46 protein-coding genes (1 of these 46 only partly in view) are annotated in these 50135 nt (G+C 69.8%); 11 read left to right on the top strand and 35 right to left on the bottom strand.

Annotated features, from left to right (window positions below):
* Positions 1 to 313: 313 nt before the first annotated feature.
* Positions 314 to 1102: a helix-turn-helix domain-containing protein gene (locus tag AB0E24_RS24305; RefSeq protein WP_069867805.1), complete on the bottom strand. Its 789-nt coding sequence runs from the start codon at positions 1100 to 1102 to the stop codon at positions 314 to 316.
* A gap of 85 nt (positions 1103 to 1187) precedes the next feature.
* Positions 1188 to 1925, bottom strand: coding sequence for a helix-turn-helix domain-containing protein (locus tag AB0E24_RS24300; RefSeq protein WP_231981256.1), 738 nt, complete (start codon positions 1923 to 1925; stop codon positions 1188 to 1190).
* Positions 1926 to 2657: 732 nt separating this feature from the next.
* Between AB0E24_RS24300 and AB0E24_RS24295 the strand changes: the two genes are divergently transcribed.
* Positions 2658 to 3599, top strand: a complete 942-nt coding sequence (locus AB0E24_RS24295; RefSeq protein ID WP_079260701.1) for a hypothetical protein — start codon at positions 2658 to 2660, stop codon at positions 3597 to 3599.
* Positions 3600 to 3631: 32 nt separating this feature from the next.
* Here AB0E24_RS24295 and AB0E24_RS24290 read toward each other — a convergent pair whose 3' ends face one another.
* From AB0E24_RS24290 to AB0E24_RS24260, 7 genes are all read right to left on the bottom strand, one after another.
* Positions 3632 to 4993: a class II 3-deoxy-7-phosphoheptulonate synthase gene (locus tag AB0E24_RS24290; protein ID WP_283883699.1), complete on the bottom strand. Its 1362-nt coding sequence runs from the start codon at positions 4991 to 4993 to the stop codon at positions 3632 to 3634.
* A 46-nt stretch (positions 4994 to 5039) separates the two neighbouring features.
* Complete coding sequence (locus AB0E24_RS24285) at positions 5040 to 5969, bottom strand: AurF N-oxygenase family protein (protein WP_069867807.1); 930 nt, start codon at positions 5967 to 5969, stop codon at positions 5040 to 5042.
* A 73-nt stretch (positions 5970 to 6042) separates the two neighbouring features.
* A complete protein-coding gene (gene pabB / locus AB0E24_RS24280; RefSeq protein WP_359379813.1) occupies positions 6043 to 8154 on the bottom strand; it encodes an aminodeoxychorismate synthase component I in 2112 nt (703 codons plus the stop codon).
* Positions 8154 to 8984, bottom strand: coding sequence for an arylamine N-acetyltransferase family protein (locus tag AB0E24_RS24275; protein WP_359379810.1), 831 nt, complete (start codon positions 8982 to 8984; stop codon positions 8154 to 8156). The genes pabB and AB0E24_RS24275 overlap by 1 nt, the downstream gene beginning before the upstream one ends.
* 14 nt (positions 8985 to 8998) lie before the next feature.
* Entirely contained in the window at positions 8999 to 9826 is an 828-nt protein-coding gene (locus AB0E24_RS24270) for a 4-hydroxybenzoate octaprenyltransferase (RefSeq protein WP_359379807.1), read from the bottom strand.
* A gap of 79 nt (positions 9827 to 9905) precedes the next feature.
* A complete protein-coding gene (locus AB0E24_RS24265; protein WP_069867811.1) occupies positions 9906 to 11075 on the bottom strand; it encodes a cytochrome P450 in 1170 nt (389 codons plus the stop codon).
* 177 nt (positions 11076 to 11252) lie between these two features.
* Entirely contained in the window at positions 11253 to 12290 is a 1038-nt protein-coding gene (locus AB0E24_RS24260; protein WP_231981258.1) for a polyprenyl synthetase family protein, read from the bottom strand.
* Between the two features lie 794 nt (positions 12291 to 13084).
* Here AB0E24_RS24260 and AB0E24_RS24255 point away from each other — a divergent pair.
* Positions 13085 to 14218 carry a cytochrome P450 gene (locus AB0E24_RS24255; RefSeq protein WP_309145677.1) on the top strand — a complete coding sequence of 378 codons (1134 nt, stop codon included), beginning with the start codon at positions 13085 to 13087 and terminating at the stop codon, positions 14216 to 14218.
* Positions 14219 to 14506: 288 nt separating this feature from the next.
* Here AB0E24_RS24255 and AB0E24_RS24250 read toward each other — a convergent pair whose 3' ends face one another.
* Complete coding sequence (locus tag AB0E24_RS24250) at positions 14507 to 15340, bottom strand: methyltransferase domain-containing protein (RefSeq protein ID WP_069867813.1); 834 nt, start codon at positions 15338 to 15340, stop codon at positions 14507 to 14509.
* Between the two features lie 306 nt (positions 15341 to 15646).
* The gene (locus AB0E24_RS24245; RefSeq protein ID WP_069867815.1) at positions 15647 to 16558 is read right to left on the bottom strand and encodes an SAM-dependent methyltransferase; all 912 of its coding nucleotides are present in this window, start codon (positions 16556 to 16558) and stop codon (positions 15647 to 15649) included.
* Between the two features lie 464 nt (positions 16559 to 17022).
* Between AB0E24_RS24245 and ispH the strand changes: the two genes are divergently transcribed.
* Genes ispH through AB0E24_RS24230 form a run of 3 tightly spaced genes read left to right on the top strand, consistent with a single transcriptional unit; the run spans position 17023 to position 19943 of the window.
* A complete protein-coding gene (gene ispH, locus AB0E24_RS24240; RefSeq protein WP_251773059.1) occupies positions 17023 to 17973 on the top strand; it encodes a 4-hydroxy-3-methylbut-2-enyl diphosphate reductase in 951 nt (316 codons plus the stop codon).
* Positions 17970 to 18104: a hypothetical protein gene (locus AB0E24_RS24235; protein ID WP_347231607.1), complete on the top strand. Its 135-nt coding sequence runs from the start codon at positions 17970 to 17972 to the stop codon at positions 18102 to 18104. The genes ispH and AB0E24_RS24235 overlap by 4 nt, the downstream gene beginning before the upstream one ends.
* A 15-nt stretch (positions 18105 to 18119) precedes the next feature.
* The gene (locus AB0E24_RS24230) at positions 18120 to 19943 is read left to right on the top strand and encodes a 1-deoxy-D-xylulose-5-phosphate synthase (protein WP_359379800.1); all 1824 of its coding nucleotides are present in this window, start codon (positions 18120 to 18122) and stop codon (positions 19941 to 19943) included.
* Between the two features lie 20 nt (positions 19944 to 19963).
* Here the strand turns inward: AB0E24_RS24230 and AB0E24_RS24225 are convergent, their stop codons facing one another.
* The 9 genes from AB0E24_RS24225 to AB0E24_RS24185 all read right to left on the bottom strand — a co-directional run bounded on the left by AB0E24_RS24225 (position 19964) and on the right by AB0E24_RS24185 (position 30260).
* Positions 19964 to 20248, bottom strand: coding sequence for a LuxR C-terminal-related transcriptional regulator (locus AB0E24_RS24225; RefSeq protein ID WP_351385384.1), 285 nt, complete (start codon positions 20246 to 20248; stop codon positions 19964 to 19966).
* A gap of 912 nt (positions 20249 to 21160) precedes the next feature.
* Positions 21161 to 22504: a class I SAM-dependent RNA methyltransferase gene (locus AB0E24_RS24220; RefSeq protein WP_099015174.1), complete on the bottom strand. Its 1344-nt coding sequence runs from the start codon at positions 22502 to 22504 to the stop codon at positions 21161 to 21163.
* Between the two features lie 103 nt (positions 22505 to 22607).
* Positions 22608 to 24704 (bottom strand): APC family permease, encoded by a 2097-nt coding sequence (locus AB0E24_RS24215; protein ID WP_359379794.1) that lies wholly within the window; start codon positions 24702 to 24704, stop codon positions 22608 to 22610.
* Positions 24705 to 24791: 87 nt separating this feature from the next.
* A complete protein-coding gene (locus AB0E24_RS24210) occupies positions 24792 to 25910 on the bottom strand; it encodes a cytochrome P450 family protein (RefSeq protein WP_359379791.1) in 1119 nt (372 codons plus the stop codon).
* Entirely contained in the window at positions 25892 to 27364 is a 1473-nt protein-coding gene (locus AB0E24_RS24205; RefSeq protein WP_232564758.1) for a cytochrome P450, read from the bottom strand. The genes AB0E24_RS24210 and AB0E24_RS24205 overlap by 19 nt, the downstream gene beginning before the upstream one ends.
* A complete protein-coding gene (locus AB0E24_RS24200) occupies positions 27361 to 27969 on the bottom strand; it encodes a GTP-binding protein (protein WP_069867822.1) in 609 nt (202 codons plus the stop codon). Before AB0E24_RS24200 ends, AB0E24_RS24205 begins: the two co-directional genes overlap by 4 nt.
* Positions 27947 to 28303 carry a DUF742 domain-containing protein gene (locus AB0E24_RS24195; protein WP_069867823.1) on the bottom strand — a complete coding sequence of 119 codons (357 nt, stop codon included), beginning with the start codon at positions 28301 to 28303 and terminating at the stop codon, positions 27947 to 27949. The genes AB0E24_RS24200 and AB0E24_RS24195 overlap by 23 nt, the downstream gene beginning before the upstream one ends.
* Positions 28300 to 28728 carry a roadblock/LC7 domain-containing protein gene (locus AB0E24_RS24190; RefSeq protein ID WP_069867824.1) on the bottom strand — a complete coding sequence of 143 codons (429 nt, stop codon included), beginning with the start codon at positions 28726 to 28728 and terminating at the stop codon, positions 28300 to 28302. The genes AB0E24_RS24195 and AB0E24_RS24190 overlap by 4 nt, the downstream gene beginning before the upstream one ends.
* On the bottom strand, positions 28725 to 30260 hold the full coding sequence (locus AB0E24_RS24185) for an ATP-binding protein (RefSeq protein ID WP_359379785.1): 1536 nt from the start codon (positions 30258 to 30260) through the stop codon (positions 28725 to 28727). The genes AB0E24_RS24190 and AB0E24_RS24185 overlap by 4 nt, the downstream gene beginning before the upstream one ends.
* Positions 30261 to 30871: 611 nt before the next feature.
* Here AB0E24_RS24185 and AB0E24_RS24180 point away from each other — a divergent pair.
* The gene (locus AB0E24_RS24180; RefSeq protein WP_069867826.1) at positions 30872 to 31540 is read left to right on the top strand and encodes a potassium channel family protein; all 669 of its coding nucleotides are present in this window, start codon (positions 30872 to 30874) and stop codon (positions 31538 to 31540) included.
* A 189-nt stretch (positions 31541 to 31729) separates the two neighbouring features.
* Positions 31730 to 32407 (top strand): potassium channel family protein, encoded by a 678-nt coding sequence (locus tag AB0E24_RS24175; protein WP_079153266.1) that lies wholly within the window; start codon positions 31730 to 31732, stop codon positions 32405 to 32407.
* Positions 32408 to 32490: 83 nt separating this feature from the next.
* Here the strand turns inward: AB0E24_RS24175 and AB0E24_RS24170 are convergent, their stop codons facing one another.
* The 8 genes from AB0E24_RS24170 to AB0E24_RS24135 all read right to left on the bottom strand — a co-directional run bounded on the left by AB0E24_RS24170 (position 32491) and on the right by AB0E24_RS24135 (position 40589).
* Positions 32491 to 33312: a DUF3159 domain-containing protein gene (locus tag AB0E24_RS24170; protein WP_069867828.1), complete on the bottom strand. Its 822-nt coding sequence runs from the start codon at positions 33310 to 33312 to the stop codon at positions 32491 to 32493.
* A 3-nt stretch (positions 33313 to 33315) separates the two neighbouring features.
* Entirely contained in the window at positions 33316 to 33744 is a 429-nt protein-coding gene (locus AB0E24_RS24165) for an OB-fold nucleic acid binding domain-containing protein (protein ID WP_079259237.1), read from the bottom strand.
* 190 nt (positions 33745 to 33934) lie between these two features.
* Positions 33935 to 34618: a response regulator gene (locus tag AB0E24_RS24160; protein WP_069867829.1), complete on the bottom strand. Its 684-nt coding sequence runs from the start codon at positions 34616 to 34618 to the stop codon at positions 33935 to 33937.
* Complete coding sequence (locus AB0E24_RS24155) at positions 34615 to 37227, bottom strand: DUF4118 domain-containing protein (RefSeq protein WP_069867830.1); 2613 nt, start codon at positions 37225 to 37227, stop codon at positions 34615 to 34617. The genes AB0E24_RS24160 and AB0E24_RS24155 overlap by 4 nt, the downstream gene beginning before the upstream one ends.
* 309 nt (positions 37228 to 37536) lie before the next feature.
* Positions 37537 to 38427, bottom strand: a complete 891-nt coding sequence (locus AB0E24_RS24150) for a hypothetical protein (protein ID WP_251773071.1) — start codon at positions 38425 to 38427, stop codon at positions 37537 to 37539.
* Between the two features lie 269 nt (positions 38428 to 38696).
* Positions 38697 to 39482 carry a DUF3710 domain-containing protein gene (locus AB0E24_RS24145; protein WP_069867832.1) on the bottom strand — a complete coding sequence of 262 codons (786 nt, stop codon included), beginning with the start codon at positions 39480 to 39482 and terminating at the stop codon, positions 38697 to 38699.
* Position 39483: 1 nt separating this feature from the next.
* The gene (gene dut, locus AB0E24_RS24140; protein ID WP_069867833.1) at positions 39484 to 40011 is read right to left on the bottom strand and encodes a dUTP diphosphatase; all 528 of its coding nucleotides are present in this window, start codon (positions 40009 to 40011) and stop codon (positions 39484 to 39486) included.
* Positions 40008 to 40589 carry a PaaI family thioesterase gene (locus AB0E24_RS24135; RefSeq protein WP_069867834.1) on the bottom strand — a complete coding sequence of 194 codons (582 nt, stop codon included), beginning with the start codon at positions 40587 to 40589 and terminating at the stop codon, positions 40008 to 40010. Before AB0E24_RS24135 ends, dut begins: the two co-directional genes overlap by 4 nt.
* A 59-nt stretch (positions 40590 to 40648) precedes the next feature.
* Between AB0E24_RS24135 and AB0E24_RS24130 the strand changes: the two genes are divergently transcribed.
* Positions 40649 to 41095 (top strand): DUF3093 domain-containing protein, encoded by a 447-nt coding sequence (locus tag AB0E24_RS24130; RefSeq protein WP_069867835.1) that lies wholly within the window; start codon positions 40649 to 40651, stop codon positions 41093 to 41095.
* Positions 41096 to 41123: 28 nt separating this feature from the next.
* On the opposite strand, the gene AB0E24_RS24125 is transcribed toward AB0E24_RS24130, so the two are convergent.
* The 4 genes from AB0E24_RS24125 to AB0E24_RS24110 all read right to left on the bottom strand — a co-directional run bounded on the left by AB0E24_RS24125 (position 41124) and on the right by AB0E24_RS24110 (position 44462).
* Positions 41124 to 41804 carry a hypothetical protein gene (locus AB0E24_RS24125; protein ID WP_202543524.1) on the bottom strand — a complete coding sequence of 227 codons (681 nt, stop codon included), beginning with the start codon at positions 41802 to 41804 and terminating at the stop codon, positions 41124 to 41126.
* Positions 41805 to 41839: 35 nt separating this feature from the next.
* On the bottom strand, positions 41840 to 42142 hold the full coding sequence (locus AB0E24_RS24120; RefSeq protein WP_009714537.1) for a DUF4193 domain-containing protein: 303 nt from the start codon (positions 42140 to 42142) through the stop codon (positions 41840 to 41842).
* 406 nt (positions 42143 to 42548) lie between these two features.
* Positions 42549 to 43802 carry a sensor histidine kinase gene (locus tag AB0E24_RS24115; RefSeq protein ID WP_069867837.1) on the bottom strand — a complete coding sequence of 418 codons (1254 nt, stop codon included), beginning with the start codon at positions 43800 to 43802 and terminating at the stop codon, positions 42549 to 42551.
* Between the two features lie 6 nt (positions 43803 to 43808).
* Positions 43809 to 44462 carry a response regulator transcription factor gene (locus tag AB0E24_RS24110; protein ID WP_014055413.1) on the bottom strand — a complete coding sequence of 218 codons (654 nt, stop codon included), beginning with the start codon at positions 44460 to 44462 and terminating at the stop codon, positions 43809 to 43811.
* A gap of 374 nt (positions 44463 to 44836) precedes the next feature.
* Here AB0E24_RS24110 and AB0E24_RS24105 point away from each other — a divergent pair, with 374 nt between their 5' ends.
* The gene (locus AB0E24_RS24105; protein ID WP_020867951.1) at positions 44837 to 45010 is read left to right on the top strand and encodes a hypothetical protein; all 174 of its coding nucleotides are present in this window, start codon (positions 44837 to 44839) and stop codon (positions 45008 to 45010) included.
* A gap of 175 nt (positions 45011 to 45185) precedes the next feature.
* Here AB0E24_RS24105 and AB0E24_RS24100 read toward each other — a convergent pair whose 3' ends face one another.
* Together AB0E24_RS24100 and AB0E24_RS24095 are read right to left on the bottom strand one after the other, a co-directional pair.
* Complete coding sequence (locus AB0E24_RS24100) at positions 45186 to 45986, bottom strand: inositol monophosphatase family protein (RefSeq protein ID WP_147966453.1); 801 nt, start codon at positions 45984 to 45986, stop codon at positions 45186 to 45188.
* Positions 45987 to 46055: 69 nt separating this feature from the next.
* Positions 46056 to 47207 (bottom strand): ferrochelatase, encoded by a 1152-nt coding sequence (locus tag AB0E24_RS24095; RefSeq protein WP_147966454.1) that lies wholly within the window; start codon positions 47205 to 47207, stop codon positions 46056 to 46058.
* A 122-nt stretch (positions 47208 to 47329) separates the two neighbouring features.
* Between AB0E24_RS24095 and AB0E24_RS24090 the strand changes: the two genes are divergently transcribed.
* Together AB0E24_RS24090 and AB0E24_RS24085 are read left to right on the top strand one after the other, a co-directional pair.
* Entirely contained in the window at positions 47330 to 48586 is a 1257-nt protein-coding gene (locus AB0E24_RS24090; RefSeq protein WP_079259233.1) for an MFS transporter, read from the top strand.
* Positions 48540 to 49865, top strand: coding sequence for a D-arabinono-1,4-lactone oxidase (locus tag AB0E24_RS24085; RefSeq protein ID WP_359379770.1), 1326 nt, complete (start codon positions 48540 to 48542; stop codon positions 49863 to 49865). The genes AB0E24_RS24090 and AB0E24_RS24085 overlap by 47 nt, the downstream gene beginning before the upstream one ends.
* 82 nt (positions 49866 to 49947) lie before the next feature.
* Here the strand turns inward: AB0E24_RS24085 and AB0E24_RS24080 are convergent, their stop codons facing one another.
* Positions 49948 to 50135, bottom strand: partial view of a hypothetical protein gene (locus AB0E24_RS24080; protein ID WP_359379768.1) — the 3' end only. The gene runs 688 nt beyond the window's last position; the window shows 188 of its 876 coding nt (coding positions 689-876); the start codon falls outside the window, past its right edge; it ends in the stop codon at positions 49948 to 49950.

Below are 50135 nucleotides of genomic sequence, written 5' to 3'. Positions count from 1 at the left end.
AGACCCGGGGCAAAGCCCCCGCCCGAGACCCGGGGCAAAGCCCCCGCCCGAGACCCGGGGCAAAGCCCCCGCCCGAGACCCGGGGCAAAGCCCCCGCCCGAGACCCGGGGCAAAGCCCCCACCCGAGACCCGGGGCAAAGCCCCCACCCGAGACCCGGGGCAAAGCCCCCACCCGAGACCCGGGGCAAAGCCCCCACCCGGAACCCGGGGCCGGGACACAACCCCCACCCGGGGTCCGGGGCGGAGCCCCGGTTACGGGGAGGGGCGGGGAGGGGGACAGCTCGCCGCAGGCGGCAAGATCCGCCGGACCCACCTAGCCGCGGCCATTCGGCTCCGCCCCCGGCGTAGGCGGGAGAAGCCCCAGCTCAGCGGCGCGAACTCCAGCCTGAAAGCGGGAGTTCGCGCCGAGCTGGGACATGATGTCGGCGACATAGCGCCGATAGGTGCGCACCGAGACGGTGAGTTCACGGGCCGCGACCTCATCGGTGACCCCGGCCTGGAGGTACCTGAGGATGCGCCGGGCGAACGCGGCCCGGGTGCGGTCCCCGAAGACAAACCGCTCCCCGGCCCGGAAGGCGTCCTTCCAGATGGACTCGAAGAGCATGCGCAGCGAGTGCAGCAGCTCCGCCACCCGGATCACCGAGGTCCGCCGGCCGGCCGCCGACTCGGCCACGACCAGCGCCACGCTGTCGTCCACGATGAGCGCCTGGAGCGGCGGCATATGGGCCACCCGGATGGCCACCGGCCGCTCCCGGCCCAGCTGTTCGCGGACGAAGTCGTCGTCCAGCAGCGTGGGCGTGGTCAGCAGCCGGATCGTCACGCCCTCCTGGGCGCCGTAGAGCAGACCCCGCTCGACCTGGTCGCCGCGCCGCTGGAGCCGGTCCATCCTGGACGGCCGCCGCGCGTGGATGATGTCGATGCTGGTCCTGGCCTCCTTGACGAGGCCACCGGCCGTCTCCAGCACCACGTCATAGGCGTTGTCGACCACGGTGATGAGCTGCTCCTGGGAGCTGCGGTCCCGGTGCAGCGCGACCATCGACTCGATGCGCGCCTTCGCTTCCAACAGGGCCTTTTCGAGCTCGTCCTCGCGCCAACCGGACATGCCAACCATCCCCCTGAAGATATGGATCAGCGGGCCGCCGCGGTCCCCGTGGCGGCCCGGTCCCGACAGCGTTGTGTCGTCGCCCTCAGTCGGCGAGCAGGCCGAGCTCGACCGCGCGCGCCCCGGCCTGGAAGCGGGAGCTGGCGTCCAGCTCGCGCATGATCTCCGCGACATGCCTGCGGTAGGTGCGCAGCGACACATTGATCGCCCGCGCCGCGGTCTCGTCGGTGTGACCGGCGCGCAGGGCCTCCAGAACGGTCCGGGCGAACTCGGTGCGCAGCCTCGGCGCGAGCCCGAGGTGGTCCGCCAGCTTGCGGCCGCGTGACCAGGCACCGGCGAAGAGGAGCTCCAGGGCCCGTACGGCGCCGATGTCGTTGACCACGGCGACCTGCCCCTCCGGCTCCTGGTCGTGGGTCTGCACCAGCGCCGAGGCGCCGTCGACCACCACGATGCCGCGCAACTCGCTCTGCGAGACGCGGACTTCGGGGCGCACCCGGGTCAGCGGGCGCAGCCGCTCGGCCACCCCCTCGGCGGCCGGCACATTGCACAGCATCCGGACCACGGCCCGGCTCGGGGTGCGGTCCAAGGCCCCGATCACGGCGTTCTCGAAGGCGCCCGCGCCGGTGAGGGTCACGGCCACCGAGTACCGGGCCCCGCCGATGAGCTGGGCGAGGGAGTCGCCGAGCCGGGCGCCGTCGGTGCGCACCACCGGCGAGGGCGTCGTCAGTCTGCGCGAATGCAGCAGCACCGTGGACTCGATCAGCTTGCGCGCCTGTAAGAGCGCCTGTTCCAGATGAGACGCGTGGTCCTCGGAGCGTTCCACCGTCTCATCGGCACCACGTGGATCAATACCACGTGGATCAATTGCCACACCCATCCCGAATCCCCCGTCGATTGGCATGCACCGGTTCGCCTCAGCCGCCATCCACCGAGCCATGAGAATTCACCCGAGCGGAATGACACCGTGCGTAGCAGTGTATTGGACACTAGATTGAGCCAACAGATTTGGTCAACCGTAAGCGAGTCAAGGCGCTCACCGGCCAAAGACCAAGTAAACGACCGTTTTTCATGAGGCGTGCACCGATGCGCCGCCGCTGTCAGGTTGCTGCGCACCGACCCTCTAAACGGAACCGCTCCCCCTCCTTTTCACGCCGAAGCGCATGCATGCGATCACGCTTCGCCACACCGCTGTCCTCTTGAGGTCAACGCCGCTCCCCCATAGGCACCTTGCTGCCTACGGTGATCAGGTGATGGCACGGCCCCAGGGGCCGATCGAGCACCTTACGCCACAGCAGTCCGCAATGGCCACATCAGCACCAGGCTTATGGATCGGCGCTATCGACTGAAAAGCGCCGCGAATTGGGTCCTTCTTTGTTGAGCGATGAAGAAAATAGCCGCGCAATAGGAATGAATTCGGCCAGCTTTCCGCTCCCCGCCCGTCCTGCCCGGGAACGAATCCGGCTCCCCCGCACGGCGGAGCCGGATGGTCCCGGAGAGGGAGGCGGCCCCCGGCACCGAGCGCGAAGATGATCGCATCGCACAGAAGGAGAGCTCGATGGACCGGTGGGACCGGATGGGGCGGCTGGCCGCGTACGGGGGCGCCGCCGCCATGGCCCCGTATGCCGTGATCAAGGTGTCGTGGGTGGTCGGCTCGCTGCTCGGCCTGGCACCGGTCGGGGCCGGGTTCGGACTCGCCGAATGGGTGGTGCTCAACACCGTGACGGTCGGCATGGCGGCCGTCGGAATCACCCTCGGGCTGGCCCTGGCCCGGCCGTGGGGGATGCGGCTGCCCGGGGTGCCACTGGTGTTCTGCGCCTGGGTCGGCGCCGGATTCCTGGTGTCGATGCTGCCGTACGCGGTGGCCGACTCGCTGCTGTCGGAGCCGGACGGCTCCGGGGGCGGCGACGACCCGCGGATGCCCGGCTGGGAGGCGGCTCTGATCCAGTTCGGCTTCATCGGCATGGGATTGGGCCTCACCCTGGCCCTCCCCGCCTATCTGCGCAGGCGCTGGCCGGAGGCGTTCAGCGGCCGGGGCGGCGGGCCCTCGCCGCTCGGCCGGGCGGCCGTGGCGCTCGGCGCCGCCGTCGGGCTGATGTGGCTGTACTGGGCGGCGGGCGGCACCGCCGGCCTCGCCCACCCCGACGAGGGCCGCACCACCTGGCGCCTGCTGTGCGGGATCTGCGGTACCTGGGCGCTGGTCGCCGCGTTCGCCGTGGCACGACCGGGCCGCGAAGGTCCCGGCCGGCTCCCCCGCTGGCTGCCGTCGGTCCTCGGCTGGCTCGGTTCCGGCTCGCTGTTCGCGTGGAGCGGCTGGAAGCTGCCCTTCACGCTGTACGTGGCGATCGCGTCACCCCCGGACGTCGTCCTCCCGGAGCGGCTGAGCCTCGCGATCACCCTGCACCTGTGCGCCGTCCTGGCGGGCGGCGCGATGATGTGGACCCTCACCCGGGGCCACTTCCGTACCCGCCCGGAAGTGGCCACCGCCCCGCCCGGCTGATGCCGCCGCCCGCGCGAGGGGGGCCGCGGCCTTCACCGCCGCGTCCGGCGCCATGAGCCGGTCGCTCCCGGGTTGAACATCTCGGCCACCCGGAAGGCCAGGTCAAGCGCCTGGCCACCGTTGAGGCGCGGGTCGCACGCCGACTCGTACCTGCGGTGCAGGTCGTCGAAACCCAGATCGGCGCCGCCGCCGACGCACTCGGTCACGTCCTCGCCGGTCAGCTCCACATGCAGTCCGCCGGCGTGGGTGCCGAGCGCCTCGTGCACCTCGAAGAAGCCGGCGACCTCGGCGAGGATGTCCTCGAACCGCCTGGTCTTGTGCCCGCTGGGCGCCTCGAAGGTGTTGCCGTGCATCGGATCGCACACCCACACCACCGGCGCGCCGGAAGCCGTGACCTTCTCCACGAGCTCCGGCAGCAGGTACCGCACCCGGTGTGCCCCCATGCGCACGATGAACGTCAGCCGGCCCGGCCGCCGGTCGGGGTCGAGGCGGTCGATCAGGGCCAGCGCCTGCTCGGCCGTGGTAGCGGGGCCCAGCTTCACCGCGATCGGGTTGTCGATGGTCGCGAAGTAGGCGACGTGGGCACCGTCGAGCTGTCTGGTGCGGTCGCCGATCCACAGCATATGGCCGCTGCCCGCGTACCTCCGGCCGGAACGCGGGTTGTGGCGGGTCAGCGCGGCCTCGTAGTCGAGCAGCAGTCCCTCGTGGCTGGCGAACAGCTCCGTGGTGCGCGACGGATCGCCGCCGCACGCGTCCTCGGAGGACAGCGCCCGGCCGATTCGGCCGGCGAGTTCGCCGTAGCGTTCACCGGCAGCCGAGCGTGAGACGAAGTCCTCGTTCTCCTGGTGCAGTTGGCGTAGATCGGTGCCGCCACGGGCGAATGCGCGCATGACGTCCAGGGTGTGACGCGAAGCGTCGTACATCCGAAGCAGCCGGGCCGGGTCCGGCCGTCGTTCGGCCTGGCTGAAGCCGATGCCGTTCACCGCGTCGCCCCGGTAGACCGGCAGCGTGCGCCCGTCGACGGTCTCGGTCGGCCGGGATCGGGGCTTCGCGTACTGCCCGGCCATCCGGCCCACCTTGACCACCGGCACCGCCGACGCGTACGTCAGGATCACGGCCATCCGCTCCAGGAGGCGCAGTTTGCCGTGAATCGCCTGCGTCGAGAGGCGGTCGAAACGTTCGGCGCAGTCGCCACCCTGCAACAGGAACGCCTTGCCCTCCGCCGCCCGGGCGAGTTGCGCGGTGAGCGTGTCGCACTCCTGTGGCGTGACCAACGGGGGCGAGGCCGCCAGGCGATCCGTCACATCGCCGAGCTCAGCCGGGCTGGGCCACTCCGGCCGCTGATGGGCGACGAGTGTCCGCCAGTCCGCGGCGGCTTCGCCGGTGAGGGTCAACGTGGTCTCCGTCCGCTTCTCATGGCTGGGCGGTGCGGGGGGGCGGTCAGCGCCGGACCATCTCGACGAGGTCGTGGCTGATGCCCAGGTCGTCGAGGAGCAGTTGCAACGGTCCGGTGTCCCGCGCGGGCGCGGGACGGGCCGCGGCCCACTCGCTCAGCTGATCGGTGTCGATCTCGAAGCCGCCCTGGGCCGCCACGGTGACCCAGGGGTCCAGGTCCGCGGAGCGGAACGCGGTCAGCCCGGTGACGAGCGCTTCGCGGAACATCTCCCGCTGTGCGCCGTCCAGGTTCCGGTAGAGCGAGCCGCACAACTCGCGGAACACCACCGCGTGTCCGCTCTCGTCCCGCCGGTGCAGATCGGTGGTGATCCGGTTCATCGGCTGGATCTCCTCGGCGGTGGCGAGCGTGGAGAGGAAACCGCTGATCGTCGTCTCGGCGGCCAGGGAGAACGCGATGTCGACGATGTCGCGGTCGAACCCGGACAGCCCGACGCGGACCGCCTCCAGCCCCCGGACGACCGACCAGACGCCCGGCGCGAACCGCACGTCCTCCAGGCCGCGCCGCCTGCGGGTGACGCCGACGGCGTTGTGGCACATCAGGATGTGGTAGTGCTCATCGATGATCGTCTGGTGCAGCGCGTCGACGGCGATGTCGTCGCGGCGGACGGGGATCCGTTCCTGGAGCATCAACCGGCAGGCCGGCAGGATGATCTCGTCCTCAATGGCCGCGGTCTTGGCGTTGTAGGAGATCCACGCCGCGGACAGGATGCGCTCACGAGCGTCCCGGTCGAGCCGGTCGGCACCCGGCAGCGCCAGCACCGGGACGAGGTGTTCGGGGAAGTCCGGCAGCGCCGCGTCGAAGTGACCGTCGAGGTCGAGCTCGTCCTTCTTGACGGCCACCCGCTTCCCCCAGCGGCGCGTCAGCTGCACCAGCAAGTCACGCTCGTACTTGGGCTCTTCACGTGCCGCGGTCATCGGGAAACCTCCTTCATGGGTTCACCACAGGAATCGGAGCCAGGAGTCGATGACCGGTACCCCGTCGCTGTGTTCATCGTGGGGAGCCGCCCACGTCCGACACCGTCGGCGCACGCCAGGCGCGGAGCGACGCCGCCGCCTTGAGCAGCATCTCCTCGTACTCCTCATGCGGGTCGGAGTCGAGGACGATGGCTCCGCCGGCTCCGATGGACAACCGGTCACCGACGCGGACCGCGGTACGGATCACGATGTTCAGGTCCGTGCCGCCGGAGAGGCCGAAGTAGCCGAGGGCGCCGGAGTAGACACCCCGGGCCTCCGTCTCCAAGCGGTCGATGATCTCCATGGTGCGCAGCTTCGGCGCCCCGGTCATCGACCCGCCCGGGAAGGACCGCCGGGCGCAGTCCATCGCGCTGGCCCCGTCGGCGAGCCGTCCACGGACGGTGGAGACCAGTTGGTGCACGGTCTCGTAGCTCTCGACGGCCAGGTACGGGTCGACGTCGATGCTGCCCACCTCGCACACCCGGCCCAGGTCGTTGCGCAACAGGTCGACGATCATCAAGTTCTCGGCCTGTGTCTTGGCGCTCGTGGCGAGGGTGGCGGCCAGCTCGGCGTCGCGCACCGGGTCGGCGTCGCGAGGGGCGGTGCCCTTGATCGGCTTGCTGGTGACCGTGCGGTCTCTCTCGATGCGCAGGAACCGCTCCGGCGAGGAGCTGAAGACCGTGACGTCGCCGAGGCGCAGGAGCGCGGCGTACGGTGCCGGGTTCGCCCGGCGCAGCCTCAGATAGAAGGAGGTGTCGTCGTCATGGAACGGCATGTGCAACTGGTTGGTCAGGCAGATCTCGTAGCTCTCGCCCCGGTTCAGCTGCCGTTGGCACTCCGTGATGTCCGCCAGGTACTGGCTCCGGCCGCGGCCGAGGTACTCCTCGGCGTTCGGGGGCGGGCCGGCGGCGGGTTCGCGCGGCGGCTCGGCGTCGGCCGGTTTCATGCCTGTCAGGAGCGCGGACGTCCGTTCCACCCACTCCTGCGCGTCGCGCCGGGTCTTCTCGTCGTGGACGGCCACCAGGTAGGTCAGTCCCTCCTGGTGGTCCACCGCGATGACGCGATCGGCGAACATCCACATGGCGTCAGGCGTTTCGGCGGTGTGGCGGGCGGTGGCCCCGCATTCGGCTTTGAGCTCGTAGCCGAAGTAGCCGACGTAGCCGCCGGTCAGGTCGAACGGCAGGTCCGAGTCGGGTATGCGCCGTTCGCGCAACCGCTGTTCGAGGACGTCGAACACGCTGCCGGGGACGGTGTCGACGCCGTTCGCGTCGCGCACTTCCACCGCCCCGCTGCCGGTGCGGTAGGTCAGGACCTCGCTGAGCGGGCCCGATGTGTCACCGAGGAACGAGAACCGGGACAGGCCCTCCTCCACCCGGCTGCTGTCCAGCCAGAAGCAGTACGGGGTGTTGTCGAAGAGCTTGAGGAAAATGGCCTCGGAATCGGCGGCGGTCGGCACGACCGTGCTGATGATTTCCAGTTCCTCGACCGCGCCGGGCGTTTCGTCGGCCGGCGCGGTGACGGCGATGGTCTCGGTGCCGGACGGCGGTTGTCCGTGCTGCGTACGGCGGGTCAGCCGGGTCAGTTGGGCGAAGTTCTGAAGGATCTCACGCCCGTACTGGGAGGCGACCGACTCGGGGTGGAACTGCACGCCCCACTGCGGCAGATCGCGGTGCCGCAGCGCCATGAGCACACCGTCGTCCGCCCAGGCGGTGGCGATGAGTTCCTCGGGCAGCGGCTCCCGCACGCACAGCGAGTGGTAGCGAACCGCGACGAATTCACTCGGAACTCCGGCGAACAGCGGATCTCCCTCGTGGGAGACCTTGGCGAGGTGTCCGTGTCTGGGTTCGGGCGCGGCGACCACCGACGCTCCGGCCAGGTGCGCGATCATCTGATGGCCGAAGCAGACGCCCAGCACGGGCAGGGTGGCGCGGCGCAGCAGATCGCCGAGGAGACCGACGTCACGGGCGTTCTGCGGCCGTCCGGGGCCGGGTGAGACGACGATGTTGTCGAAGTCCTCCAGCCGCAGGCTGGACAACATCGGATCGTCGTTGACCATGACGACGGGTTCCTGGCCGTTGATGTCGGCGATCAACTGGTACAGGTTGAAGGTGTACGAGTCATAGTTGTCCAGCAGCAAGGTACGCATCACGGACCGTCCAAGATTTTCCTGAGCGCCTGGACATCACCCGGTTCCAAGGTGATCCCGAAGATCTCCTCGGGAGCGGAGAGCGTCTCGTCCTTGTCGAGTTCCCGGAAGGTCGCCGGCTCCCCGGGACGTATTTCCGTGAGAGTGCTGCCGGCGAGGAGGTGCCTCACTTCGGGCTGGGTGCGCTGGAGGACCATCCGGTGGTTGAACGGCGAGCGCGGGTGAGTCAGGCAGAAATGGTTGAGGAGCTCGAAGTCCGACGGATAGCGCGCGTCGGTGGTGAAACCGTAGAGCTCTGCCGGTCCCTCCGGCCGCAGGAACCGCAGCACATATTCGCCATTCGGTTCCCGCACCAGGTCAAAGGGCCAATCGCCGTCCAGCCGCGAGTTCTCGGCGAGGCGGATGGGGACATGCGGTCCGTATGCGCCGAAACTCACGTCGAAGAGCCAAGGTTCGCCGTCGAGCTGCACGCACAGGGCGACGTGGAGCGCGGGACCGAATTTGTTCCCGGTGCGGATCCGCGTTCTGCCCGCGAACGCCGAGAACGTGAAGCCGATCCGGTCCAGCACCGCCGCCACCAGGACGACCTGTTCCAGGCACCAGCCGCCGCGGCCCTGTCGCACGATCTTCTCCTGGAGGCTGTCCAGGTCCAACGGCACCGTCGGCCGCCCGAGCACCGCGTCGAGGTTGTCGAAGGCGATCGCGTCGACGTGGGCGGCGTGCAGACCCCGCAGCGTGGCGAGGTCCGGAGCCACGTCACCCTGGTAGCCCACGCGGGTCAGATAGGCGTCCAGGTCGACGCCGCTCCCCTGCCACATCGAATCTGTCACGCGTAGCTCATCCTTCATGTGAACTGCCCGGCGACCACGGCCGCGAGAATGATCCAACCGAAGTAGGTATTGGCGACAAAGGCGTCCCAGCACGATTTCGGATCATCCAGGTCCACACGTACGACCAGATAGGACAGGAAGATTGCCGCGCCCACGACGATCAGGTAGAAGGCCCACCCGATCGACGCCTGGGAACCGGCCCACAGCACGCCGCCGACGCTGACCACACCGAAAATCGCCAGCCACACCTTGGTGGCCTCACCGAACAGCAGAGCGGAAGACTTGACACCGATGTTCCGGTCGTACTCCTTGTCCTGATGGGAGTAGATCGCGTCATGAATCAAGGTCCAGAAGGCCCCACCGGCGTACAGGCAGTACACCTCGAGCGGGTAGTCGAAGCTCCCGGTCACCGCCGTCCAGCCGATCAGCACATAGACGCTCATCACCAGCGCCAGGAACGCCGTGGGCCAGAAGAAGATGCGCTTCATATAGGGGTACGCCACGATCAACGGGTACGAGGCCCCGGCGACCAGGGCCGTCTCCACGTTCGCCACCGCCAGGATCAGCAGTGCGACCACGCCCTGTGCGGCGGCGAACAGAAGTGCGTTCCCGACGCTGATCGTCCCCGACGCGACAGGCCGCGACACGGTACGGGCGACCCGGGCGTCGACCTCCTTGTCGACCACATCGTTGACCGCGCAGGCCGCGCCGCGCACCAGGACCGCGGCGACAGCGACAACCGCCACCGTCAGCAGGTCCGGTCGTCGCCCGGAGGCGAGGACGACGGCCCACAGCCCTGGAAGCAGGTAGAGCACGTACCCCGTAGGCCGGTCCAGCCGCATCAACAAGAGATATGCGCGGGCTGAATCCGGGCTCTTCGTGACTACGCCGGTAGATATCTTATGCAGCATCAGGATCCCATCACCATGTCACCGGAAGCTGGATCAACCCGCCGATCAGCGTGTTGTGGCGCAGCCCCAACTCCTCCACACCGACAGCCAGACGCATGGTGGGGAATCGCGCGACGAGCTGGGTGAGCACCACCTGCAACTGCATCCGGGCCATCATCGCGCCGACACAGGAATACGCGCCGCGCCCGAATACGAGGCTGTCCGTGGTGTCGCGAGCGATATCGATCCGGCCGGGGTCGGCGAAGGCCGTTTCGTCATGGTTGGCCGCGATGATGTTCAGCATCACGAAGTCGCCGGTCCGGATGGTGACTCCGTCGATCTCGAAGTCCGTCAGCGCATAACGGGGCATGCCGCCGTTGTGCGGGTTCGGCATCGACATCCGCAGGGTTTCCTCGACCGCGCCGGGAATGAGGTCCGGGTCGTCCAGCAATGCCTGCCACTGCCCGGGGTTGGCCAACAGCAGCGACACACAGGTGCCGATCCGGGCCACCGTGGTCTCATAGCCACCGAACAACAACAACGCCGTCAGTCCGAGGACCTCGTTGTCGGTGATCCCCTCGCTCGCGCAGATCCTGGAGATCGCGTCATCGCCGGGATTCTGCCGCTTGTCCGCGACGAGTTGCCGGCAATAGCCGAACAACTCGCCCAGTCCCTGCTTGGACCTGACCGGGTCCCCGACGTTGGCGGCGTCCTGGGTCCAGCCGCCGAACTTGTCCTTGTCCTCCTGGGGCACGCCCAACCACTCGCACATCACCTGAATCGGCAGCGGCAGCGCCAACGCCCGGCGCAGGTCCACCGGTGTCTTCTGCTCGGCCAGTTCGTCCAGGAGTCGCCCGGTCAGTTTTTCGACGTGGGGCCGCAGCTCCGCCATCCGCTCGGGTGAGAAGTGCGGCTCCAGCAGCGCACGCAACCGAGCGTGGTCGGTGGCGAAGTCGCCCAGCAGGTTGGCGAGAAGCGCCGACCCGGTGTCCTTCGCGGCCTCCGGATCGGGATTGGAGCGGCCGAGCCGGTCGTCGTCGAGCAACTGCGCCACCTGGGCATGACCGGTGACCAGCCACGCCTCGTCGCCCTCGGCAGTACGAACCCGATGGACCGCGCCCTGGGATTGGAGCGTGCGCAGCCCTGGCGCGAGTTGCAGCACATTCGTCTGCTCGAAAGGCAATTGAGCTGGGGTACTCACTGACGGCCTCCGCCGGAATCGAGGTTCAGACCACCTGGTCGAGGACGATCACGATGTACGGGAACTCGTCGCCCCGGTGTGCTTCGACCGGGGATGACGGGCGGGGCCGGGCTGTCGTGGGTGCTGGCCATGATCATGTACTCCGATCCAGATGGTGTCCCTGTCGGGAGTTACGGGTCATGGCGTGCGATTGACGATGCGATCGAACAAGGCGGTCAGTTCGGTGGACGCGGCCGGGGACAGCTCGGCCTGTCCGAGGTACTCCAGAGCCGAGTCCAGATGGTTGCGGGACAGCCGCTCGGCCGTGTGCCGGCCACCGGATTCCTCGACGAGGTCGGCCATCTCCTGGAGGTGCGCCTCCGTGGTGCCGTCGGCGTGCCACAGCCGGCGCAGTCGTTCGCCGGCCGGGCTGTCGACCGACAAGGCCGCCAGCACCGGAAAAGTCGGGTTGCGCCGCAGGATGTCGCTCCGGACGGGCTTGCCGGTCACCGTGGGGTCGCCCCAGATGTCCTCGACGTCGTTGAAGATCTGGAAAGCGAGGCCCAGATGCCTGCCCGCGCCGCGCAGGGCGGCCAGGACGTGCTCGGGCCTACCCGCCCGCAGTGCGGGCGTCACCAGTGCGCACTCCAGCAGGGCGGACGTCTTCTCCTCCACGATGCGGTCGTACTCCGCGATGCCGGTGTCCGGACCCAGCCGGACGGTGAGCTCGCGAGCCTGGCCCGCGAGAACCAGACCGATGGCTTCGGCGAACACGCTGGAGATTTCCGCACGGCCGGGGCCGGGGTCGTCGACGACCATTTGCAGCCCGAGAGCCTCCAACGCGTCCCCGGCAAGGATGGCCAGACTGGCGCCGAACACCTTCCATGCGGCCGGGCGGCCGCGACGCAGCTCGTCCGCGTCGATGATGTCGTCGTGGATCAGGGTCGAGTTGTGCAGCAACTCCAGTGCCGCCGCCTGGCACCGCACGTCCTCCGGCGGCAGGCCGACTCCAACGGCCGCCAGCATCATGAGGGCGGAACGGGTCAGCTTGCCGCCCTCCGCACTGCTGGGGTCACCGTGTTCGTCGATGAAGCCGAGGTGGTAGGAGCAGATCCGGGCCAGGGTCGGCTCCAGTGCGGAAACCTGCTGCCGCATCACGGGCGATACCGTGGATTGCACCATCCTCGGCGACAGGAAGGCTTGGAGTTCGGTCGACGAGGTGTCGAGTGCGCTCATCGGGATTCTCCTCCGGTCGCGCGCCTTCCCAATTCCTGGTCGGAACCTACGCGCATGGGGTTCGCGAATTGCACCACTGAAAATCACTGTGCTGGATATGTTGCGTAAATACCTTCTCAGCCCTTGCCCCACCTCGCCGCGCGGTGAAACCTCGGCGAACTGTCGACAGACGAATGATTGCCGCAAAGCTCATGCTCACCCGACATCACAACAGGTCAATACGTAGGCAACTCCGGCGTCTACGCACAATCTGAACCCGGAGTGACGCACCGGAATTCGCGTGATCGTTCCGTCCGCCATCCTGAACGACCCCTCCCGTCGTGTCAACGACACGGCGTGAGCAGCTTCGACTTTAGGAAAAACCCCAAAGAAGACGGCGTAAGGACTGGATTAGACTACCCTGAAGATTGGTAGCCGCCGGGCTGCGCCAAGGCCGTACTTCGAGTCCGGTCCATCATCGTCGAGACGGCTGCCGACGCGGCGCCACCGGACCTTCCCCCCGACGCTCCACGGAAATGGAACGGCGAGGAACTGCCGCACTTTGACCGGGGTGACTGTGTCAAGATTGCCGAATAACTCTCAGGCCGAGCGGGCCTGCCTCGGCCCCGGCAGGCCGAGCGATATCACGCAACGTCACTGATCATTGCCGGGAATGGTTTACTGAAAGCTGGAGAGGCGAGATGGCTACGTCGGTGGATTCTGGTCAATTGCATGAAGGCAGGCCGTTCGACCCATATGGCGCACATCGCGACGACCCGTATTCATTCCTGGCCGACGTCGGAGACGCGGAGCCGGTGTTCTACGCTCCTTTGCTCGGCGCGTGGTGCGTCACCCGGCGCGAGGACATGGTTGCCGTGCTGCGGGACGACCGGAGCTTCTCGGCGCGTGACCACAATCCTCGTCCCGCGGTCGCGCTGCCGGAGGACGTGAGCCGGATGTTCCGCACCTGGCGCGGCGCCGACGCGGTGGCCGTCGGCTCACTCGACCCGCCCGAGCACGCCAGGGTCAGGGAAGTGCTCAACGCCGGGTTCACACCGGCCAGGGTCAGGGCGTTCGAACCCACGATCCGTGCGATCGCCACCGACCTCGTCGAGCGTACCGCGGCCTTGACGGAGTTCGATTTCATCTCGGCGTTCGCCGTTCCGTACGCCCTCGAGGTGATCTGCCGGCGCCTTGGGGTCCCGGACGAGTACTTCGACCGCTGCCGCACATGGTCCGAGCAGCGCATCGAACTCATGATGTCGCAGCGCAACGCCGATCCCGACCAGCTGCGTGAATACGCCCGCGGGCTGATGGAATTCGGAGCGTTCGCCCGTTCACTGGTGCAGGAGCGGCTGGCCGAACCGCAGGACGACCTGATCAGTGAGCTGCTCCACGACGGCAAGGCGGGCCGCACGCTCACCGCCGACGAGGTTTCCGTCCAGGTCCCCACACTGATCTTCGCGGGCCACATGACCTGTGCCGAGGCTCTTGGCACAATCTTCTACCAGCAGCTTCGGTCACCCGGCGGCTGGGCCGAGGTCGTCGACGGGAAGGTCTCCACACGGGACCTCGTCGAGGAGGGGTTGCGGTTCGACAGCCCGCTGGCGGGCATGTACCGGACCGCGACCCGTGACGTAGTGGTCGGTGACGTCCACCTCGCCGCGGGGAGCCGGCTGCTGCTGCTGTACGGAGCGGCCGGCCGGGACAGCCGCGCTCACGCGTGTCCGGCCGCGTTCAGTCCGGACAGCGGGTCCGCCTCGCATCTCGCGTTCGGGCACGGTATCCATTTCTGCCTCGGAGCCGGATTCGCCCGCGCGGAGTTGGAGATCGCGATACAGGCCGTCGCCGACCGGATGCCGGGTCTGACTCTGGCACCGGGGCAGCAGCCACATCACCGACCGGTGTTTCCGCTTCGGGCGTTGACCGAGTTGCGGGTACGGCAGTGAGGATCTGACGTCATCCTGAGTAACGGCCCGCCAGTTCAACTGGCGGGCCGTTACGGGCTTTACAGGCTTTGTTACGGGTTTTACGGGCTTTGTGGTGGCGGGCGCGGGTGATTCGGCCGGCCGTCCGGCGGAGATCACCACCCCGGTCGGGGTTCAGGTGCGTCAGGACAACCCACTTGGCCTGCGCCAGGGCGTGGCGCAGGCCAAGGATGTATGAAGCGAACAGGCCGATATCTTCGTGCGGGTACCGTCAGACGCCGAGCTGAAAACCGGGGACGGCGCCCACGGTCATGCGCGGACCGCGGTCAGGTAGACGTAGCCGCTCTCCGGGATGGACCCGAACCTGCGCACGAAGTCGATGAGCGAGTCGGCCTGTTCCTTGCCGACCACATCGGCCAGCTTGTCGCGGACGGTCTCAAAGGCGTCGGCCATGAGCCCGAGGGTACGGATGACGTTGTCGGTGATGTCACGGATCTCCACGTCGACGAAACCGTTGGCGGCCAGCGCCGTCCGGTACTCGTCCACAGTGCCCAAGGAGCTCACCCCGTAGTTCTCGCAGACGTGGTCCAGGACCACACGTCCCTCGGGGGTGATCGGCTCGCGCTGGATGACGTCGGCGACGGCGAGGCGGCCACCGGGGCGCAGCACGCGGGCGGCCTCGGAGAGCACCTGGCCGCGATCGGGCATGTGCCACATCGACTCGAACGCCCAGGCCGCGTCGAACGAGCCGTCGGGGAAGGGCATGTCCATCGCATCCGCGTACTGGAACGTGGCCCGGTCGGAGAGCCCGGCCTCGGCCGTGTGTTCCGTGGCCTCCGCCGCCTGGATGTGGCTGATGGTGATGCCCACCACGTCCACGTCGGAAGTGCGGACGAGCCGCCGCGCGGGATGGCCGATGCCGCAGCCGATGTCCAGGACCCGCTGGCCGGCCTGCGCGTCGAGACCCGAGATCATCAGGTCGGTCAGGCGGTCGGTGGCTACCTCGACGGAGCTGTCGTCGGCGTCGTTCTCCCAGTAGCCGTAGTGGATATTGGGGCCCCATACGGAGCCGTAGACCCGGCCGAACCCGTCGTACACGTTACGGACGTCGTCGCTATGAGTGGGAGACTGCTCGATCGTCATGAAGAACTCCGTGTCATGGTGAAAGTGGCGGGAAGCCGGCGGCGGTTCAGCCCCGCCGCGGCGGTGAGCCCGCGAATGATCGTGTTGGTACGCCACCGCGGATCCTGCGGGTCGACCGCGAGCCACATGCCGGGGAACGCGTCGAGGAGATGGTCGGCGACGTGGATACAGCTGACGTAGTCCTTCAACCGCCCTGGAATCCGGCAGTCACATCGAAAGGCGGACCGAAACCCGCTGCGCTGGGCTGGGCAACCCCAGCCCAGCGCCTGCGTGGCTGCTAGTCTCTGCTCGTCGTGAGTTCCCTGCTCACTTCTTCTCGAAGCGCAGGAAGCCCAGCCGCACGCCTCCGGCTCCCCATTCGGCGCCGAGCGCCTCGTTCGCCAGCAGGGAAATCCTCAGATTCCTGCGGTCGACCGGCGAAAGGCTGTCGTCGCTGTCCAGCACCGCCTTCGTCCAGGCGGCACTCTCCTCCCAGAACGGCAAGGTCTCCGACGTGGCGTCGACGTCATCGACCAATTCAAAACCCGCAGCCTGTGCGGCTTCTGTGTAGTCGCGCACCGTAGCCGGCTTTGTGTAGAAGTATTCGGCCCACACATCGGCCCCGTGCGGGCGTGTGATGAATACTTCCTCGATGCACACGCTCCCGCCCGGACGAATCACGTGCGACAGACGCTCGAACCACTGAGGGCGGTTGAAATACCCGCTGCTCTCGATCGCCACGGCCGCGTCATAGGGGCCGCCGTCCAACGGGAGATGCATCGCGTCACTGACCAGTGCGCGGACCTTCCCGTCCAAACCGCATTCCCGCGCGAACCCCTCGACTATCGGCGCGTGTTCCTGCGCGTTGGTGACCGCCGTGACGTCGGCGCCGTATTCCTGCGCCCAGAAGATCGAGCCCCCGCCGAGACCGCAGCCGACGTCCAGGATCCTCCCCGACAGCCGGTGTTCGGCGCCCCAGATCTTGGCCGCATACCGCAGCAGACCCTCTTGATGAGTCCGTATGCTGCCGCGGATGGCATCCGGCGTCGCGTCGTGAGCATCCAGCGGCGATTTGGATGAGGGGTAGTGACCTACATGATAGTGAATCCTGGGTCCAGGCCCGTATTTGCGAACAAGCCTGGCCGTTTTGTCGTCGTAGTATTGGCCGACTACTTTTACCTCGTCCTGAGGCTCCAGCACTGTTTGAGGCGAACCTGAAAGTTCATCCAGATTTGACATGGTCACTCCTCCAGAGCTCGGATGCCGACGACGTTGGCGAATGACCCGCTTTGGTCGTTACGCTGCGCTCGTCATGATTTTGGCGAGGATACGCGATTCAACTGCGAAACGCAGAGCCACCCTCACGACCCCGAATCTTGAGTCGCCCCGAAATTGAGTGGCAGCTATTGGATTCCATCCTGAGGGACGACCCTGGTCGTGTCAACGACGTTGGGTGAGCGGCTTCGACTTTAGGAAAAACCCCAAAGAAGACGGCGTAAGGATTGGATTAGACTGCCCTGCGGAATGGTAGCCGCTGGGCGGCACCCAAGGCCGTACTTCGAGTCCGGGTATTAAGCCGGCACCCAACGGCAGACAAGACTTCCCGAGAAGGACTCGGTTTCTACCGACCGGCGTGGATGCCCTGTTCGGCAACGCAAGCCAGGCGTTCCGACGCGGACGTCATGGCACGGAACGGAGTGGGAATGAGTGGCGGTAAGCAGGTCCTGCTGGCCGAGCCACGGAGTTTGTGTGCCGGTGTACGCCGGGCGATAGCCATCATCGACCTCGCGCTGGAACAGCACGGCGCGCCGATCTACGTCCGCAAGGAGATCGTGCACAACCACTACGTGGTGCGCGAGTTCCAGCGCCGGGGAGTCCGGTTCGTCGACTCCGAGCAGGAGGTACCGGAGGGCGCGGTGTGTGTCTTCTCCGCGCACGGGGTCTCCCCGCAGGTGCGGCAGAACGCGGACGCACGCGGGCTGGACGTGCTCGACGCGACCTGCCCCCTGGTGGCCAAGGTGCACCAGGAGGCCCGCCGGTTCGCCCGCGACGGGCGGACGTTGCTGCTGGTCGGGCACGCGGACCACGAGGAGGTCGAGGGCACCTACGGGCACGCTCCCGACCAGACGGTCATCGTCGAGACGGTTGCCGACGCGGAGGCACTGGACCTTCCCCCCGACGCACCGGTCGCCTACCTCACCCAGACCACGCTCTCGGTGGACGAGACCAGGGACATCATCGCCGTGCTCCAGCGCAGGTTCACCGACCTGCGCGGGCCCGCCACCGACGACATCTGTTACGCCAGCCAGAACCGCCAGGACGGCATCAGGGCCATGGTGGACCGGTGCGACCTGGTGCTGGTGGTCGGTTCGACCAACTCCAGCAACTCGATCCGGATGGTCGAGGTGGCGCGCAGGCTCGGCGGCAGGGCCGAACTGGTGCCGGACGTGACCCACTTCGACCCCAGGTGGCTGGCCGGCGTGAGCACGGTCGGCGTGAGCGCCGGGGCGAGCGCGCCGGAGATCCTCGTCGACCAGCTGCTCGACCGGCTCGCCGAACTGGGTTACGCGGACACGTCCGTGGAACGGGTGGCGACCGAGGACATCGTGTTCTCCCCGCCCGCCCGGCTGACCGGAGTGGCGGACGTGCCATGACCGATCGGGACCGGGCGGCCCCTGCCGCTGATGGCGCCGGCCAGGACTCCGTCGGCAAGAGCGGCATCGCGCCGGGCAGTCGGCCCGAACTGACCGAGAGGGCGGCCGCGGCCGCCCACCACACCCGGTGAGGAGCACTGTTCGACATGGCGTTGCTGGAAACCGTGCGCGACCCGGCGCGGCTGCGTGAGCTGACCGCCGGGGAACTCCGCGACCTCGCCGGGGAGATCCGCGCGTTCCTGATCGAGCGGGTCTCCGCGACCGGGGGACACCTCGGGCCCAACCTGGGTGTGGTCGAGCTGACCATCGCGTTGCACACGGTGTTCGAGTCCCCGCGGGACCGGTTGCTGTGGGACACCGGGCACCAGTCCTATGTGCACAAGATCCTCACGGGCCGCCAGGCCGGGTTCGACCGGCTGCGCAAGTCGGGCGGGGTCTCCGGCTACCCGAGCCGGGAGGAGTCCGAGCACGACCTGGTGGAGAACTCGCACGCGTCCACCGCGCTGTCCTATGCGGACGGGCTGGCCAGGGCGGACGCCCACCTCGGCCGGCGCGACCGGGCGACCGTCGCGATCATCGGCGACGGCGCGATGACCGGCGGTATGGCCTGGGAGGCGCTCAACAACATCGCGGGCGGGCCGGAGCGGCCGCTCGTCATCGTGCTCAACGACAACCAACGCTCCTACGCGCCGACCGTCGGCGGGCTGGCCGAGCACCTGGCCGACCTGCGTGCCGGGCGCGGGCCGGGCGTGTTCGAACAACTCGGGCTCGGTTACCTCGGCCCCGTCGACGGTCATGACATCTCCGCCGTCCAGGACTCGCTGCGCCACGCGGTCGCACTGGGCGGGCCGGTGGTGGTGCATGTGATCACCGCCAAGGGCAAGGGATACCGGCACACCGAGACCAACGACCTCGACCTCGGCCACGCCGTCAAACCGATGGACCCGCACACCGGGCAGGCGCTGAAGGCGTCGCCCCCGTCGTTCACGTCGGTGTTCGGCGAGAAGCTGGTCGAACTGACCGAGCAGCGCGACGACCTCGTGGCGATCACGGCCGCGATGACCGAGCCGACCGGGCTCCTGCCGCTGCAAGGCAGGTTTCCACACCGGGTGATCGACGTCGGCATCGCCGAGCAGCACGCGGTCACGATGGCCGCCGGGTTGTCCATGGGCGGCGTGCACCCGGTGGTGGCCATCTACTCCACGTTCGTCAACCGCGCGCTCGACCAATTGCTCATGGACGTCGCGCTACACCGCCGCCCGGTGACGTTCGTCCTCGACCGGTCCGGGGTGACCGGCGACGACGGGCCGAGCCACAACGGCATGTGGGATCTGTCGGTGCTGTCGGTGGTGCCGGGGCTGCGGATCGCGGCGCCGCGGGACGGCACCCGGCTGGCCGAACTGCTGGCCGAGGCGGTGGAGTGGGACGAAGGTCCGACACTGCTGCGGTTCCCCAAAGGCCCCGCCGGTGAGGACCTGCCCGCCACCGCCACGTTCAACGGGATTGATGTGCTGCGCCGTTCCGGCCGGCTGGACGTGCTGATCATCGCGGTGGGTGCGCTGGCCGGGCTCGCGCTCACCGTCGCCGACGGGGTGCGGGCACAGGGCATCGGGGTGACGGTGGTGGACCCGAGGTGGGTCACCCCGGTCAACCCCGCGCTGGCCGACCTGGCCCGCCGCCACCGGCTCGCGATCACGGTCGAGGACAACAGCCGTACGGGCGGCGTCGGTTCCGCGATCGCGCAAGCGCTGCGGGACGCCGACGTGCACACCCCGCTGCGCGAGTTCGGCATCCCGAGGCGGTTCCTCAGCCACGGCTCCCGGGCCGAGGTGCTCGCCGCCTGCGGGCTGACCGCGCAGAACATCACCAGGGTCGTGGTGGAGCTGCTGACCGGCCTCGACTCCGCACCGGCGGAGGCAGACATCGACGACCCCGGCACCTGGCCGGTCCGCTCAGGGGAGGAACATTGACGGCCGTCGATGTGGGAGCGTTAATCCCCGGTTTCACACGCAATGCGCGGGGGCCACGAATCCGCTCGCAGAATTTGGAGGACGAACGCCCTCGAAACCAATGCGACACGATTCGACGCCTGTAGCTTGTCGGACATAACGCGGACGTGATAATCGATGGTCTTCGAGCTGAGATACAGCTCTCTCGAAAGGCGCCCGCTGGAGAAGCCGGCCGCAACACCCTCCAGGATCCTGGCCTGGACCGGGCTGAGAACGCAGTCACCGACCGGCTGGGACACTTCGCAGCCGCTCTGATCATTATCCATGGCACGCATCCATTGCACCGTAAACGGAGTAATGCAGAGCGAGAAGCACTGGAATAAGATCCTAGGTGAACCCCTAAATTTATATCCGGCCTTGTTTTCGGCAGCTCAACCGGCTCATCCGGCTTGTTACCGCTCCACTCCTGCACAACCTGCCTATCATTTCGGCCATTTCTCACCCCATCTTCCTGAATGGTGCGGTTGCCCCATAAGCCCGCACCTGGCGCTTTCTATAGATGCCGCCCAGATAGCTCCTGACGGTCTTTTCAGTCAGGCATATGCCGAAGGCACGTCGCGGGCCACCGAGCCGAAGGTGAGCAGCGCCATAATCCGCTTTCCCCGGCGCGACAGCCGGGACAGTACGCTCTTGCCTTCTCCGCGCCCCCGGAGCCGGCTGCGCCGACACCGCCCTGGCCATTCCGTTTTCCAGCGCCGGCCACCCGTCGCCCCAGCCAGGCCAACGGGCCACAACCGCGACGGGCAGCAGCTCGACGCCCGACTCGATCGAGAGCCGCCCACTCCCTGGGCCACGCCAGGTCCGTACAGCAGAAGGACGTCATCGCTCGAACGGACTTCATGGGATTCACGTATCAGCCGGGCTTCCGGTAAGGAAAGGAAAACCAATCCGACACCGTGCAGACCGACCAAAGCCATTGGCAATGACGCCGCCGAAAACTCTCCCACCGGAGTCGTGAGGGTTTTCGGCACGGCACACCCCGCTCATACCCACGAGGTCACATCAAAGCCTGTGACCATTTCTTTGCCTGGGGATTTCCATGCCTTTGAACATCGTCAGGAATATTCCAGTCGCATAAGCGAGTACGCCGTCGGCCGACGACGGCTTCGTGGCACTTCAGCAACGCGCCGTAGCCGACGCTGGATGGCGTAGGAGACTCGGCGGGAAACGACGGCGGGTCAGGAGCGCTTGGCCACCGGTTCGAGGATGGCGACGCACTCCACATGATGCGTCACCGGAAAGAGGTCGAAGGCGCGGGTGCGGCGCGGGGCGTAGCCCGCCTCGCGGAAGTACTTCAGGTCGCGGGCGAGCGCCGCCGGGTCGCAGGCGACGTAGGCGATACGGCGGGCGCCCAGGGCCGCCAGGCGGGTCACCGTCTCCTTGCCCGCGCCCGCGCGGGGCGGGTCCAGGACGATCAGGTCGGCCTCGGTGATCCCGGTTCGGGGCAGCACCTGCTCGACCTTGCCGTGTTCGATACGGACCCGCTCCAGGTCCTGGAGGTTGTGCCGGGCGTCCTCGACCGCGCGCTTGCTTGACTCGATGCCCAGCACCGCGCCCCGCTCCCCCACCCGCTCGCCGATCGCGCCCGCGAAGAGGCCCACACCGCAGTACAGATCGAGGGCCATCTCGCCCTTACGGGGCATCAGCCCCTGCATCACGGCCTCGACGAGCACGTCCGCCGCCTTCGGGTGGACCTGCCAGAAGCCGCCCTCGCCCACCCGCCAGGTGCGGCCCGCCGCCCGCTCACGGACGAACGGGCGCCCGTGGACGCGGTGCACCAGACGGGTCCGCTCACGGCCGCGGGGCTCGCTGACCCGCAGCACGGAGACCGGCCGGTCCAGCTCCACCAGCGGCAGCCGGCCGCCGGGACGCGGGGTGAGGACCACCTGCCGGTCGGAGGAGCCGGTGGCGGCGATGGCCTCCACGGTGGAGATCTGGGGCCATTCGCGCTTCTCGACGCCGAGTTCGGTGACGCCCGGGGCGGCGATCAGGCAGTGGTCGATGGGCTCGACCTCGTGCGAGCGGTGACGGCGCAGTCCGGGGCGGCCCTGCTCGTCCACCGCGTACTGCACCCGGGTGCGCCAGGCCGGGACCTCTCCGCGGGCCACCTTGTCGCCGGGCGCGGGCTCGACCGTGCCGTCCCAGCCCGCCTCCTCGGGGGTGAGCCCCGCCAGCCGGGCCAGCTGTTCGGTGATCACCTCGGCCTTGAGCCTGCGCTGGGCGCCGGGGGCGGCGTGCTGCCAGTCGCAGCCGCCGCACTTGCCGGGCCCCGCGAACGGGCACGGCGCCTCCACCCGGTCCTTGGACGCGTCCAGCACCCGCACCGCGTCGGCGCGCAGAAAACGCGCGCCCTCCTCGCCGTCGGTCACCCGGGCCACGACCCGCTCACCGGGAAGCGCGTGCCGGACGAACAGCACCTGGCCCTCGGCGGTCCGGGCGATGCAGTGGCCGCCGTGCGCCACCGGGCCGACCTCTACCTCGTACTCCTCGCCGACCAGCGATGCCTTGGGTTCACTTTGCATGGCGGGCACAGGCTCCAGAAGGGGTGAGAGGACGCGGTGGGACAACAGCCCACCAGTCTACGTCCCGCCGGCCCTCACCCCGTCACGCCCAGGCCCCACGGGCCTATCGCCCAGGAACCTGCGAGGTGATGCCCGGCTGCTCGCCCTTCGGTCCCTTCTCGCCCTTCTCCCGCTTGGCCGGAACCACCGGGCCACGCCGCACCGACCCCGGCGCGTTCCACTCGGCCCGCTTGCGCGCTCGCTTCCGGGCCAGTTCGGAGGAGTCCAGCTGCCACGGCACGGAGGTCACCATGACGCCCGGGGTGAACAGCAGCCGCCCCTTGAGCCGCAGCGCGCTCTGGTTGTGCAGCAGATGCTCGTACCAGTGGCCGACCACGTACTCCGGGATGAAGACGGAGACCACATCGCGCGGGCTCTCCCGGCGCAGGCTCTTGACGTAGTCGATGACCGGCCGGGTGATCTCGCGGTAGGGCGAGTCCAGGATCTTGAGCGGCACATCGATACCGCGCTCGTGCCACACCGTCTGGAGCGCCTTGGTCTCGGCGGGGTCCACATTGATGCTCAGCGCCTCCAGCCGGTGGGAGCGCATCAGCTTGGCGTAGGCCAGGGCCCGCAGCGTCGGCTTGTGGATCTTGGAGACCAGGACGATGGAGTGCACCCGGGAGGGGCGCACCTCCTCCTCGTCGAGCTGTTCGGTGGCGGCCGCGAGCTCCTCGGAGACGCCGTCGTAGTGGCGCCTGATGGCCGACATGGTGACGTAGAAGATGACCATGCCGAGCAGGGCGACCCAGGCGCCGTGGGTGAACTTCGTCAGCAGCACCACGACCAGCACCAGACCGGTGAAGAAGGCCCCGAAGGTGTTGATCGCGCGGGCGCGGACCATGCGGCGGCGGGCGTTCGGGTTCCGCTCGGTGGCCAGATGGCGGTTCCAGTGCCGCACCATGCCGGTCTGGCTGAGGGTGAAGGAGACGAAGACCCCGACGATGTAGAGCTGGATCAGCCGGGTGGAGTCGGCCCCGTAGAAGTAGACCAGGACCGCGGCGGCCGAGGCGAGCAGCACGATGCCGTTGGAGAAGGCGAGCCGGTCGCCGCGGGTGTGCAGCTGGCGGGGCAGATAGCGGTCCTGGGCCAGGATCGAGCCGAGCAGCGGGAAGCCGTTGTACGCGGTGTTGGCGGCCAGGAACAGCACCAGCGCGGTGGCCCCGGCCAGCACCACGAAGAAGAACGAGCCGTCGCCGAAGACCGCGGCCGCGACCTGCGAGATCACCGGGTTCTGGGTGTAGTCGGCGCCGAGCGGCGCCCCGTTCTTCAGCAGGTCGTGCGCGGGGTTCTCGGCCATCTTGACGTCGGTGGCCAGGGCGAGGGTGATGATGCCCACGAACATGGTCACCGCGAGGCCGCCCATCAACGCCAGCGTCGTCGCCGCGTTACGGCTCTTGGGCTTGCGGAAGGCGGGCACACCGTTGCTGATCGCCTCGACACCGGTCAGCGCCGCACAGCCGTCGGAGAAGGCGCGCAGCAGCAGGAAGATCAGCGCGAAGCCGGCCAGCCCGGTCTGTTCGGCGTGCACCTCGTAGCCCGCGGTGGGGGCCCTCATGTCGTCGCCCAGCACCAGCCCCCGGTAGGCGCCCCAGAGGATCATCGCGAAGACGCCGCCGACGAAGACATAGGTGGGGACGGCGAAGAGCTTGCCCGACTCCCGTACGCCCCGCAGGTTCATCAGGGTCAGCAGCAGGATGATCCCGACCGCGCACAGCGTCTTGTTCTCGACGATGAAGGGGACGGCCGAACCGAGGTTCTCCACACCGGAGGAGATCGACACGGCCACCGTGAGGACGTAGTCGACCAGCAGGGCGCTGGCGACGGTCAACCCGGCCTTGGGGCCGAGGTTGGTGGTGGCGACCTCGTAGTCACCGCCCCCGCTGGGGTACGCGTGCACATTCTGGCGGTACGAGGCGACCACCGTGAACATCAGCACGATGATCGCGATCGTGATCCACGGGCTGTAGTGGTAGGCCGACGCACCCGCCACGGACAGAACGATCATCACCTGCCCCGGCGCATACGCGACGGAGGAAAGGGGGTCGGAGGCGAAGACGGGGAGCGCGATGCGCTTGGGGAGAAGGGTCTCCCCCAGCTTGTCGCTGCGCAGGGCCCGCCCGATCAAGATCCGTTTCGGGAGGTCGGTCAGTTTGGACACGCAGAGGATCGTAAGGGGTAGGCCCGGTCCCCGCCCACCCGCCCGCCCCCGGGATCTCGGGCGGGCGGGGACCGGCCCCCGGAGCGCTCAGGACAGCCGTGCCGGCAAGGTGCGGTGACCGTTGGAGATGAAGGACTCCACCGGCTCCAGCGGCTCCCGCCCGGACGCCAGCTTGAGCCCGGGGAAGCGGTCGAAGAGGGCCGGGAGCGCGATCGCGGCCTCCAGCCGGCCCAGCGGGGCGCCGACGCACAGATGGACGCCGTGGCCGAACGCCAGGTGGTTCTTGAGCCCGCGGGTCACATCGAAGTGGTCCGCGTCCTCGCCGTGCACCTCGGGGTCGCGTCCGGCTGCCGCGTAGGCGGCCAGGATCGCGTCACCCTTGCGCAGCACCACGCCGCCGTCCAGTTCGATGTCCTCCACCGCGTAGCGCAGCGGCAGGTTGGCGACCGGGGCGGAGTGCCGCAGCGTCTCCTCGATCACATCGTCCCAGGTGGCCCGGCCGGCCCGGACGTGGTCGAGCTGCTCGGGCCGGGTGAGCAGCGCGTGGATGGCGTTGTCCAGGAGGTTGACCGTAGTCTCGTGACCGGCCGAGAGGAACAGCGCGAGGGTGTCGGTCAGCTCCTTCTCGCTGAGCGCGGAGCCGCTCTCCTCGTCCCGCACCGCGATCAGCCCGCTGGTCAGGTCGTCGCCGGGGCACTCGCGCTTGGTGGCCACCAGCTCGCCGAGTACGGAGTACATCTCGGTGTAGGTGGCGGTGACCTCCTCCGGGGTGGCGGAGGTGTGGAAGATGGAGTCCACGACCCGGCGCATCCGCTCGCGCAGATTCTCGTCGTCGAGCCCGAACAGCTCGGAGATCACCTGGATCGGCAGCGGATACGCGTACGCCTCGCGCAGGTCGACCGGCTCGCCCGGCGCGGCGGTGGCCAGCCCGTCCAGGAGGGTGGCGCAGATCTCCTCGATGCGCGGCCGCAGGGCGGCGGTGCGCCGGGCGGTGAACGCCTTGGAGACCAGGGTGCGCAGCCGCCGGTGGTCACCGCCGTAGGAGGTGAACATGTTCTCGACGGCGACCCAGGTGATCAGCGGCCACTCGGGCGAGATCTCACCGTTGATCCACGCCGGCCAGTGCTGCCGGGGGTCCTTGGAGACCCGGGGGTCGGTCAGCAGCTGTTTGAGTGTCCGCTGGCGGCTTATTGCCCACGCCACCACGCCGTCAGGAAGCTCAACAAGCGTCGCCTCGCCGCCTGCTGCGACTCGGGCTGCCTCTCCGGGGATGTCGCGGCCGGCGGGGTCGAGAACGATGGGACGGGGTTCCATTGGCTGCCTCCAGAGGTCTCGTCGAATCGGGTCGACTCGGACACCGACGCTGCGGACGGCCCGGTCCTGGATGTCGCTTGGGCGGGGAAGCGCACCGGCAGAGTGGCCAGGGCGCGCGAGAAGGGCCCGGTCCGCCACGTCAACCGCTCCGCGGGGACGGCCAGTTCCATGTCCGGGAGGCGGTCCAGGAGCCGCTCGATGGCCACCGAGGCGATCACCCGGGCGGGCCGCTCGGCGGGGCAGCGATGGGCGCCCGCGCTCCAGGCCAGATGGGCCCGGTTGCCGGACCGGCGGTCGGAGGCCAGGGCGGCCTCGTGGTTGGCCGCGGCGTAGCTGATGAGCACCGGGTCGCCCTTGCGCAGCCGTACGCCCGCCACGTCGCAGTCGTAACGGGGGAACCGGGTGCCGTAGTTGGCCATCGGCGGATCGTTCCACAGGACCTCGTCCAGGGCGTCCTCGACGGGCATGCTGCCACCGGACAGCTCACCGGCGAAGCGGTCGTCCGACAGCAGCAGGCGCAGCGCGTTGGCGATCAGGTTCTGCTCGGGGTCGGTACCGGCCGCCATCAGCAGGATCATCTGCTGCATCAGCTCGTCGTCGGCGAGCTGCGAGGGGTGTGCCATCAGCCAGGAGGTGACATCGGCGGCGGGCTGCCGGCGCTTTTCCGCCAGCAGGCCGGAGATCCAGTGGAGCAGTTCGTCGTTGGCCGCCGCCGCGTCCTCGCCGCTGTCGAAGAGCTTCATCATCGTCTCGACCAGCTTCGGCCCGTCCGCCGGACGCGCCCCGAACAGCTGGTTGAAGACCAGCAGCGGGATCACCGACGCGTACTCGGTGATCAGCTCGGCCTCGCCCCGGGAGGCGAAGGCGTCGATCAGCGTCTCCGCGCTGCGCTCGACGTACTCGCTCAGGGCGTGCGGATCCACCCGGTCCAGGCTGTCGGTGATCGCCCCGCGCAGCCGGACGTGCGCCTCCCCGTCGGCGAAGAGCGCGTTCGGCCGGTACATCATCATCGGGGCGACCGGGTTGTCCAGCCCCACCGTCCCGTCCCGCATCGCCCGCCAGCCGCGCGGGTCCTTGGCGAACCGCTCGGTGTCGCGCAGGATCTCCAGGCCGAGCTGATAGCTGGTGACCAGCGAGGCGTACACCCCCGGCGACAGCTCGACCGGGGCGATCGCCCCGAAGGTGGCGCGCATCCGTGTGTAGGCGCCGTGCGGGTCGGCGGCGAACTCGGGACCGTACATCGGTACTGCCGCGCGGGGCCCGGCGTCGCTCACGGCCGTGGCAGGGCCCGCGTGCGCGGGACAGCCCGGTGGCGGTACGGGTCCGGCGGCTGGATGGTTGGTCACACAATCTCCTGGGAGCTACGGGTCTGGCGAGCCTGTAGATATTCGACGAGGGCGATCAGTGCGTGCGTGGAGGAGATCTCGTCCCGGGCGTCGCAGGTCACCAGGGGCGTCTCCGGAAGCAGATCGAGGGCCTCCCGGACCTCCGGCTCCGCGAAGAGGGGAGCGCCCTCGAAGTGGTTGACGGCGACGGCGTACGGCAGTCCGTGCTCCTCCAGGACGGCCATCACCGGGAACGACTGCTCCAACCGCCGGGTGTCGGCCAGCACGACCGCGCCCAGCGCGCCGACCGTCATGTCGTGCCACAGCCGGGTGAAGCGCCGCTGCCCCGGCGTGCCGAACAGATAGAGCACCAGGGAATCGCTGAGGGTGAGCCGGCCGAAGTCCATGGCGACGGTGGTGGTCGTCTTGTCCTCGGTGCCCCGCAGGTCGTCGATGAGCGCACCGGCCTGCGTCATCGTCTCCTCGGTGCGCAGCGGGCGGATTTCGGACAGCGAGCCGACGAAGGTCGTCTTGCCGACGGCGAAGTGCCCGACGACCAGGATCTTCGCCGCCACCCGTACCGTGGAGGGCAGATAGGCCGCGTCAGAGACGAGCGCGGAGTCCATCGAGCACCTCCTGGAGCAGCTGGACCTCGGGGAGCTCGGCGGGCGGGATGGGGGCCCGGGTGCTGATGTGGCCGCTGTCCACGAGGTCGCCCAGCAGGACCTTGGTGACGCTGACGGGCAGCTCCAGATACCCGGCGACCTCGGCCACCGAAAGCGCTCCGCCCAGGCACAGCTCCATGACCCGCCGCTTCTCCGGGCTGAGCCCGGGCAGCGGCCGGTCGGGATGGGCCATGACCAGGGTCACCAGGTCGAAGGTGTTGCGAGTCGGGTAGGCGCGGCCGTCGGTCACCACATACGGCCGCACCAACCCTCGTTCGCGCCGCCCCGGACTCATGCGCGGCTGCCGATCCCCTGCCGCGGGAGGCCCTGCCTCGGCGGGCTGGTGAGCTCCTTGCCGAGCCGGTCGACCAGCTTCTGCATCCGGTAGCTGACCGCCTCCATGTCCACCGCCTCGGTGGCCGAGACCGCCAGATACGCACCGGGGCCTGCGGCGGTCAGGAAGACGTACCCGCCGACGAACTCGACGAGCGTCTGCTGCCAGGGCGTCTCCTGCGGATCGCAGAACTCGGAGGTGGAGCGGCTGATCGACTGGAGTCCGGAGAGCGCGGCGGCTTGGCGCTCGGCCTCGTCGCGGGGGATGCCCTGGGAGTGCGCCCGTAGCATCCCGTCCGCGGAGAGCAGGATCGCGTGCCGGGCCTCCGGCATCTTGACGACCTCGTCGAGCATCCAGCCGAGCTCGTTGTTGAGATGGTCGTTCATGCCTGGCGATTCCCTTCGTCATGGTGAGGGGCTGAGTCCTGGGTGGCGGAACGGCCGGAGCGGGTACCGCGGGCGAACGCGCCCATCCGCGAGGCGGTTTCCTCCGCCGAACGCGCGCGGTACGCGCCCGTGTCGGGCTCGGCGGCACCGGCCGCCCCGGCCCCCGCGGTCCAGTCGGCGGACGGCGGGGCGGCCGCCGCCTCCCGGCGGCGGCGCTTGGGCAGCCCGCCCACCGTGGTGCCGTACACCTGTGTGGCCTCGCCGTCGGCGGACGACGGCTGGGGCGCCGGGGCGGGTGCGGGTTCGGGGGCCGAAGGCCGCGCCTGGTGCGGGACCTGGGCGTGCGCCTGGTGCTGAGGCTGGGCCTGGTGCGGAACCTGAGGCTGGGCCTGGTGCGGGATCCGGGCGTGCTGCGGGGCGGCCTGCGTCTGCTGCGTCGCCCTCCTGGGGGCGCGCATCCGGCGGGAGGGGAGGGTGTGCAGCGGCTCGGCGTCCTCGGGGTCCTGCGCGGCGGTGCCCGGCCGGCCGTCGGAGTCGACATGGGTGAGCAGCTCGGTCGGGAGGAACAGCACCGCCCGCACACCGCCGTACGGGGACCGGGTGTCCACCGAGACGCTGAAGCCGTACCGCGCGGCCAGCAGGCCCACGACGGCGAAGCCGAACTGCGGCGGGTCGCCGAGCCGGGAGACGTCCACGGCGCGCTGACCGGAGAGCAGGGCGGCGGCCCGCTGGACCTCCAGGCCGTCCATGCCCACACCGGCGTCGTCGACCACGATGCAGGCCCCGTTGTGCACCGGCTGGAGGCTGACCTCCACGGAGGTGTTGGGCTGCGAGTGCCGGGCGGCGTTGTCCAGCAGCTCGGCGACCGCGAGCACGACGGGCTCCACGGCCCGGCTCACCACGGCGACGTCGATCAGGGAGTGCACCTGCACCCGCTGGTAGTCGCGGATCCGCGACTTGGAGCCGCGGACCACATCGGTCAGCGAGGAGGCCAGCCGCTGACGGCCGGGCCAGGATCCGCAGAGCACGGCGATGGCCTGGGCACGCCGGCCGAACTGGGCGTTGGCGTGGTCGATCTCCAGCAGGTCCCGCAGCACATCGGGGTTGTCGTGCCGCTCCTGCATCTCGGAGATGGACACCTGCTGTTCGTTGGCGAGCCCCTGGACGGCGCGCATCGACGCCTTGAGCGCCGCTTTGGCGGAGGCGTCAGCCCGTGCCTGTGCCCTGTCCACCGCCCGGGTGAACTGCTCCATGACGGCGTGCAGGCTCTGCGCGAAGGCCGTCCCGGCCAGCTTCTCGTCCCGCAGCCCCGGCAGCGGTCCGGGCTGGCTCAGCGCGTCCGCGATCGAGGGGAGGCGCACATCGACGAGGTGCTGCACCTCCTCGTCGCGGGACCGCAGGCTGTCCTCCAGAGTGGCGTTGCGCCTGCGGACTCCGGCGGTGATCTGCCGCTGGCGTATCAGAAGCACCAGGACGACGAGGAGCGCGACGGCCAGACACCAGCTCACCGCCTCCGATATGTGATCAGTCATCAGGAACCTCGTGCAGGTGAACGCGGCGCGGAAGGAACGAGTCAGAGCCCTGATGTCCCGACCGGAAACGGAATACAGCGATCATCTTAGCCATGTGGTGACCTAGTGTCCGACGCCCGTAACCAAGTTCCAACTGGCGGCATTCACTGGGCATTTGCATGTGGATTTGGTGAAGATCCAGGTTTTCGGGCGAAGATGGAGGGTCGCGACCACCGGTGGAGCGCCGAAACCCGCGCCCACCGTAGTGGTCGAGGCTGATCGCCGACAGCCTTTTCACTCCGCGTCCGCAACTGGAAATGATCGCTATCTCTTCTGTCCCGGCGCATCCGTGATCGCCTCCGACCGCCTCGCCACATCCCCGATCACCGCGGGAACTTTCCCGCTATGTCGTACGTCACCACGTTCATTTCCGGACCGCCGGGCGCGGACGGGGGAGCTTGCCGCCGGTACGGATACGGTGGGGACAGGTGCCGCGGTGGCCGACTCCCGTCGTCGCCGCGCACCGGCATCGGGGTTCCGCCCCCGCTGTCGCCCCGTAGGTCCTGGAAGGAAGATGTGAGCAGGGTGTTTGCGCAGGTCGGCACGGTCATCTGGAGTGCGGGGTAAGACGCATGCATATCGTGATCATGGGCTGTGGCCGGGTGGGCGCGGCCCTCGCCCAGACCCTGGAGCAACAGGGGCATACGGTCGCGGTCGTCGACCAGGACCCCACCGCCTTCCGCCGCCTGGGCGCGGGCTTCGGCGGCCGCCGGGTGACCGGTGTCGGCTTCGACCAGGACACGCTGCGCGAAGCGGGCATCGAGGAGGCCGGGGCCTTCGCCGCGGTCAGCAGCGGCGACAACTCCAACATCATCGCGGCCCGGGTGGCCCGCGAGATGTTCGGCGTGGAGAACGTGGCGGCCCGTATCTACGACCCCCGCCGCGCCGAGGTCTACCAGCGCCTCGGCATCCCCACCGTGGCCACGGTGCGCTGGACCGCCGACCAGATGCTGCGGCGGCTGCTGCCGTCCGGTGCGGAGCCGCTGTGGCGGGACCCCAGCGGAGGGGTGCAGCTGGCCGAGGTGCACATCTCCCCCTCATGGGTGGGCCACAAGGTCAGCAGGATCCAGGAGGAGACCGGAGTGCGGGTCGCGTTCCTCACCCGGCTCGGCGAGGCGATGCTGCCGACCTCCGGGACCGTGCTCCAGGAGGGCGACCTGGTGCATGTGATGATGCGCACCGACGAGGTCGGGACGGTCGAGGCGGCTTTTGAAAAGGGTCCAGAGGAGGCCGGCCGATGAGCGCCGCACGCACGGCCGCCAGGCCGCACACGACCGCGAAACCCGCACCTCCGCGCCGTGCGGGCGGAGAAGCTGGAGAAGCTAACGAGGAGGCACCGTGAGCGCCGCACGCACGGCCGCCGCGCCGCACACGACCGCGAAACCCGCACCTCTGCGCCGTGCGGGCGGAGAAGCGAACGAGGAGGCACCGTGAGGGTTGCGATTGCCGGTGCGGGCGCCGTGGGGCGCTCCATCGCGAGCGAGCTCCTGGAGAACGGGCACGAGGTGCTCCTCATCGACAAGGCGCCGACCGCCATCTCGGTGGAGCGGGTGCCGCAGGCCGAGTGGCTGCTGGCCGACGCCTGTGAGATCACCTCCCTGGACGAGGCGGCGCTCCAGCGCTGCAACGTGGTCATCGCGGCCACCGGTGACGACAAGGTCAACCTGGTCGTCTCGCTGCTCGCCAAGACCGAGTACGGGGTGCCCCGGGTGGTCGCCCGGGTCAACAACCCCAAGAACGAGTGGCTGTTCAACGAGGCATGGGGCGTCGATGTCGCCGTCTCCACCCCGCGTCTGATGTCGGCGCTGGTCGAGGAGGCGGTGAGCGTCGGCGATCTGGTGCGGCTGCTCCGCTTCAGCCACGGCGACGCCAACCTCGTGGAGCTGACACTGCCGCCGGAGGCGGCGCTGGTGGGCACCCGGGTCGGCGATGTGGAGTGGCCGGAGGACACCACGCTGGTCACCATCATCCGGGGCACCCGCGTGCTGACCCCGAACAAGGACGATGTGCTGGAGGCCGGTGACGAGCTGCTGTTCGTCGCGGCTCAGGCGCGTGAGGAGCAGCTCGAACAGCTGCTGTCCGTCCAGCGTCAGAATGCCACGGGCTGACGAGGTCCGGGCCCTGGAACGGAGCCCGCCGCCCGGTCTTCCGGGCGGCGGGCTCCGACGTCTCGGCAACGCTCGGCAACGCCTCAGTGCCGGGGCGGCTGCCGGTCGGCCGATTCGGTACGGGCCTCGGAGACGATCTGGCCGGTCCACTCCGAGAGCAGCGGATCGGCGATCTTGTCAGCCTCCGCCTTGGACCGCTCGCGCTCCCGCTCGGCCTTCTCCTCCGCCTCCATCTCCGCGATGACGTCGATCGGCGGCGGGGCCTTGGCGAGGAAGATCCAGGTCAGATAGACGCAGAGCAGGAACGGCGGAATGCCGAGCGCGACCTTGACCCAGCCGAGCTGAGTGGCGTCCCCCCACCAGTAGAGCGGGAACAGCACCGCCGACTTGGCCAGCAGGATCAGACCCCACGCCCAGGTGGACCGGGTGTAGGCGCGGAACCGGCCGGGGTTGCGGGTGCGCCAGGAGAGGTTCTCCTTCAGCATCGGCCCGAGCAACACGCCGATCAGCGGGAAGCGGAAGATCGCCGAGAGGATGTAGGCGATCGCCAGGCCCAGGGTGTAGAGCATGCCCGGCAGATAGAAGTTCTTCGCGTCGCCGGACATCATCGCGAAGATCGCGCCGAACGCGACCCCGAAGACCCCGCTGAAGGCGTGCTTCAGCGTCTCCTTGCGCACCAGCCGGGCGAGCCCGAGCAGCACGGTGAGACCGAGCGCGGCGATCGCGGCGAGGTGGATATCGCGCTTGATGGTGTACAGCAGGACAAAGACCAGACCGGGGACGGTGGTGTCCACCATGCCCCGCACCCCGCCGAACGCCTCCAGGAGCGCGGTGTCCGCCGCCGCCCTGCTGTCGGCGGCGGCGCGTCGGTGCCCGGTCGGGGGCGTCTTCTCGTCTGGCGTCACCGGCTACTCCTGTCCGAGCGGTCGGAGTTCGTACTTCGGATTGAACAGCACCCGGCGCCCATGGCTCATGGAAATCCGGCCCGAGGCGATCAGCTTGCGCCCCGGTTCTATCCCGATGATCGAGCGACGGCCCAGCCACACCACGTCCAGCGCGGCGGTGCCGTCGAAGAGCTCCGCCTCCAGCGCGGGAACACCGGCCCGCGGTCTGAGCGTCACCGTGCGCAGCGTGCCCGTCACCTTGACGATCTGGCGGTCACCGCAGTCGCCGATCTTGGTACACCCCGCGGCCTCCGCGTCCTGCTGGAGCTCTGCGGAGTGCAGCTCCTCCTGGGAACTCGACAGCCGGTCCAGCATCCGCCGGAACCGGCCGGCCGGTTTCTCGGATCTGTCTCCCCTGTCGGCCCCATCGGAGGGCTGGCGTACGGAACTCATACGGCCAGCGTACCGGTGAGCCCCCGCCGAAACGCCGCCCCCGTGACTCATCGCCCGAACCGGTAACCCACGCCACTCGAACCGGTACCCCACGCCTCACCGCTCGAAGCGATACCCCATCCCCGGCTCAGTGATACAGCATCCCCCGGGGGCAACCCCCGGACCCCCGGCCGGACACCCGCCCCACGCCTCACCGCTCGAAGCGATACCCCATCCCCGGCTCAGTGATGAAGTGGCGCGGATGCGAGGGGTCGGTCTCCAGCTTGCGGCGGAGTTGGGCCATGTAGACCCGCAGGTAGTTGCTCTCGGTGCCGTACGAGGGGCCCCAGACCTCCTGGAGCAGTTGCTTCTGGCTGACCAGGCGGCCCGCGTTGCGCACCAGGACCTCCAGCAGATGCCATTCGGTGGGGGTCAGCCGCACATCGCGGCCGTCGCGGTGGGCCTTCTTGGCGGCCAGGTCGACGGTGAACGTCTCGGTCTCCACCACCACCGAGTCGTCGGGCTGCCCGGCGGGTTCGGCGCGGCGGACGGCCGCGCGCAGCCGGGCGAGGAGTTCGTCCATGCCGAACGGCTTGGTGACGTAGTCGTCCGCCCCGGCGTCGAGGGCCTCGACCTTCTCGTCGGAGGTCTGACGGGCGGAGAGCACCAGGATCGGCACCCGGGTCCAGCCCCGGAGCCCCTTGATCACTTCTACCCCGTCCATATCGGGCAGGCCCAGGTCGAGCACGATCACATCGGGATGGCGGGCGGCGGCGAGCCGGAGTGCGGTGGCGCCGTCCGCGGCGGCGTCCACCTCGTATTTGCGCGCCTTCAGGTTGATCACGAGGGCGCGCACGATCTGCGGCTCGTCGTCCACCACGAGCACCCGGTTCATCTGGCGGGCCTGCCTTTCCGTTCTGTCGTGCCTGACGTGGAGCCGACCTGGACCGGGAGGCCGGGGTCGACCGGCGGGCGCCCGGCGGCGACGCGCAGCGTGAGCACCATGGTCATACCTCCGCCGGGGGTGTCCTCGGCGGTCAGCCGCCCGCCCATGGCCTCCGCGAAGCCGCGGGCGACGGCGAGCCCGAGGCCGACCCCGGCGCCGCGCGGGGCGTCCCCGTACCGCTGGAAGGGCTCGAAGATGCGGTCCTTCTCGCTGTCCGGCACGCCGGGGCCGCCGTCGGCGACGCGCAGCTCCACCCGGTCGCCGAGGGCGCTCGCGGCGACCAGCACGGGGCGGTCCGGCGGGCTGTACTTCACCGCGTTCTCGACGATGTTGGCGACGGCGCGCTCCAGCAGCCCGGGGTCGACCGCGACCATCGGCAGTTCCTCGGGGATGTCGGGGGCGACCTTGGCCTCCGGGACGCCGACGAGCGCCATCGGCACCACCTCGTCCAGGTCGATCTCCCGGATGAGCGGGGTGACGGTGCCGGTCTGGAGCCGGGACATGTCCAGGAGGTTGCCCACCAGGTGGTCCAGCCGGTCGGCGCCGTCCTCGATGCCCTCCAGCAGCTCGGCCTCGTCCTCCGCCGACCAGGCGACGTCGTCGGAGCGCAGGGAGCTCACGGCCGCCTTGATGGCCGCGAGCGGGGTGCGCAGATCGTGGCTGACGGCGGCGAGCAGCGCGGTGCGGATGCGGTTGCCCTCGGCCAGCTCACGGGCCTGTCCGGCCTCCTGGGTCAGCCGCTGCCGGTCGAGGACGACGGCGGCCTGGGCGGCGAAGGCGGCGAGCACCCGGCGGTCCTCGGCGGGCAGGACCCGGCCGGAGAGCGCGAGCGCCATATGGTCGCCGACCGGCATGTCCACCTCCGCGTCCTCGGGCCGTTCGGGCGGCGGGGTCCCGTCGAGAGCGCCCACGCTGCCCGCACAGGTCCAGGGGGCGACATCGCTCTCCCGCTCCAGCAGCGCCACCGAGTCCATGCCGAACGTCTCGCGCACCCGCTCCAGCAGCGCCTCCAGGCTGGTCTCGCCGCGCAGCACGCTGCCCGCGAGGAAGGACAGTATCTCGGACTCGGCGCGCAGCCGGGCGGCTTGATGGGTGCGGCGGGCGGCGAGATCCACCACGGAGGCCACACAGACGGCCACCGCCACGAAGATCGCTATGGCGACGATGTTCTCGGGGTCGGCGATGGTCAGGGTGTGGGTGGGCGGGGTGAAGTAGTAGTTGAGCAGCAGCGATCCGACGGCCGCCGAGGCCAGCGCGGGCGCCATGCCGCCCAGCAGGGCGGCCAGCACATTGAGGAACAGGAAGAGCAGCACCTCGTTGGCGAAGCCGGGTCCGATCTCGGAGGCGAGGGTGGCGCCGGTGGCGGTGAGCAGCAGGGTGAGCAGCACCGGTCCGGCCACTCCGACCGCCCAGCCCGCGATCAGCCGGGAGCGGCCGAGCCGGGCGCCGCGCGAGACCGGCAGTCCGCGGCCCTTGGCGACCTCGTCATGGGTGACGATGTGGACGTCCAGGTCGGGCCCGGAGTCCCGGGCGACGATGGCGCCCACCCCGGGTCCGAAGACGTACTGCCAGGTCTTGCGGCGGCTGGAGCCGAGCACGATCTGGGTCGCGTTGACCCCGCGGGCGAACTCCAGCAGCGCCCCCGGGACGTCCTCCCCTATGACGTGGTGGAAGGTGCCCCCGAGGTCCTCGACGAGGGTGCGCTGGACCGCCAGCTCCTTGGGCGAGGCCGAGGTCAGTCCGTCGCTGCGGGCGATGTAGACGGCGAGGATCTCGCTGCCGGAGCCCTTGGCCGCCATCCGGGCGGCCCGGCGGATCAGCGTCCGCCCCTCCGGACCGCCGGTCAGCCCGACGACGATGCGCTCACGGGCCTGCCAGGTGGTGCGGATGGAGTGCTCGTCGCGGTACTGCTGGAGGTATTCGTCCACCCGGTCGGCGGTCCACAGCAGGGCCAGCTCGCGCAGCGCGGTCAGGTTCCCCGGCCGGAAGTAGTTCGACAGCGCGGCATCCACCTTGTCCGGCGCGTAGATGTTGCCGTGCGCCATACGGCGGCGCAGCGCCTGGGGCGACATGTCGACCAGCTCGATCTGGTCGGCCCGGCGCACCACCTCGTCCGGGATGGTCTCCCGCTGGCGCACTCCCGTGATCGACTCCACCACGTCCCCCAGCGACTCCAGGTGCTGGATATTGACGGTGGAGACCACGTCGATGCCCGCCCGCAGCAGCTCCTCGACGTCCTGCCAGCGCTTTTCGTTCCGGCAGCCGGGGATGTTGGTGTGGGCGAGCTCGTCGATGAGCGCGACGGCGGGGCGGCGCGCCAGCACCGCGTCCACGTCCATCTCGCTGAAGGCGCTCTCCCGGTACTCCAGCTCCCGGCGGGGCACCTCCTCGAGCCCGTGCATCATCACCTGCGTGCGCCGACGGCCGTGGTGCTCCACGAAGCCCACCACGAGGTCCGTGCCACGCTCGACCCGGCGGTGCCCCTCGGAGAGCATCGCGTAGGTCTTGCCGACGCCGGGTGCCGCACCGAGGTAGATCCGCAACTTTCCGCGTCCCATGCCCCTATTTTCCCTGTTGGACGGCTTTCCCCGTTGGACGGCGCCTGAGCCCTTGGCGAGCTTCCGGAGGGCGATACCTGTCGAGGAAACCCCGCCCCCGCCCGGGGCGGCCGTCCCTTGACGGCTCCCTTACGGCCATCGGCGCCCTCTTGACGCATCTCTGACGCCGGGCGGCCCCATCGGGCTCGATGGGCCCATCCGCATCGCCCCCGGGCGACATCGCGGGAAAAAGCCGGTGGGCCGTACTCCGCAGAGAAGAGTACGGCCCACCGGTAGACGCTCACACCGGGCCGGCCTTACGCCGTCGGCTCAGCCGGACGTGAGCGAGCAGCCCGCCAGGGCGTCGAGACCGGAGGGGGCGGTCGAGCCCTGGCGGGAGAATGAGAGTTCGATGCGGTCGATCGTCGACGCCCGCTTGTCCTTCAGCGGGCCCAGGATGGCGTTCTGTACGAAGTCGGGGCCGCCCTCTCCCGCGGAGGACGCCAGGCGCTTGTTGGCCTCGTCGAGCTGCGTCCGGAGCAGCGCGACATTGCGGTCCACCTCGGCCTGGGCGGCGGCGGGGACGTCGCCGATCTCGGAGGCGACATCAGGGCAGCTGATCGTCCGGCCGGAGCCCGCGCCGGCCCCATCGCCCTGCCCGGCTCCCCCGCCCTGCTCGGCCCCGGAGCCCGCCTCGGCTCCCCCGCCGGCGGGCTCGGACGCGGCGGCGGTCGGGGTCGCGCCGCCGTCCGCGCCGGTGTCGGTGCCGGAGCCCGCGCCCGTCCCGCCGTCCGACAGCGTGCACTCGGCGAGCGAGTCCAGCCCGGCGGGCTTCTCGGCATGCCGCCCGATGGAGATCGCGATGCGGTCGAGGGTGGACTTCCGCTTGTCCGCCAGGGGCCCGAGGATGGCGTTCCGCACGAAGTCGGGCCCGCCTTCGCCCTGGCTGGTGCCGAGCCGCTTGTCGGCCTCCGCTATCTGGGTGTCCAGAAGGGCGAGGTTGCGGTCCACCTCGGCCTGGGCCTCCGCCGGGATCTCCGGGAGGGAACCGGCGACGGCGGGGCAGCTGATGGCCGAGGCCGCCTTGGTCGACGCATCGGTGCCGCCGCTGCCCTGACCGGCCATGGCGGCTCCCACCACGACGCCCGCACAGGTGATACCGCCGATCGCGCCGGAGAGGAGGATTCTCCGGCGGTGGAGTAACGGAAGGCCACGCGACATCTGATCACTCACCTCGTTGAGGTCGGACAGGGTGTGTCTCGCGACGCGCCCTCTCCCCCTCGGAGCGCCACAAGGTCTCGCGCCCATGAGTACGGGTGGTGCGGCGGGTGTGTTCAACGCGTCGCGAGAAAACCCCGGAGCCGCGGAAGAGAGCTCCGGAAGGCCGCGTAAAAGGGCCCCGGAAAGGCCCCGGAGAACGCCGAAGGGGCCCGGGGGCCCTGCCCCGGGCCCCTTCGGGCCTTGGCTCCGCTGCCGAGTGCGACGGCGGCTCAGCGCACCTCGGAGATCTCCGGGCCGCGCTGGAGCCGGTCGGCGCCGCCCGCGAACCGCGAGCCCTGCGCCTCGTCCTGCTGCACCCCGTCGGGCACCATCTGCGCGTCGTTCGGCAGCTTGAGGACGATCGGGTCGCGCGGGGCCATCGGGCCCTCGCCGCGCACCACGACCGTGTCCCGGAAGATCGCTTCCAGGAGACTGCCGGTCTCGGGCTGCACCGCGCCCTGCCCGGAGATCACACCGCGCAGGAACCAGCGGGGCCCGTCCACACCGACGAAGCGGACCACCTGCACACCGTTCTTGCCGTCGGGGAGCTGCACCGGCACCTGGGCACGCAGCTCCCAGCCGAGCGGGCCCTCGACCTCGTCGACGACCCCGCCCTGCTGGGTGATGCCGGTGGCGATCTCGTCGCGCACCTCGCCCCAGATGCCTTCCTTCTTGGGCGCGGCGAACCCCTGGAGCTGCACGGCGCTGTCCCGCAGCACCACGGTCGCGGCGACGATCGCGTCCCCCGCGACCTCCACCCGCAGCTCCATGCCCTCGACACCGGGTACGAACAGACCTCCGAGGTCCACCCGGCCCTCGCCGGGCTCGCGCACCTCGGACACGTCCCAGGGGCCCTCGGGGCGCGGCGCCGGCGGCAGGCTCACCCGGCCGGTGTCCGCGGGTGCGGCGGTGTCCTCAGCACCGTCCGCGTCCTTCGCGTCCTCGGCCAACTCATCGGAGGTCACGTCGAGCGACTCGACGTCCTCCTTGCTGCGCTTGCGGCGACGTCCGAACACGTCATCGTCCTTCCCGGTCGGAACCGACCGAAGCGTATCTATTCCCGCCCGTTGCCCTGCCCGTTGTGCCGTCCACGGCGGCATGACCGCCGGTGGACCCGAAGCCCCCTTCGGCCCGCGCCGACCCGGGAAGCTCCGCCACCTCCTGGAAGCGCACCTTCTCGACCTGCTGGACGACCAATTGGGCGATCCGGTCGAAGCGCTCGAACCGCACGCTCTCGCGCGGGTCCAGATTGACCACGATCACCTTGATCTCTCCACGGTACCCGGCATCGATGGTCCCCGGGGCATTCACCATGGCGACGCCGCAGCGCGCGGCGAGTCCGGACCGTGGATGCACGAAGGCGGCATACCCCTCCGGGAGCGCGATAGACACTCCGGTGGGCAGAACCGCGCGCTCCCCGGGGGCCAGCTCGGCCGCCTCGGTGGTGACCAGGTCGGCCCCCGCGTCGCCGGGGTGGGCGTAGCCGGGGATCGGCACCTCGGGGTCCACCCGGCGGATCAGCACGTCGACGGGGACCGGACTCATGGGTTCACCTCGAAAGCGCGCGCGAGCTTCACCTGATCCGGATCGGCGAGCGCCGCGTCGATCTCCTCGGCCCGGCCGTTCTCGATGAAGTGGTCGACCCGCACCTCTATGAAGAGGGCCTGCGCCCGCAGGGCGAGGGGGCCGTCCGGAGAGCCGATCCGGCCCGCGGCCGAGCAGTAGATCTTGCGGCCGTGCACGGCGGTCACCCGTGCCTCCAGATGCAGCTCGGTGCCGACCGGCACGGGCTGTACGAAATCCGTCTCCAGCCGCCCGGTCACCGCGATCACCCGCTGGAGCCAGTTGAGCGAGCCGAGCGTCTCGTCCAGCGCCGCGGCCAGCACCCCGCCGTGGGCCAGGCCCGGCGCGCCCTGATGGCCGGCGCCCACCGTGAAGTCGGCGGTGACGCTCACGCCCTCGCCCGCTCGTGCGCTCAGCCCCAGACCCCGCGACTGGTCACCGCAGCCGAAGCACTGGTCGTAGTGCGCGCCGAGGGGCTCCCCGGGCGCGGGCGCGTCGGGGTGGCGCACGGGTTCCGTGGCACCCTCCGGCGGCGTCAGCCCTATCGTTCGTCCACTCACAACGGCTGACCTTACCCGCGAGAACAACCCGGTTCGGCGGCCATGCCAAGCTGATACGCATGCAGCCTTACGACGAACGCCTCAGCGCACCCCGTTCCTGGTGGTTCATCGCCGTCCTGACCGGGGTCGCGGTGGGGTTGATCATGCTGCCGTTCGGCACCCTGCCGATGCTCGGCGGGCTGATCGGTGGGGCGGCGCTGGCCTGTGTCGGGGTGAGTTCGTACGGGTCGGCCCGGGTGCGCGTGGTGGCGGACTCGCTGGTGGCCGGCGAGGCGAGGATCCCGGTGTCGGCGCTGGGCACGCCGGAGGTGCTGGACGCGGACGAGGCGGTCGCCTGGCGTTCCTACAAGGCCGATCCGCGGGCGTTCATGCTGCTGCGCAGCTACATTCCGACCGCGCTGCGGGTGGATGTCACCGATCCGGAGGATCCAACACCGTATGTGTATGTGTCCACACGGAATCCGGAGGCGCTCGCCGCCGCGCTCACGGCCATGCGCACCGCGTAACAGGGGCGTGTGGGGGGCCGCGAGGGGCTCATTTGGTCAGGGGCAGCGGGAGGTCCCACGGGACCTGTCTGGCCCGGAGATCCTTGCGGACCTTGCGCGCGAGCTTCTTGGTGTCGCGGCGGTTCATCGTGGCTCCCACGGCCGCTCCGATCAGGAAGGGCGCCAGCACCGGCATGTTCCGGAAGCTGCGCTTGAGGACCTGCTGCCGCAGCTCGCGCTTCATGTGGACGCCGAGCGCCGCGTTGACGGTCGCCGGCTGGGCGACGTCGATACCGCGCTCCTCGGACCAGGCGCCGAGATAGGCCATGGCGCGCTGACGCGCGGTGCCGGGCGCACGCACCCCGTAGACCTCGTGCAGCTCGGCGATCAGCTTGATCTCTATGGAGGCCACGCCGACGATCTCGGCGGCCAGCTCGGTGGGCATGGCGGGCGGGGCCGGCAGCATCGCCGCTGCGCCGACGCCCGCACCCACTGTGGCGGCGCCGCCCGCGGCACCGGCCACCAGCTTGTCCGCGAGCTCTTCGGGGCCCAGCCCCGGGAACTGCTTGCGCAGCGTCGCGAGATCGCGGACAGGAATGCGCGGAGCGTTGGCAATGATCCGGTCGGCGACCGCGTAGACCCCCGCTCTCGCGCGCTCACCGCCCCGTCTCATGCCACGGCCGACAGCGGTCGCGAGCGAGGCCACCCGGCCCCGCTCGGTCTCGTCCATGTCGTCGTGCTCCACCTCCACGCCGACCCCGCGGCTCAGGCCGCGCAGTCGCGGCAGATCGGCTGGCCGTTCTTGGTCTCGGCGGCCAGCTGACTGCGGTGGTGCACGAGGAAGCAGCTCATGCAGGTGAACTCGTCGGCCTGACGGGGCAGCACGCGGACGGACAACTCCTCGTTGGAGAGGTCCGCACCGGGCAGCTCCAGGCCCTCCGCCTGCTCGAACTCATCCACGTCGACGGTGGACGCGGACTTGTCGTTACGCCGGGCCTTCAGTTCCTCGATGCTGTCCTCGTTGACGTCATCGTCGGTCTTGCGTGGGGTGTCGTAATCCGTTGCCATGTCGCTCTCCCCCTCTGGGTGTCTGTGGTGTCTCCAGCGCACGTAACGCGTGAGAGGCCGGACTTGTGCCCGACCCGAGGCGGAGATTTTGCCTCACATCAAGGTCTGTTACTCAATCGACACCCAACCGCACCCCTGAAGAGGTGATCGGGTTGGATGGCCATCGGGACCGTACACGGTCCGAATGTCGCACTCGCATGCGCCATGACGTGTACTTCCCGTGATCACGGCCCCCGAAAACCCGGATTTTCCCGGCTTTCCGTCAACCGTGACGATCACACAGAGTATATGGCCGGAAAATCGCCCATGTGATCGATCACACACTGTACCTCTGGTGGGCGGATCACGAAAATTCCGCCCAAAGCGAACACATCGCGGCGGGTCCCCGGCCCGGACCCTTCCGACGTCAGACCGGGAGTACCACCCGCATCACCAGGCCACCACCCTCACGCGGCTCCGCCGCGATCCTGCCGCCGTGGGCCCGTGCCACCGAGCGCGCGATCGACAGCCCGAGGCCGACCCCCTTGTCGCTGCCGGTGCGCTCGGTACGGAGCCTGCGGAAGGGCTCGAAGATGTTGTCCATCTCGTAGGCCGGGACCACCGGGCCGGTGTTCGCGACCACCAGCACGGCCTGGCCCTGCCGGCTCTCGGTGGTGACCTCCACCCAGCCGTCCTCTGCCACGTTGTAGCGCACCGCGTTCTGGACCAGGTTCAGCGCGATCCGCTCCAGCAGCACCCCGTTGCCCTGGACCACCGCGGGAGCGCGCTGCCCGCGCAGCTCCACGCCCTTGTCCTCCGCCTCGGCCCGCACCTGCTCCATCGCCTGGGAGGCCACCTCGGCGAGGTCCACCGGCTTGCGGTCGACGATCTCGTTGTCGCTGCGGGCGAGCAGCAGCAGGCCCTCCACCAGCTGCTCGCTGCGCTCGTTGGTGGCCAGCAGGGTCTTGCCCAACTGCACCAGCTCCGGGGACGCCTGCGGGTCCGAGAGCTGCACCTCCAGCAGGGTGCGGTTGATCGCCAGCGGGGTGCGCAGCTCATGCGAGGCGTTGGCGACGAACCGCTGCTGGGCGGTGAACGCCCGGTCCAGGCGCTCCAGCATCTCGTCGAAGGTGTCGGCGAGCTCCTTGAGCTCGTCGTCCGGGCCGTCCAGCTCGATCCGGCGGGACAGGTCCGAGCCCGCCACCTGGCGCGCGGTCCGGGTGATCCGGCCGAGCGGCGAGAGCACCCGCCCGGCCATCGCGTAGCCGAAGGCGAAGGCGATCACGGACAGGCCCAGCAGGGCTATCAGGGAGCGGCGCAGCAGCCCGTCCAGGGCCAGCTGGCGCTGCTCCTTCATGCAGGTGTTCAGGACCGCGTTGAACTGGTCGGGGCTGCTCTGGCCGATGATCTCGGGGCAGGTGTTGTTGGTCGGCTGGACGCTGCCGCCGACCAGCTTGAACGGCAGCTCGTTGCCGACGTGCAGGGCCTGGGCGGCCAGCAGGTAGATGATCGTCAGCAGCACCACTCCGGCGATCAGGAACATCCCGCCGTACAGCAGGGTCAGCCGTATCCGGATCGTCGGGCGCAGCAAGGGGTTGGGGCGCGAGCCGGCGTGCGGGTCCCAGCTGGGCTTGGGCGGCACCGTCGGCGGCGGCGGGCTCGGGGTCGGGGTCGTCGCCATGCCGGATCAGATCCGGTAACCCGAGCCGGGGACGGTGACGATCACCGCGGGCTCGCCCAGCTTGCGGCGCAGGGTCATCACGGTCACCCGGACCACGTTGGTGAACGGGTCGGTGTTCTCGTCCCACGCCTTCTCCAGCAGCTGCTCCGCGGAGACCACGGCGCCCTCGCTGCGCATCAGCACCTCCAGGACCGCGAACTCCTTCGGCGCCAGCTGGATCTCCTTGCCGTCCCGGAACACTTCGCGGCGGTTGGGGTCCAGCTTGATCCCGGCGCGCTCCAGGACGGGCGGCAGGGCGACGGTCGTCCGGCGGCCGAGCGCGCGGACGCGCGCGATCAGTTCGCTGAAAGCGAAGGGTTTGGGCAGATAGTCGTCCGCGCCGATCTCCAGGCCCTCCACACGGTCGCTGACATCGCCGGAGGCGGTGAGCATCAGGACCCGGGTGGGGATGCCGAGTTCGACGATCTTGCGGCAGACGTCATCGCCGTGCACGAGGGGCAGGTCCCGGTCGAGGACGACGACGTCGTAGTCGTTGACCGCGATCCGCTCCAGGGCGGCGGCTCCGTCATACACGACGTCGACGGCCATGGCCTCCCGGCGCAGTCCGGTGGCCACCGCATCGGCGAGCAGCTGCTCGTCCTCGACGACGAGTACACGCACGTCGTTAGTCCTTCCTTCATTGCCGCAGTGGGCTTGTTGCCGCAGTGGGCTCGATCTCGCCAAACTCGATGAGCGTTCGGCGCCTCCATCCTGCCTCGAAGTCTCATAAACCGGCGGTAAGAGGGATCACCGCGGGATCCCGGGGACCGGATCATGGGCGCGGTGGCGGGGCCGCGGCGGCCGGAACACCGAATTCAGATTCTTTCGGGACCGGAGGTTTCCGCCGAGGACGGGGCGGGGAGGACGACTGCACACCCGCGATCACGCCTTGTCCCCGGCATCTCTGGCTGTCATTGCCGTCGGCAAGGGCCGCACGTGATCGCCCCGCCGTCGGCACACCCCCGTGCCACCGACCCACGACGAGGGGGCGCAACATGGACGCGTTCACCGCAGGCATTCTGCAGCGCATAGAGAACACCAAGTCCGATCTCATTCGCGCCCGTGAGACGGGCGACGATTTCCTTGTGGACGTGGAGCAGTCGGAGCTGGAAGACCTCCGTCGCCTCGCCGCCGAGCACGGCGTCGAAGTAAGCGCCTCGTTTGCCTGATCCCTTGTGGATTCCGGACCCGATCCAGATCCGGATTCCGCGTAGCCGATTCCCATTCACCGCCGGATGGTGATCCAGAAAACCTCCGGTAACCACGCCGAAGCGCCCCGGTGTCCTCGTGGCACCGGGGCGCTTTCGTGTGTGGGCGCCGTGGGTGGACGGCGGCGGGGCGGGATCAGTCGTGCCAGCCGCCCAGGTCGTCCAGAAGCCCCCGCAGCGGCTCGAAGAGGCCGGGGGCGGCGGCGATGGTCAGCTCCGTGGAGGCCGGGACGCCCGGCCGCCCCCCGGTGAGCGCGCCCGCCTCGCGCGCTATGAGCGCACCGGCCCCGAAGTCCCAGGGGTTGAGCCCGCGCTCGTAGTAGCCGTTCAGCCGGCCGCAGGCCACATCGCACAGATCGATGGCGGCCGAGCCGCCGCGCCGGATGTCCCGCACCCGCGGCAGCAGTTCGTTCAGGACCCTGGCCTGCCCGATACGGCGCTCGCGCACGTACCCGAAGCCGGTGCCGATCAGCGACTCCTCGAGCGGGGCCGCGGGGCGGCAGTGCACCGGCTCCCCGTTCAGCCGGGCGCCCTGGCCCAGGACAGCCTGGAAGGTCTCACCGCGCACCGGGGCGATCACCACCCCCACGACCGCCTCGCCGTCCTTCTCGGCGGCGATGCTGACCGCCCACGACGGCAGTCCGTAGAGATAGTTCACGGTGCCGTCGAGCGGGTCGATCACCCAGCGCACCCCGCTGCTGCCCGCGCTGTCGGTGCCCTCTTCCCCCAGCACCCCGTCCTGCGGGCGGCGGCGCGCCAGAAGGTCGGTGATCAGCTTCTCGGCGGCGATGTCCATCTCGGTGACGACGTCGATCGGGCTGGTCTTGGTGGCCGCCACCCCGAGGTCGGCCGGGCGGCCGTCACGCAGCAGTTCACCCGCGCCGCGGGCGGCCTCCAGCGCCGTCTCGAGGAGTTCGGTCATGAGCGGGTCGGTCATCGTGCTCCTTAGCGGATTGCCCGGATGGGCGGGCGGCGGTGGCGGGCCTGGGCGCGGAGGGCGAACGGGTCAGTCGGACCCCGCGGCGGCGGGGCGCGGCGACCGGGCCGGGCAGCAGCCCACCGGGCATACGTCATGGCTCGGGCCGAGGGCGCCCAGGGCGCAGTGTTCCGGGGCGGCCGCCGCCCGGCCCTCGGCGAAGCGCTCGGTGGCCGCGCGCTCCAGCACCAGATCGCGCACACCGGCGGCGAACCGCGGATCGGCGCCGACGGTCGAGGCCCGGGAGACCGGCAGGCCGAGCTCGGCGGCCTTGGCCGTGGCCTCGGTGTCGAGGTCGTACTTGACCTCCATATGGTCCGAGACGAAGCCGATCGGGACCATGACGGCGGCGGGCACGCCCTCGCCGTGCAGCTCCTCGAGGTGGTCGCAGATGTCCGGCTCCAGCCAGGGGATGTGCGGTGCGCCGCTGCGCGACTGGTAGACCAGCCGCCAGGGCCGCTCCACGCCGGTCTCCTCGCGCACCGCGTCCGCGATCAGCCGGGCGACGTCGAGGTGCTCGGCGACATACGCGCCGCCCTCCCCGTCCTCGGTGTGCGCCGCCACCGGGCCCGAGGTGTCGGCGGCGGTGATCGGGATGGAGTGGGTGGTGAAGGCGAGGTGGGCCCCGGCACGCCGCTCCTCGGGCAGCTCCGCCAGGGCGGCCAGCGTGGCGTCGACCATGGGCCGCACGAAGCCGGGGTGGTTGAAGTAGTGCCGCAGCTTGTCGACGCGCGGCAGCGGCAGGCCCTCGCCCTCCATGGCGGCCAGGGCGTCCGCGAGGTTCTCGCGGTACTGGCGGCAGCCGGAGTACGAGGCGTAGGCGCTGGTGGCCAGCACCAGGACCCGGCGGTGGCCGTCGGTGACCAGCTCGCGCAGGGTGTCGGTCAGATACGGCGCCCAGTTGCGGTTGCCCCAGTAGACCGGCAGCTCCAGGCCGTGCTCGGAGAAGTCCTTGCGCAGCGCGTGCAGCAGCTCGCGGTTCTGCGCGTTGATCGGGCTGACCCCGCCGAAGAGGAAGTAGTGCCGGCCGACTTCCTTCAGCCGCTCACGGGGGATGCCCCGCCCGTGCGTGACGTTCTCCAGGAACGGCACGACGTCCTCAGGGCCCTCGGGCCCGCCGAAGGAGAGCAACAGCAGTGCGTCATAGGGGTCGGGGGATGGCTGTACTGACTGATCCGGCATGCTCCCGATCCTGCCACCAGCCCCGGACCGGCGGGAAACGGCCCTGCGCGAACCGGGGGCGTGCCCGTAATCTGTTTCAGCTCGTACGATCCTTACCCACCCTGCTCACGGCGGAGCCTGCCTTGCCCAGAACCAGCCCCTACCGCGCGATCTTCGCCGCCCCCGGCGCCAAGCGGTTCTCCGCGGCCGGCTTCCTCGGGCGGATGCCACTGTCCATGGCGGGCATCGGCCTGGTCACCATGGTCTCCGAACTCACCGGCCGGTACGGGCTCGCGGGCGCCCTGTCGGCCACGCTGGCGCTCTCCGCCGCCGCCATGGGACCGCAGATCTCCCGGCTGGTCGACCGGCACGGCCAGCGCCGGGTGCTGCGCCCGGCGACCCTGGTGGCGCTCACCGCCATCTGCGGGCTGCTGCTGAGCGCGCACCGGGGTTGGCCGGACTGGACGCTGTTCGTCTTCGCCGCGGTGTCCGGCTGTGTGCCCAGCGTGGGCTCCATGGTGCGGGCCCGCTGGGCGGCGATCTACGAGAACTCCCGGCGCGAGCTGCACGCCGCGTACGCCTGGGAGTCCATCGTCGACGAGGTCTGCTTCATCGTCGGTCCGGTCATCTCGATCGGCCTGTCCACCTCCTGGTTCCCGGAGGCGGGCCCGCTGCTGGCCGCCTGCTTCCTGGCGGCCGGGGTCTTCTCGCTGACCGCGCAGCGGGCCACCGAGCCCGTACCGCATCCGCGCGGGCAGCACACCGGTGGTTCGGCGCTGCGCTCGCGCGGGCTCCAGGTGCTGGTGGCCACCTTCATGGCGACCGGCGCGATCTTCGGGGCGATCGACGTGGTGACGGTGGCCTTCGCCGAGGACCAGGGCCACAAGGGCGCGGCGAGCCTGGTCCTGGCGGTGTACGCGCTGGGCTCGTGTCTCGCGGGCGCGGTCTTCGGGGTGCTGCGCCTGAGCGGACCGGTGTCCCGTCGTTGGCTGTGGGGTATTTGTGCGATCGCCGTGAGTATGATCCCGCTCCAACTGGTCGGGAACCTGCCGTTCCTGGCCGTGGCGCTCTTTGTCGCGGGCCTGGCCATCGCACCCACGATGGTCACCACCATGGCCCTCGTCGAACGGCACGTACCACGCGCGCATCTGACCGAGGGGATGACCTGGGTGAGCACCGGGCTCGCGGTCGGAGTGGCGCTCGGCTCGTCGGCCGCCGGATGGGTGGTGGACGCGGCCGGCGCCCGTGCGGGGTACGTGGTGCCGGCCGTGGCCGGGGCGCTCGCGGCGGCGGTGGCGTTCCTCGGGTACCGCCGGCTCCGGCCGGCGCCACAGCGGGAGGGGTCGGATGCGGATGGCCGTCAGGACCGTGAAGACCGTACGGAGCAGCGGGTGGCATAACTGGGCGGGGAATGTGACGGCCCGTCCGGCGCGGATCGTGGCCCCGTCGTCCACCGGGGAACTGGCCGAGGTGGTGCGCCGGGCGGCGGCGGAGGGGCTGAAGGTGAAGGCGGTGGGCACCGGCCACTCCTTCACCACCACGGCCGCCACCGACGGGCTGCTGATACGCCCCGACCGGATGGCGGGCGTGCGCGAGCTGGACCGCGAGGCGGGCACCGTGACCGTCGCGGCCGGGACACCGCTGCGGCAGCTCAACGAGACGCTGGCGGCTCATGGGCTGTCGCTGGTCAACATGGGCGACATCATGGAGCAGACCGTGGCCGGGGCGACCGCCACCGGCACCCACGGCACCGGCCGGGACAGCGCCTCGATCGCCGCCCAGATCAAGGGTCTGGAGCTGGTGACGGCGGACGGTTCGGTGCTGCGCTGCTCGGCGGAGGAGAACCCGGAGATCTTCGCGGCGGCCCGGATCGGGATCGGTGCGCTCGGTGTGGTCAGCGAGATCACCTTCGGGGTGGAACCGGAGTTTCTGCTCACGGCACGCGAGGAGCCGATGCCCTTCGACCGTGTGATGGCCGATTTCGAACAGCTCGTGGCCGAGAACGAGCACTTCGAGTTCTACTGGTTCCCGCACACCGGCAACTGCAACACCAAGCGGAACAACCGCAGCACGGGTCCCGCCGCTCCGGTGGGCCGGGTCAGCGGCTGGGTGGACGACGAGCTGCTGTCCAACGGCATCTTCCAGGTGGCCTGTTCGGTGGGCCGGGCGGTCCCCGCGACCATTCCCGGAATCGCCAAAATCTCCAGCCGTGCCCTGTCCGCCCGGACCTACACGGACATCCCTTACAAAGTCTTCACCTCTCCGCGCCGAGTGCGGTTCCTGGAGATGGAGTACGCCGTGCCGCGCGAGGCCGCGGTCACCGCGCTGCGCGAGCTCAAGGCGACCGTCGAGCGGTCCGGACTGCGGGTCAGCTTCCCGGTGGAGGTGCGCACCGCGCCCGCCGACGACATCGCGCTGTCCACCGCCTCCGGGCGCGAGACCGCGTACATCGCCGTCCATCTGTACCGGGGCACCCCGCACCGGGCGTACTTCACGGCGGCCGAGCAGATCATGATCGCCCACGGTGGCCGTCCGCACTGGGGCAAGCTGCACAGCCGGGACGCCGCCTATCTGTCCGGGGTCTATCCGCGGTTCGGGGAGTTCACGGCGGTACGCGACCGGCTGGACCCGGACCGGCTGTTCACCAACGACTATCTGCGGCGGGTGCTCGGCGACTGACGCGCCACGGCCGGCCGGTGGACCGAGGGCGCCACGGCCGGCCCGTGGGCCGAGGCGTCACGGCCGCTTGTCAGCTGAGGTGTCACGGCGCGCCGGTGGCGCCGGGCGTGGGCGTCGCGTCGCCGGAACCATCCGTTCCGCCCTCCGTGGCACCGCCGGACGGGGTCCGGGAGGGGCCGGGGGTGGCGGGCGCGGAGGTGCCGGGCGCGGTCGGGGCGTCCGTACCGCCCTCCGGGCCGGAGCCCTTGCCGGAGCCGGATGATCCGGATG

Source organism: Streptomyces malaysiensis subsp. malaysiensis (assembly GCF_040653035.1).
GTDB classification, from domain to species: domain Bacteria; phylum Actinomycetota; class Actinomycetes; order Streptomycetales; family Streptomycetaceae; genus Streptomyces; species Streptomyces malaysiensis.
The sequence above is the reverse complement of the archived record's forward strand: the minus strand, read 5'-3'. Positions and strand labels throughout refer to the sequence as shown.

Bases quoted from the DNA above. Each gene is read 5' to 3' on its own strand.
- AB0E24_RS24250 (WP_069867813.1), bottom strand. From the start codon at position 15,340: ATGACGATCGAGCAGTCTCCCACTCATAGCGACGACGTCCGTAACGTG.
- AB0E24_RS24125 (WP_202543524.1), bottom strand. From the start codon at position 41,804: ATGGACGAGACCGAGCGGGGCCGGGTGGCCTCGCTCGCGACCGCTGTC.
- AB0E24_RS24225 (WP_351385384.1), bottom strand. From the start codon at position 20,248: ATGGATAATGATCAGAGCGGCTGCGAAGTGTCCCAGCCGGTCGGTGAC.
- AB0E24_RS24155 (WP_069867830.1), bottom strand. From the start codon at position 37,227: ATGGGACGCGGAAAGTTGCGGATCTACCTCGGTGCGGCACCCGGCGTC.
- AB0E24_RS24295 (WP_079260701.1), top strand. From the start codon at position 2,658: ATGGACCGGTGGGACCGGATGGGGCGGCTGGCCGCGTACGGGGGCGCC.
- AB0E24_RS24130 (WP_069867835.1), top strand. From the start codon at position 40,649: ATGCAGCCTTACGACGAACGCCTCAGCGCACCCCGTTCCTGGTGGTTC.
- AB0E24_RS24235 (WP_347231607.1), top strand. From the start codon at position 17,970: ATGACCGATCGGGACCGGGCGGCCCCTGCCGCTGATGGCGCCGGCCAG.
- AB0E24_RS24245 (WP_069867815.1), bottom strand. From the start codon at position 16,558: ATGTCAAATCTGGATGAACTTTCAGGTTCGCCTCAAACAGTGCTGGAG.
- AB0E24_RS24105 (WP_020867951.1), top strand. From the start codon at position 44,837: ATGGACGCGTTCACCGCAGGCATTCTGCAGCGCATAGAGAACACCAAG.
- AB0E24_RS24230 (WP_359379800.1), top strand. From the start codon at position 18,120: ATGGCGTTGCTGGAAACCGTGCGCGACCCGGCGCGGCTGCGTGAGCTG.
- ispH (WP_251773059.1), top strand. From the start codon at position 17,023: ATGAGTGGCGGTAAGCAGGTCCTGCTGGCCGAGCCACGGAGTTTGTGT.
- AB0E24_RS24095 (WP_147966454.1), bottom strand. From the start codon at position 47,207: ATGCCGGATCAGTCAGTACAGCCATCCCCCGACCCCTATGACGCACTG.
- AB0E24_RS24220 (WP_099015174.1), bottom strand. From the start codon at position 22,504: ATGCAAAGTGAACCCAAGGCATCGCTGGTCGGCGAGGAGTACGAGGTA.
- AB0E24_RS24120 (WP_009714537.1), bottom strand. From the start codon at position 42,142: ATGGCAACGGATTACGACACCCCACGCAAGACCGACGATGACGTCAAC.
- AB0E24_RS24085 (WP_359379770.1), top strand. From the start codon at position 48,540: ATGGCCGTCAGGACCGTGAAGACCGTACGGAGCAGCGGGTGGCATAAC.
- AB0E24_RS24260 (WP_231981258.1), bottom strand. From the start codon at position 12,290: ATGAGCGCACTCGACACCTCGTCGACCGAACTCCAAGCCTTCCTGTCG.
- AB0E24_RS24180 (WP_069867826.1), top strand. From the start codon at position 30,872: ATGCATATCGTGATCATGGGCTGTGGCCGGGTGGGCGCGGCCCTCGCC.
- AB0E24_RS24200 (WP_069867822.1), bottom strand. From the start codon at position 27,969: ATGGACTCCGCGCTCGTCTCTGACGCGGCCTATCTGCCCTCCACGGTA.
- AB0E24_RS24115 (WP_069867837.1), bottom strand. From the start codon at position 43,802: ATGGCGACGACCCCGACCCCGAGCCCGCCGCCGCCGACGGTGCCGCCC.
- AB0E24_RS24190 (WP_069867824.1), bottom strand. From the start codon at position 28,728: ATGAACGACCATCTCAACAACGAGCTCGGCTGGATGCTCGACGAGGTC.
- AB0E24_RS24185 (WP_359379785.1), bottom strand. From the start codon at position 30,260: ATGACTGATCACATATCGGAGGCGGTGAGCTGGTGTCTGGCCGTCGCG.
- AB0E24_RS24305 (WP_069867805.1), bottom strand. From the start codon at position 1,102: ATGTCCGGTTGGCGCGAGGACGAGCTCGAAAAGGCCCTGTTGGAAGCG.
- AB0E24_RS24285 (WP_069867807.1), bottom strand. From the start codon at position 5,969: ATGACCGCGGCACGTGAAGAGCCCAAGTACGAGCGTGACTTGCTGGTG.
- AB0E24_RS24195 (WP_069867823.1), bottom strand. From the start codon at position 28,303: ATGAGTCCGGGGCGGCGCGAACGAGGGTTGGTGCGGCCGTATGTGGTG.
- pabB (WP_359379813.1), bottom strand. From the start codon at position 8,154: ATGCGTACCTTGCTGCTGGACAACTATGACTCGTACACCTTCAACCTG.
- dut (WP_069867833.1), bottom strand. From the start codon at position 40,011: ATGAGTCCGGTCCCCGTCGACGTGCTGATCCGCCGGGTGGACCCCGAG.
- AB0E24_RS24165 (WP_079259237.1), bottom strand. From the start codon at position 33,744: ATGAGTTCCGTACGCCAGCCCTCCGATGGGGCCGACAGGGGAGACAGA.
- AB0E24_RS24100 (WP_147966453.1), bottom strand. From the start codon at position 45,986: ATGACCGACCCGCTCATGACCGAACTCCTCGAGACGGCGCTGGAGGCC.
- AB0E24_RS24160 (WP_069867829.1), bottom strand. From the start codon at position 34,618: ATGAACCGGGTGCTCGTGGTGGACGACGAGCCGCAGATCGTGCGCGCC.
- AB0E24_RS24150 (WP_251773071.1), bottom strand. From the start codon at position 38,427: ATGTCGCGTGGCCTTCCGTTACTCCACCGCCGGAGAATCCTCCTCTCC.
- AB0E24_RS24270 (WP_359379807.1), bottom strand. From the start codon at position 9,826: ATGCGGCTGGACCGGCCTACGGGGTACGTGCTCTACCTGCTTCCAGGG.